Source organism: Deltaproteobacteria bacterium HGW-Deltaproteobacteria-2 (genome assembly GCA_002840505.1).
Lineage (GTDB): Bacteria > Desulfobacterota > Syntrophia > Syntrophales > Smithellaceae > Smithella.
Genome location: PHBC01000003.1, coordinates 542,242 through 599,763, shown reverse-complemented (window position 1 = coordinate 599,763; position 57,522 = coordinate 542,242). Strand labels below are relative to the sequence as shown.

Sequence of the window (57,522 nt, the reverse complement as noted above, 5' to 3'; positions counted from 1 at the left end):
CGGGAAAGTTAATTGAAAACATCAAGAAACTGGGCATTGATGTCATTGTTGCTATCGGTGGGGAAGATACTCTGGGTGTTGCCTATAAGTTACATAAATTGGGCATCAAGACAGTAGGAATACCTAAGACGATAGACATGGATCTCGCGGGTACAGAATATTCTCTGGGCTTTGATACAGCAGTGAATATTATTATGGAGGAAATCGATCGTTTAAGAACTACTGCCGGTTCGCACAGCCGTATTTTTGTTGTGGAGACGATGGGACGCAGTGCGGGCTGGCTTGCTCTGCGCGGCGGTGAGAGCAGCGGATCTTATATTGTCCTGATACCAGAGCATCCTTTCAATATGGATAAAGTATGCGAGCTTTTGCGTGAACGGCAGGGCCGGGAAATAAAATATTCCATCATAGTGGTTGCCGAAGGGGCTAAACCTCTGGGGCAGCAAGAATTTATAAAAGACAGTCAGGTTGATGATTTTGGACATGTTTCGATGGGTGGAATAGCCGCTTATATCGCAAATCAAATTCAAAAGAAAACAGGATTGGAATCACGTCATATCATTTTGAGCCATCTCCAACGGGGCGGGACACCTTCGGCCCATGACCGCCTGATGGCCCGGTGGTTTGGTATTGGTGCCGTTGATATGATTGTCAGGGGTGATTTCGGACGTATGGTAAGTTTGCAGCGCGGAGAAATTGCCACTGCGCCTCTGGAAGGGGTTATCGATAAATTGCAATTAGTTGACGTGAAGAAATATTACGATACCGAAAGATACAACGGAAGGAGAACCATACTTTAATGACACTCGCTAAGAGCGAGCTACGCGATGCTCGAAGCGCAAGTGGAATTATCCCCGAAGCGAAGCGGAGTGGGATTTGACACTCGCTGATAGTGAGCCTGTGGATCCCGAAAGGGATTGACGCCCTTGATTGACACGGGATGTTTTTTTTAGTACAAACCCTCAGAATAAATCTTTATCAGAGAAATTATGGTTCGTAAAAGCCTGTCTTTGAATATCAACGGAATTAAAAAAAAATTATCTAAAATGGCCTTCAATCTTTCCATAATGGCCATGAATTTTTCTATCATCCCCAGGGATGACCCTAAGCAGGCTCTTCGCCTCCGTCGTTTTTTTGTGACCTTGGTCATCTATATACTTAATATTTCAATTTCTTATTTTGCCTATTTGGCAGGTATCGTGAACCTGCAGGCACTGTATGGATTGGGCATTATTCTTCTGACAATCAACGTTATTTTATATATAGTCTTTCGCACCGGTCTTAATCTGCGTATGTCGGATCCCAGTCTCACTTCCATTCAGATGTGTACCGCCATCCTTGTTGTTATGTATGCAATATATTATGCCTATGAAGTACGGGGTCTTCTATTCTCCATGTATATTCTTATACTTTTGTTTGGTATTTTTCGCCTTTATACCAGCCAGTTCTTACTTATTAGTGGTTTTGCCCTGTTGACTTACGGAATCGATATCGGTCTGCTGAGCATTTCTCGTCCGCAAGACATCAATCTTAAAATAGAACTTTTTCAATGGTTCGGGCTGGCCATAGTCATGATATCTGTTTCTTCCATTGCAGGAAATATCAGTTCTCTCCGCCGGGAGTTAAGCCTCAGCCGGAGAAAGCTGCAATCATCCTTAACAGTTATCAGGGAAATGGCCATTCACGATGACCTTACAGGTTTCTTCAATCGCACCCATCTAATGGACCTCATTGAAACTGAGAGTAATCGTGCAGTACGCACAGGGTCGGTCTTTTCTTTGGCCATGATAGATATTGATAAATTTAAAAGTATCAACGATACGTACGGGCATCAGACAGGCGACTATGTATTGAAGACATTCGCTGCCGTTGTCCGCAGTATTTTACGTAAAACGGACTTCTGCGGACGTTATGGCGGTGAGGAATTTTTGATTGTACTTACGCAAACGGATCTTCCGGCAGCGAAGGTATTCGCGGAACGTATCCGTGATTGTGTGGAAAAAAGTTTATTCCCGAGTTTGGGTTCTGATTACAGGGTTACGGTTTCCATAGGCCTGACGGTGTATAAAATGCAGGAAAACATTGAAAGAACTATTTCACGTGCCGATGAAGCTTTATATAGAGCAAAAAACGGCGGGCGCAATCGTATGGAATTTTCCGAATAAACGATTCAAAACAGCGTTTCTCCCTTCTTAAATTAATTACTTCCACGATTAGTGATATAAATAACGTTTCTTGAAAATTACCCACCTTCGTGATAGCTTTCGTATGCCATTTAAATCAAAGCGCTATCTTTGTTGGCTTCGCTGTCGGCTTCCTCAACGTATTGGTAATACGCCTCGTTGCCTCCTCCTAGCCGCCTCGATATCATCTTTGATTTAGAAATGGCATAAATTAGTCTTTAGTAAAGCAAATATATGGTTACAGAGAGTAAAACCTTGAAGTATTATCCGATTTTTTTGGACATTAAAGATAAAAAATGCGTTATTGTCGGCGGTGGTGAAGTTGCCTTAAGAAAAGCAGAGAGGCTCCTTGATTGCGGCGCGAAAGTTTTGGTCATCAGCCCGAAACTTTCGCCTGAACTTGCCACACTCAAAGATAAGAAATTGATTTCCCATATTGCCGCCCAATATTCGGGCGATTTAATTGATAAGGCCGCTTTGATTATAGGGGCAACCGACGACGAAAAAACCAACGCCAAAATATCGCAAGATGCCCGCAGCAAAGGCATACCGGTAAATATTGTTGACGATCCCAAGAAATGCGATTTTATTCTACCCTCTATTGTGCAGAGAGGCGATCTGGCCATCACGATAGGCACCGGCGGAAAAAGCCCGGCTTTAGCCCGCCATCTGCGGGAAGAGCTGGAAGAAAAATACGGTTCCGAGTATGAAATCTTTCTGAATATTCTGGGAGGATTACGCGTCAAGATGGAAAAAAACGCCGGAGTCGGTAAGGATTGGTTTAAATCATTGCTGGCGGAAGGCATTCTGGATTTAATAAAAAACAAGAACATGAAAAAAGTGAAGGAAACTGTAAAAAAAATAACCGGGGAGGATGTCGAAGTTGAATTTAATTGATTTACAATTAATTTCTTTTAAAATTGCTCTCATTCTCTGTGCCTTAAGCACAGTCGGTTATCTGTCTTCACTTCTTGTTAAAAAAGTAAGGCTGGCCAGAATTTCTACCTGGATTTTGGCTGCCGCTTTTGGTTTTCTGACGATTAATTTGTTTTTTTCGTTTGCCAATTCCTCGGTGCTGATTAATCCCGGCTCCCGTGATTTTCTTTCCCTTTGCGCCTGGTCGGTATGCGCGGTTTATCTTGCTCTGCAATTTAAAACTAAAACCAGAGTGCTCGGGGCATTCATATCTCCTTTTATCCTGCTGTTTATGATTGCCGCCGCCGGAGAGGCTTCCGGTAAATCTCTTGTCCCGCAGAATCTGCAAAACTGGCTGACAGCTTTGCATTTGTTTTGCGTCATCATGGGCGAAGCGTTGTTTATAATCGCGTCCTGCGCCGGATTAATGTTCATCATGCAAAACAGAATGCTGAAACACAAAAAATTAAGCAAAATGAGCAGATTGCTGCCATCGTTAAATGATCTGGACAGGATTAATCATATTTGTCTGCTGTGGGGATTCCCGATTTTGAGCGTAGGTATAATTGCCGGAGCGGTATTTGCTGAAATAAGTTGGCAGTCCGGCTGGCTGACCGATCCGAAAATTATCTGGACGTTTGCCGGCTGGATTATCTATGGATTCCTTCTGCATCAGCGTCTGGCCATCGGCTGGAAGGGTTACCGGATGGCCGTAATTTCCGGTGTCGCTTTTATTCTTCTTTTGTTGTCCTATGGAAGCGTGAGAATTTGTTTTTCAACTTTGCATAACTTTATTTAAAACATGATTGTATTAACAGGCTTAAATCATAAAACAGCACCCATTGCTGTCCGGGAAAAAATATTTGCCGGCTGTCAGGAGAAAAAGGATTTGCTTCCCGGCCTTCTGGCTATAAACGGCGTGGAAGAAGTGCTGTATCTTTCTACCTGTAACCGCGTGGAGATTGTTGCCAGCGTCGCAGAGGGAGGCTTTGCCCTCAAAGAGCTCAGCGGTTTTCTGGCACGAAACGGCAATCTTACCGAAGCCGAAGCTAAAGGCTGCTTTTACGAATATCGCGGCGAGGAAGCCGTGCGCCATATTTTCCGTGTGGCATCGAGTCTTGATTCGATGGTCATGGGCGAGGCGCAGATTCTCGGTCAGGTGAAAGACGCCTATCGCGAGGCGCTGGAGAAATACGCGACCGGCGTTGTTTTGAATCGGTTGATGCACTGTTCCTTTCGCGCGGCCAAACGCGTCCGGTCGGAAACGGCCATTGCCGTCAATCCCGTTTCGGTGAGTCATGCCGCGGTGGAATTGGCCAAAAAAATATTTGGTTCGCTTTCCGGCAAAATAATCCTGCTCATCGGCGCCGGCGAAATGGCCGAGTTGACAGGCCAGCAACTGATTGAGAAAGGAGCCCAATCGATAATTATTGCCAACAGGTCTTTGGCGCAGGCCGAACTGCTGGCGGAAAAATTCCATGGCGAGGCGGTAGCGCTGGATGCACTGGATAAAAAACTGATTGAGGCGGATATCGTCATCAGTTCCACCGGAGCGCCCGTTTTTATCGTCACCGCCGACATGCTCAGAAAAATTCATCATCAGCGCAAAAACCGTCTGTTGTTTTTGATTGACATTGCCGTACCGCGCGACATCGAACCGGCAGCAAGTGCGCTGGAGAATGTTTATCTTTATAATATCGACAACCTTCAGGATATTGTTGATGAAAATATGAATATCCGCAAAAAAGAAGCGATTAAGGCCGAAATGATTGTGGATGAGGAAGTAGCGAGATATATCAACTGGCAGAAGGAACTGGAATCCGTCCCGACAATCGTTTCTCTGCGCAACAAGGCCGGAGAAATTGTTCAGTCCGAAATGGAAAAAGCTTCCGGCTGGATGCAAAATTTGAACAAAGAAGATCAGGAAAAAATCGATAATCTGGTTAACTCCGTCGTGAACAAGGTTTTACATGCACCGGTAACGGTTTTAAAAGAAGAAAGCTCCGATATCAGCTCCCGCGATATCGTGGCGGCAGTGCGGAGACTTTTTAGGTTGGATGGATAGAGAAAGGATCAAGGGGCAAGAGTCACATAGCGAAGTAGCACGGAGTAAGAAAATACCGTTCCCAATATGAAATGAGAGAATAAGCAATGATAAAATTATTATTTGTTTTCATGATAATCGGAATTGTTGCATTTATATTGATCAGTATGTTTACTAATAAATTAACGTATACAAAGCGAGTGTTAATAGCATTTGGAATTTTTATGTTCCTTACTTTGTTTGTCACAATATGGCTTTTAATAGCTGGTGATAAGCCTCTTTCTGGTGCGATAACAGTTTATCCTGAAAAGACTGTGGAAAAATATAAGTAAAGAAAAAATAATTAAGCTTTATTAAAGCTAGGATTTGTATGAATTTGAAAATAGGCACACGCGGAAGCAAACTGGCATTGACGCAGACAAATTTTGTTGCTGAAAAATTGAAGAAAGCAATACCTGGTGCGGAAATTGAGATATGCGTCATTAAAACAAGCGGCGACATCATGCAGGATGTGTCACTTCTGACCATAGGCGGCCAGGGTGTTTTCGTGAAGGAACTTGAAGAAGCTCTGCTTTCCAATAAGATCGATCTGGCGGTGCACAGCATGAAGGATGTTCCGGGAGAAACGCCGGAGGATCTGATGTTTGTGGCCATCCTGCATCGAGAAGACGTGCGCGATGTTCTGGTTTCGCGCAACAACATCAAAATGGAATTTCTGCCCAAAGGAGCAAAAATCGGCACCGGCTCTCAGCGACGCGGTGCGCAGATTAAATCCATGATGCCGGATGTCAACATTGTACCTCTACGCGGCAACCTCGACACGCGGCTGAAAAAAATAGAAACGGAAAATCTAACCGGCATTATTCTGGCGGCGGCAGGCATGAAGCGCATGGGATTGGCCGAAAAAATCACTCAGTTCTTGCCGGTGGAAACGATGCTTCCCGCAGTTGGCCAGGGCGCGCTGGGGTTGCAGATTCGCAAATCTGATACCGAACTTGCGAAAGCCTGCGTGGCGCTGAATGATGCGACAACCGCGGCGGAGGTTACCGCCGAGCGTTCTTTTCTGCGGGCGCTGGGCGGCGGATGCCGTTTGCCCATCGCGGCTCTGGGAAAACTGGATGGTCAGATGCTAACGCTTGAAGGCATGCTTGCCGCGCCCAACGGTTCCACAATGATTCGCGAGAAAATAAGCGGTGCCAAAGAAGACGCGGAAGAAATGGGGAAAAAGCTGGCGGAAATCATCTTAGAAAAAGGCGGCAGGAGACTTTTGGATTTGATGTGCTGAGAATAAATAATAATCCATTGTCATTCCCGCGAAGGCGGGAATCCAGTATTTTTTTATGAAACAATATTATGTTTATATTCTGGCCAGTAAAAAGAATGGAACGTTATATATCGGTGTTACAGGTGATTTAGTAAAAAGGATTTATGAGCATAAACAAAACTTAACCGATGGATTTACTAATGAATACAATATACATGACCTTGTATATTATGAGCATCATAAAGAAATAGAAGAAGCAATATTAAGAGAAAAACAGATGAAGAAGTGGAACAGAAAGTGGAAGATTAGATTAATTGAAGAGAAGAATTTTGAGTGGAAAGATTTGTATAATGAAATAGTGTAATTCCTGGATTCCCGCCTGCGCGGGAATGACAAAAACTAAAAATTATGAAAAAAAATAAAACAGGAAAAGTTTATATCATTGGTGCCGGGCCGGGCGATGCGGGGCTGATTACGCTCAAAGCGATTGACTGCCTGCGTGAAGCAGATGTCGTTGTCTACGATTATCTGGTCGGCAAGGATTTGTTAAAATACGCCCATAGTGATGTCCGCTTCATTTACGCGGGGAAGCAGGGCGGCGCTCATACGTTGTCGCAATGGCAGATCAACGACCTGCTGGTAAAAGAAGCCAAGGCCGGAAACATCGTTGCCCGTTTAAAAGGTGGAGATCCTTTTATTTTCGGCCGCGGCGGGGAAGAAGCGGAAAAACTTGCCGCAAACAAAATATCTTTTGAAATCGTTCCCGGTGTCACTTCAGCAATTGCCGTTCCCGCTTATGCCGGCATTCCGCTCACGCACAGAGGATTAACTTCCACGGTCGCTTTTGTCACCGGACATGAAGACCCGACCAAAGAAAAAAGCGATATCGACTGGCAGGCTTTGTCCCGCATCGGAACTCTTGTTTTTCTGATGGGCGTAAAGAATATCGAAAAGATTGTGAAAGAATTAAAAGACAATGGCCGATCACCAAAAACGCCTGCCGCGCTGATCCGCTGGGGCACGACGCCGAGGCAGGAAATTCTTACCGGGACGCTGGCCAATATAGCCACGCGGGCTAAAGAGTGCAAATTTGCGCCGCCGGCAATTCTTGTTGTCGGCGAAGTAGTTGCTCTGCGCGACACTTTGCAGTGGTTTGATTCCAAGCCGCTCTTCGGCAAAGGTGTGGTCATCACACGGCCGGAAAAACAGGCCGACGATCTGGCAAAACTTCTCATCAAGGAAGGCGCCAATCCTATTCACTTCCCGACAATTAAAATTGTTCCCCCGCCTGACTGGCGCGAATTGGATGCGGCGATAAAAAAACTGGAAGATTACGACTGGCTGATATTCACCAGCGCCAACGGTGTTGCGTTCTTCTTTGAAAGGCTGCTGGCGAAAAAGAAGGACATCCGCGATCTCAAGGGCGTCAAAATTTGCTGTATCGGCCCGGCAACAGCACAACAGGTACAGAACAAAGGAATTAAAGTTGATCTTCTTCCTGAAAAATTTATTTCCGAAGGAATCCTTAAATCTTTCTCCGGTAAAAATCTGAAGGGGAAGAAAATTCTTCTCGCCCGCGCAGCCAAGGCGCGCGATGTTTTGCCGGAAGGACTGAAAAAACTGGGGGCGCAGGTTGATGTTGTCACCGCCTACGAAACAGTCAATTCGGGGAAGAAAAAAAGCGATCTGGAAGCATTATTCAAAGAAAATCAGGTGGATGTGATTACCTTTACCAGTTCGTCCACTGTGAATAATTTCGTTAAAATTATGGGAGGCGGTTTTAAACTGTCCAAGAGTGTCAAAATCGCCTGCATCGGGCCGGTTACCGCAGCGGCGGCCAAAAAGGCGGGATTATCGGTTGATATTCATCAGGAAGAATATACGATGGAAGGGCTGGTTTCGGCCTTGATTGGTTACTTCGGGAAAAAACCGGCCACACGGAAACGAGGTAAAAATAAATGATAGGAATTTCCAAATTATATTGCGGAGCCGTGGAACCGTCCGATGTCCTGCGCTACAACCGGAAATCGGGTGATTTGCCTTCGCATCTTCTGCAATTTTCATCCGACAAAAAACCGGTGGTTGTCTGGAACATGACCCGCCGCTGTAATTTAAAATGTATTCACTGCTATTCCAATTCCGCCGATATCGATTATCCCGACGAACTGACCACAGAGGAAGGCAAAAAACTCATTGATGATCTGGCAGCGTTTGGCTCTCCGGTGATTCTTTTTTCCGGCGGCGAACCGCTGATCCGCAAAGATTTACTGGAACTGGCGCAGTACGCGACGAATAAAGGAATGCGCGCGGTCATTTCCACCAACGGCACGCTCATCACCAAAGAGATTGCGGCCAAACTGCAGAAAATCGGCCTTTCTTACGTAGGAGTAAGTCTTGACGGCCTGGAAAAAACGCACGACCGCTTCCGTGGGAAGAAGGGCGCCTTTGCCGCGGCCATCGAAGGAATCCGCAATTGTCGCGACGCGGGAATTAAGGTTGGTATCCGTTTTACGGTCAATAAACATAATATGGCCGACGTGCCGGATATGTTCGAACTGCTGAGAAAAGAAAAGATTGAAAGGATGTGTTTTTATCATCTGGTTTACACCGGCCGCGGCTCCAAACTGCGAGAAGAAGATTTAACGCATGAAGAAACCCGCCGCTTAATTGATTTGATAGCCGCCCAAACCAAAAAGATGTTCGACGATGGCCTGTCTCCAGAAATTCTAACGGTGGATAATCATGCCGACGGTCCATATCTGTATCTGAAAATGAAAGAAGAAAATCCGGAGCGCGCGAAGGAAATTCTTAAACTGTTGGAGATGAACGAGGGCAACAGCTCAGGCCTTGGTATTGGCTGTGTCAGTTGGGACGGCGAGGTTTATCCCGATCAGTTCTGGCGCAATCAATCTTTGGGAAATGTCCGGCAGCGGCCTTTCAGCGAAATCTGGACGGATGAAAAAAATGAATTTTTGATGAAAATGAAAGATAAAAAGAGACATGTCCAGGGGCGGTGCGCGGGATGTCTGTGGCTCAATGTCTGCGGCGGCAATTTCCGCGCCCGGGCGGAATCGGCAGGAGAGCTCTGGGGGCCTGATCCCGCCTGTTATCTGACAGATGAAGAAATTAAAGGGGAGGACTAAAGAAAATGCAATTTCCGGAATATCGTGCCCGCAGGTTGAGAAAAAATGAAAACTTCCGGCGTTTGATACGTGAAACAAAACTAAGCGTTGATGATCTGGTCTATCCGCTGTTTGCGGTGCCCGGCAAGAGCGTTAAAAAGCCAATTACATCCATGCCCGGCCAATTTCAGTTGTCGGTAGATTATATTGCTAAAGAGGCGCAAAAAGCACACGAACTGGGAATTCTCGCCGTCCTGCTGTTTGGTATTCCGGCAAAAAAAGATGAGATGGCCACAGGAGCCTTTGCTAAGGACGGCATTGTCCAGCAAGCCGTCAAACGCATAAAAAATGAAGTGCCCGACATTCTCGTGATTACGGATGTCTGCCTGTGTGAATACACCAGCCACGGTCATTGCGGCATGCTGGAAAAAGACGACGTACAGAACGACGCGACGCTGGAAGTGCTGGCAGAAACCGCTCTTTCACAGGCGCGAGCCGGAGCAGATATGGTAGCGCCGTCGGCGATGATGGATGGGCAAGTGACAGCTATCCGCGAGGCTCTTGATGAAAATGCGTTTGAAAATATACCCATAATGGCTTATGCGGCAAAATACGCGTCATCGTTTTACGGGCCTTTTCGCGAGGCCGCCGAGAGTGCGCCGCAATTCGGCGACAGAAAATCTTATCAGATGGATCCGGCCAACGCCGACGAAGCGATAAGAGAAATGTCGCTGGATGTAGGTGAGGGAGCGGATATCATCATGGTGAAACCGGCGCTGGCTTATCTGGACATCATCTGCCGCGCCAAGCAGGAATTCGATCTGCCGATAGCGGCGTATAATGTCAGTGGAGAGTATTCGATGATCAAAGCTGCTGCCCAACTGGGCTGGATCGATGAAGAAAAAGCTATGGTCGAGTCACTGACATCTATCAAACGCGCCGGTGCTGATATCATCATCACTTATTTCGCTCCGGAGATAGCTAAACTGCTGAACAAATAAAATTCCCTCTCCCTTGAGGGGAGAGGGCTAGGGAGAGGGTGAAAAAGAGGTTGAATTGAAACAAATCAAACCTAGATTTACTCAGTTAGCCAAAAATTTAAGAGCAAACCAGACCGACGCAGAAAAAATATTATGGAAATATTTAAAATCAAAACAACTGTCGAATACGAAATTCAGAAGGCAGCAACCCATTGGTGATTATATTGTTGATTTTGTTTCCTTTGATCAAAAACTGATTATCGAGTTAGATGGCGGACAACACGCTGAAGATAAAAGCGGGGATAAGGAAAGAGATAACTGGTTTAGCAAAGAGGGTTACAAAGTATTAAGATTTTGGAATAATGATGTTTTAAGAAATAATGAAGGTGTTTTGGAAACAATTATGGGAAAAATTTCACCCTCCCCTAACCCCTCCCCTCAAGGGAGGGGAAATAATAGCTCTCAAAGTTTGGCAAACAAACCCCGCATGATCGCGTGGGAAGTGACGCGCAGCTGCAATTTAAACTGCGCTCATTGCCGGGCTGCGGCCAGCTGCGGGCCTTATTCGGGGGAACTTTCCACAGCTAAGTGCTTCAAGCTTATTGATGAAATTGCCGCAGTATCCTCGCCCGTAATTATTCTTACCGGCGGCGAGCCTCTTTTGCGACCGGACATTTTTGAAATCGCCGCTTACGGAACAAACAAGGGACTGCGCATGGTGATGGCAACAAACGGCACGCTTGTTACACCAGCAGTTGCGCAGAAAATGATTAAGAGCGGCATTAAAAGAGTCAGTATCAGCATTGACGGCAAGGACGCGCACAGCCATGACGCGTTTCGTCAGGAGAAAGGGGCATTTGCCGGAGCGATGGCAGGAATTGAAGCGCTCAAAAATGCCGGGATGGAATTTCAAATCAACACTACGATTACATCAACCAATCTTGATCAGATTAAAGATATTCTGGAATTAACAAAGAATATCGGTGCGGCAGCACATCATATTTTTCTTTTAGTGCCCACAGGTCGTGGCAAAGAACTTGCGGGTCAGGCTATTACAGCTGCCGATTATGAAGAGACGCTGATGTGGTTTCATCAGGAAAGTATAAATTGCGAAATTCAACTCAAGGCCACCTGCGCTCCGCATTACTTCCGCATCATGCATCAGAACAAACCAAAAGGCGAAAGGCCGGTGAAGAAAGCGGGCGGCCACTTTCACGAATCGACCAGAGGCTGTTTGGGTGGCATCACGTTTTGTTTTATTTCCCACGTTGGACAGGTTCAGCCCTGTGGTTATCTGGAACTGGATTGCGGCAATGTGAAGAAAAAGAGCTTTGCCAATATTTGGGAAAAATCGGAAGTGTTTCTCAACCTGCGCGATTACAGCAAGTACGGCGGCAAATGCGGATACTGTGAGTTCATCAAGGTTTGCGGCGGTTGTCGCGCGCGGGCGTATGAGGCGACGGGGGATTACTTGGCAGAAGAACCGTTGTGCTTGTATCAACCTAAAAAGTAAAGTTCATTACTTTTGTCATACCGGCGCAGGCCGGTATCCAGGCGTCGTCGCGGCGGAGGCCGGGAACCAGGATATCAATGATTAAACAACCTGCTGTATATATCTTGGCAAGTAAGAAAAATGGTACTCTTTATACGGGAGTTACTTCCGATCTGGTTAAAAGAATATGGGAACATAAGAACGACCTGGTTGAAGGATTTACTAGAAGATACAAAGTTCATAATCTTGTCTGGTATGAACTGCATGATGATATAGATGCTGCTATTGAGCATGAAAAGAATGTGAAAGAATGGAAAAGAGCTTGGAATGTCAGGCTACTTGAAAAAGATAATCCTAATTGGAATGATTTATATGATTCAATTTTATAACTGGATACCGGCCTTCGCCGGTATGACGAAAAGAGTAAATCATGGATGAGATAGATAAAAAGATACTAAACATTCTGCAGAAGGAATTTCCGCTGGAGGAACAGCCTTTTTTAATTGTTGGTGAGCGGTGCGGCATCAGTGAAGCTGAAACAATCAGCCGCGTTCTGAAGATGAAAGAAGAGGGAATCATCCGGAGGATCGGCGCTGTGTTTGATGGCGCGAAGCTAGGACGTGTCAGCACGCTTTGCGCTGCGCGTGTTCCTGAAGAAAAGATAGATAGCTTCGTTGCAGTTGTGAATGCCGATAAAAATGTCACGCATAATTACCGGCGTGATAACGAATACAACATCTGGTTTACCTTCAGCGCCGCAGATGCTAAGGAGTTAGAAATATTTCTAAAAGAAGTAAAAGAAAAAACCGGTGTCACGGATATTCTGGATATGCGGGCGGTAAGAACGTTTAAGATAAATGCCTCCTTCGATTTATAAGTTGCTGCCACGTCTTTGATTGCATACCTTTGTTGGCATAGTCGTCGGCAGGAGAATTATAAAAAATATATTTATCTATCCTGAATAGGAATAATTAATTTATGACCGAAAAAAATAGAACACCGCTTGTGGCTCTTGTTGACGGCAGCAATTATATTTACCGCGCCTTCTATGGGCTGCCTCTTTTGACGAATTCCAAAGGTTTTCCCACCAATGCCATTTACGGCTTTACCAACATGCTGCTGAAACTCAAGCGTGATCTTAAGCCGGACTACATCGTGGTGACATTTGATCTGAAGGGGCCGACAACGCGTCACGGAGAATTTGAAGACTACAAGGCGACGCGCAAGCCAATGCCGGACGATCTTATTCCTCAGATTCCGTTTATCAAGGATGTCGTTCGTGGATTTTCCATTTGCGTCCTGGAAAAGCAGGGAATCGAAGCTGACGATCTGATCGGAACGCTTACGGGTCTGGTGAATGAAAAAGGCTGGCGGACAGCCATTATTTCCGGTGATAAGGATTTGATGCAGTTGGTTGGTGAAAACGTCACCATGATCGATACAATGAAAGATAAAACCTATGATGCAGCGGCGGTGAAAGAAAAGTTCGGTGTCGGGCCTGACAAGGTAGTGGAGATTCTGGGATTGATGGGCGATACATCCGACAACATTCCGGGAGTTCCCGGCATAGGTCCCAAAACGGCGCAAAGGCTGATCGAGGAATATGGCTCTGTAGAAGAAGTTATAAAGAATTCAGAGAATTTAAGAAACGTTAAACTGCGCGAAAGCTTTCGTCAGTACGCCGAGCAGGCAAGACTCAGCCGTCAGCTCGCCAATATCAGAAAAGACGTCGAAATCGATTTCGATATTCAGGATGCGGCAGCCAGAGAACCGGACAAGGAAATTCTTTCGAAGCTTTTCAGTGAATTTGAATTTTCCTCACTGCTGCAGGAAATTAAACAGGATAAGGCAAAACCGGTCAAAGAATACAAACAAATCTTAGATAGAAAATCACTTGATGAACTTGTCTCCCATTTGAAAAAAAGCCATGAAATTTCATTGGAAGTAATTTTTGAAAAAAATCCTCCAACGGATTTAATCGGTATTGCTCTTAGCGAAGGCAAAGATGCTTTTTACATTCCGATTGGTCATACAAACATTTTAGAGCAGTTGCCGGCAAAAGAAGTATTCTCCGCTCTTGCTCCTGTCCTGAGCAGTCACGGAATAAAAAAATATGTTTATGATTTGAAAGCAACGCTTGTTTCTCTGGATGGTTTTGAAGTTCACTCAGGCGAAGATTTGCTGCTGGCTGCTTATCTGCTTAATCCGGCTAAAAATTCCTATAATCTCGACGAAGTTGTCTGGGAATATCTACATGAGCGAATTCCCGAGCCCAACGATGTTGCCGGAGGCAAAGGTAAAACTTACCCGATGGCTTTAGTTCCTCTCGATAAAATGACTGCCTACGCAGGACAGCGTGCCGATGCCATTCATGAACTTGCTCCAGTGGTAACCGCGCAGTTAAAGAAGATAGATGCCATTGAGCTCTACAGCAAAGTAGAGATGCCGCTGCTGCACGTTCTTTCTGAAATGGAGAAGAAAGGCGTGTTGCTGGATACTTCTCTTCTGCAGCAGATGTCGGCGGATCTTGCGCAATTGCTCTCTATATCCGAAGAAAAGATTCACCGCCTCGCCGGTGAAAAATTCAATATCAATTCGCCCAAACAGTTGCAGAATATTTTATTTGAAAAATTAAAATTACCATCTGGGAAAAAAACAAAAGATGGTTATTCCACGGATGTGGATGTGCTTACTGATCTTGCCCGCAGTCATGAACTTCCTGCGGAGATTCTGGCTTACCGCTCACTGACCAAGCTCAAGTCGACTTACGTGGACGCTCTGCCCGCTTTGATCAATCCCAATACCGGCAGAATTCATACATCATATAACCAGACAGTAACGGCAACTGGCAGACTCTCGAGCAGTAATCCCAACTTGCAGAACATTCCTATCCGGACGCTGGAAGGCAAAAGAATCCGTCAGGCTTTCATCGCCGATCCGGATTGTTTCTTGATTTCCGCCGACTATTCACAAATAGAGCTTAGGGTGCTGGCGCATTTATCGGAAGACAAAGCGCTCATTGATGCCTTTGCCTCTGACGAGGATATTCACACACGCACGGCATCGGATGTTTTCGGAGTTTTTCCGCAGATGGTTAATGCCGATATGCGCCGCCAGGCCAAAGTCATCAACTTCGGCATTCTTTACGGAATGAGCGCCTTCGGTCTGGCTAAAGAACTGGGCGTTTCCATGAAAATCGCGCAGGAATATATTGAAGGATATTTTCAACGCTATAAAAAAGTACGCATCTATTTGGATGGCATTTTGGAAGGGGCGCGCCGGGACGGTTTTGTCTGCACACTACTCAATCGCCGCCGTTACTTGCCGGAACTGAAAAACAAGATTCCTTCCGTGCGCCAGTTTGCCGAACGCATGGCGATCAATACCCCCATTCAGGGCAGCGCCGCCGATCTGATTAAAGTGGCGATGGTGAATATTGCGGGGTTATTTTTGAAGAAAAAGCTTTCCGCCCGTCTAATTATGCAGGTACATGATGAATTAGTTGTCGAAGCGCCGATTGCGGAAAAAGAAGAAGTCATGGCGCTTGTTAAAAAAGAAATGGAAGAAGTTATTAAACTGAAGGTACCGCTCAAAGTTGAGATTGCATTTGGGAAGAATTGGGACGAAGCTCACTAAGCGCAGGACTGCTGAAAAAGGCCCATCTGTCCCGATAAAATCGGGATTGCGACGTATGCACAAAATACGTCTCACTCCTCAGGGGTCGGGAGCCTTGCATCTGGACATTTTTGAAAAGCCTTGAAAATTAACGATGCGCGCTTAGCACCTCAGCGCTTTTGAACAGCGTTGTTGTTTTCCCGCCCCATTTCCAAGCCCGTTTTCTAGCTTTTTCGTTTTTTATTATGTTGCCTTTCGTAAATAATCAAAAAGTGGCTGAACTCTAGATTAACATGTGGTATAAATATTTCATTGAAATATTTATAATTAAAGGTTATTTATAGAACACAATTTAAAAAATTATTTAGTAGTCTGTTACTCATAAAACTCTCAAATGGAGTGAGTGTATTAGATGAACGATACGGGAAAAACATAGGCCCCACTTTCTTGAATAGAGGAAGTGGATTTTTATTTTGGGAAAATGAAAAGGTAACTTTATAGGTAAATTATAAATTAAAGGAAAGGATTAAAATCATGTCCCCAAATGATCCCCAAAAACTTCCGACAACATGGTCACCTGAAATGTTGAAAGAGTTTCATAAATTTATAAATTCTCTTTTGCCAATTAGTTTTTCTATTTTGGAAAAACATAAATCAACAACGTTTTTTGGGAAACATAACTCAACATCATTTCGGTCACGCACAGCAGGTCAAATTTCTTATAGAGGGGTTATCTCAGTTTCAGGATTTGAAAATATTAGTTTTATTTTAAATGCAGCACGGAGTTTAACAGAAGAATATAAAAACTACATCGGTTATATTGAAATAGTGAACAGTTCTAAAGAGGATACAATTCCCATTCCAGAGATAAAAGGGTTTATTAAAGAAGATTCGGGCATTTGTGAAATATTTAATGAAATGTTGATGGAATCAAAAATATTCAATTCAAAAATGTCCCCGGTCTATATTTATTTGGAACAAGCTTTTTGTTTAAAAGACAAGCCTCCTGAAGAATTGTTAAAGAAAAAAATCCCTATAAGAGAGATATCAACATTCCAAAAAATTTCTTGTATGGAATAGTTTGACGTAGGTCAGTGGTTGAAATTCCCAAGTATATTAATTAACTGCTATTCTACGTCCATAGATCTAAAACAGAAGACCTTTAATTAAAGGAGAAGAGAATATGACATACAAAGAAATTTTAGGAAAACATATTGGGAGTCAATGCGAAGTTATTTCCAAAGAAGATCATTGTTGGTGTCAGATTGTTATAGGGGAGCAAAAAAGTGAATTATACAGAATTGAGGACGTGTCTAATGATTATGTAATTTTAAAGGAGTACGGTCAGGAAATTTACGATGTATATCTTCTCTCTAATACCTCAATTAGGCTCTATGGCAGAAAACCATAAAGATAATCACCACGGCAGATGACTTTTTTAAAAAAAAGTGGACGGATAAAGACCATCATCACTATAAATCAAAGAAGATAGTGTAGTTAATATCTTTCAATCAGTAATCCTCAATTCTAACAACTGCCTACTACTGAAACCAAGTGATTGAAAGAGATAATTAACCGGAACTTAATTTAACGCCTAAAATATTTGAAGGCATTGCTGCTTTTTTACCCGATGCAAAAACCTGTTTTCTGGTCTTTTTATCTTTGATGATTTCTCTTTTGTTGTCCTATATCATAAGAAATAATCGAAAATAGCTGAACTCTAGGTCAACATGTGGTAGAAATCATCATCATGCAGAATAACAATTCATTAAAAAAGGTTTTAAATCCTGCTTATTTGATGCGGGCGCTTTTGTTTTTTATAGCATGTTATATAATTTTTTGGGTTGTTACGCATTTTTCCTGGTGGCTTTTAATTGAGAAGGCCGGCATTAAAATCACGAGTCTTGATTCCCAATACTGGCCTGAATATATAATTGTTTTTGTTTTATTCTTTTTGCCACTGCTCTATCTTTTTTGCAGTTTCGTGGCAAAAAAAATATTACCCATCCACTTTCCGAAACTGGTGCTTTATATGGGATGCACTTTTTTCGGCGCCATGTGGTTTGAAATTATTCTTGACACTGTTTTTGTAAAATTTATGGGGGAACCTGGCTGGCTTTATAAAGTCTGGCCGATCCATCAGGGATATACTTCCGGCGTAGGCATGTTTATGTGGCCGCTATACGGCTTTTTTGTTTATTGCATGAACAGCGCCATTGAAACAAATCCCAGGCTGGTTAATATCAACAATGGCGCGGCAAAAACTTATTTGTATGCGCTCGATGCAATGGCGCTTGAAATCCTGACTAATATATTTTCAATATTACTGTATAGTACTTACCTGTTCTATTATCTTCCCGATGATTTGCTTCACTTTACAACGATACAGATTTTCATTCCTTACCTGTCTGCCTGTGGTTTGGGAGCAGCACTCTCGTTGTTTCTTGAGCGTTTAAAAAAGAATCATTTCATCATCGGACTTTCTTTTTATCTGGCGGGCGTAATAAGCCTCTTCTGGATTGCTTAAAACAGCAAACCAGATTTTGCTTTAACGTAAAAGCGCAAACTTCTAAGAATATGTCTCCAGTAAAAGTGATTCTAACCTTTTACTTTCCGGTGAAATTACCGTCTCTTTTTTCCAAAAACGAGATAACCGCTTCCGTTGCATCATGGCTGGGGATACAGACTCCCTGCATATATAGCTCCAGATCCTGGTTTATGCAAAAATTACCGCTCAAAGCATTGTCGATGGCTGCCTTGGACATGGAAAGAGCCAGAGGAGCCCTTTTAGCGAGTTTGGTTGCCAAAACCATGGCCTCGTCCATTAACTTATCATCCGGCACAACCTTGGTGACCATTCCTATCTCATAAGCTCTTTTAGCATCGATTCTCTCGCCGGTGAGAATGAGTTCTTTGGCCTTTGACGGACCGATAAGTTTTGTAAGCCTGTAGGTTCCACCCGCATCCGGCACCAATCCTAAAGTGGTGTAGGCCATTGCGAATTTAGCGGTTTCCGAAGCAATGATAAAATCGCTGGCAACAGCTATATCACAGCCGTTACCGACAGCGTGTCCCCTGACCGCCGATATTACGGGTTGTCTCATTTTTTCAAATGAGAAAGTGACCTGGACTTTTTTGATAAACCATCGCATCCATGCCGGGCTGGCGTCTTTCAAAGAGGCTGCAAAGCTCAGATTGATCCCGGCACAAAACGAGTCTCCCGCTCCTGTAATGATGAGTACGTTGATATCCTCGTCCTTGTCTATCTGAGGTATGAGTTCGAAAAGTTCATCGTACGCCCGGGCATCGAGTGAATTTTTTGACTCCGGTCTGTTAAAAGTCAGGATTCCAATCTTGTTTTCTTTTGTGAATATCAAATTTTCCATAGGGACTCTCCTTTTATTGTTGTTGAGAACAGCGTGATTTGGAATACAGCATACATACCTACTTGTAATTAGCGTAAAAAATCAAAACGCGCTAAAATTAAGCGTATTGCGCTTAAATGTCAAGGTTAGAAATGTCTCGAATAAAATGTTATCAAAAGGACAGGTAAAAAGGTTATTAAAGCAATTCTGAAAATTCAGCAAAAATATTTAATTCTTAGCAGCGAAGTGTTGACCTATTATATCCCCAACTCCTATCCTTCATGATAATAACTTAAACAGTTGTCTAAAATATGCCTTTGGAAATAATTAGTAAATATGCTAAAAACTTGCCTATAATAACAAGCTTCAATTACGCAAAGGTGATTGTTAATGAATAAAATTCTTATTCTTTTCGCCCATCCGCGTTTTGAAAAATCCAAAACTAATCGCGCGCTGCTAAAAGATATCGATAGCATCGACGGTGTTACTTTAAACGATTTGTATGAACAATATCCTGATTTCAATATAGATGCCGATCGTGAAAAAGAGCTTCTGCTGACTCATCAGATTATTATCTGGCATCACCCTTTCTACATGTATAGCTCTCCGGCTCTGCTCAAGCAGTGGATTGATCTGGTGCTGGAGCACGGATGGGCGCATGGCCGGGGCGGTGACAATCTCAATAATAAAATTATCTTCAATGTTATAACTTCCGGTGGTACCCGGGAAGTATACGCAGCTAATGCCTTTAATCGTTTTACAATCAGGGAGTTTCTCGTTCCATTTGAACAGACAGCGACTCTTTGTAAAATGATTTATCTGCCGCCTTTTGCCGTTCAGGGGACGCATTTGCTGACTGCGGAAGCGCTCCAATTTCATGTAAAAATGTATCACACGCTTTTAGAGAAGCTAGTCAAAGGTAATTTCGATATTGAGACGCTCAAAAAAGTAGAATTCCTGAATGACTGTTTAGTAAAGGAGACGGGAGAGCAAAAACCATGATCAGCACTTTTATGAGAGATGCTCTGATATATCTGGCTGCTGCTATAGTCTTTGTTCCGATAGCTAAAAAACTGGGTATGGGTTCGGTGCTCGGTTATCTATTGGGCGGTATAATCATCGGTCCATTCTTTTTGGGCTTTGTCGGTCAGGAAGGGAAAGACATTATGCATTTCGCCGAATTCGGCGTCGTGATGATGCTTTTTCTCATCGGATTGGAGTTGGAGCCATCGCATTTCTGGCGGATGCGTAATTTGATTTTGGGGACGGGTTCGCTGCAATTATGCGCAACGACAATATTAATATTCGCGCTTTTATTTTTCTTCGGATTCACCTGGCAGGCCTCACTGGCGAGCGGTTTGGCAATATCTATGTCTTCAACAGCTATAGTCATGCAAACTCTCAGAGAAAAGGGATTAACAAAAACGGAGTCGGGGAAGAGTTCTTTCGCTGTGTTGCTTTTTCAGGATATTTCCGTTATTCCCATTCTGGCGCTCTTGCCTCTTCTGGCATTGTCAGGTTCGCATTCGCAAACCAATGAACATGCCACTATACTTTCCAATATGTCCGGCTGGGCGCAGACACTGACACTTCTGGGTGCAGTCGGATTGGTTATTCTTTGCGGCCGTTTTGTGATTGTTCCTTTCCTGCGTTTTATTGCCCGTATTCATTTACGAGAGTTATTTACGGCGGCATCTCTTTTTATTATTATCGGTACTGCCTGTATAATGATGCTGGTAGGCTTAAGCCCTGCACTGGGCACATTTCTGGCCGGTGTAGTTCTGGCCAACAGTGAATTCCGGCATGAACTGGAAAGCGACATTGAACCTTTTAAAGGTATTTTGCTTGGGTTGTTTTTTATTGCCGTCGGTGCTTCCATCAACTTCAGTTTGATTGTCAGCAATCCCTGGACGATAATCGCTTTGGTTTCTTCAATCATTGTAATCAAGGCAGCGGTGCTGTTTGCCGGCGGATCGTTAATCCGGCTTAGCTTTGATCAAAATTTATTGTTTACTTTAGGACTGGCACAGGTGGGAGAATTTGCCTTTGTTCTTTTTTCTTTTATTCATCAACTCAATATTTTATCCGCCCGATGGACTGACATGATGATGGGCGTAACGGCGATTACCATGACGGTGACACCTTTATTGCTTTTGGTTAATGAACGATTTATTCTTCCTTATTTCGGCACTAAGGAAAAGGAAGAAAAGGAAGCTGATACGATTGATGAGAGCAATCCTGTTATTATTGCCGGGTTTGGCCATTTCGGCAGCACGCTGGGCAGGTTTCTGCGAGCCAGCGGCATCAGGGCTACTATTTTGGATAATGATTCTGATAGAGTTGATCTACTGCGAAAAATGGGTTTCAAGGTATTCTATGGAGATGCTACCCGTGTCGATATTCTGAAATCAGCCGGCGCAGGTGAAGCCCGGATTCTTATTGCCGCCATTGATTCGCCGGAGATTAATTTCGATCTGGTGGAAAAAACAAAAAAAATATTTCCCAATCTGACTGTTATGGTGCGCGCCAAAAGCCGTCTGGATGCATATGAATTGCTTGACATGGGAATAAATGATGTTTACAGAGAATCGCTGGATACATCCTTGCGGCTGGGTGTTGATGTTTTGACTAAACTTGGTTTTCGCAAATACAGCGCTGTTCGCGCCAGCCAAAATTTTATCAAATATGATGAAGCTGCGCTGCGAGAGCTTGCCCGCCATCGTCATGATCAGAGCGATTATATTTTCACTACGCGCGAACAAATTCAGATACAGGAACAAATGCTGAATAAAGACAGGGAAGTGAATCCGAATATCAACGATCACGCCTGGGACAGTGATTCGTTTGAAGAGAAATCAGATAACGGGAATAATTGAAAAAGGACGTCTGAAAAAAACTATGGGCAAACCATATCATCTATTTAAGTATAACTACCAAGATGGCGATAATTTTACCATTATCGCTCATCGCGGAGCCTCGGCTTATTATCCTGAAAACACACTTCCTTCGTTTGAAGGCGCGATTGAAATGGGAGCGGATATGGTTGAGCTGGATGTTCAGCTTACCTCGGACAAAGAAGTTGTTGTCTTTCACGATGAAAAAATAAGTCGCTGCACTGATGGACGGGGCAGGATTGCCGATTATACACTTGCGTCGTTGAAAAAACTGGACGCGGGCAGTTGGTTCGATAAAGATTTTATAAACACAATAATACCTACGCTGGCTGAAGTTTTGGATTTTTGCAAAAATAAAATCGCGGTAAATATTGAAATCAAAACGGAAGCAGTAAGTAAAAAATTCTTCGGCGGCATTGAGGAAAAATGTCTGAAGATTGTTGAACAAAGCGGCATGAATGGGCATGTGGTGTTTTCCAGTTTTGATCCACGTGCGATTATGCACTTAAAACAAATAGACAACACCGCGGCAGTAGCGGTGTTGTTTGAAAAAAAACACTATGGTTCTAAATTGCCTTCGGATATAATGGAGTCACTGGGAGCCGACGCCTTTAATTGTTCCGGCTCTTATTTTAAAAAAAAGTGGCTCGCAGACATTGAATTAAATAATATTCCTGTCAATATTTACACCGTCAATGACGCGAGGAATATGAAACGATTTATTAATATGGGTGTCAGCGGGATTTTTACCAACAACCCGGATATATTGAAGAGAGTGGCGGCAGATATAAAATCACGGGTATAAACCCAAAAGCAAGCCGCGGAGTATTAAACCCTCCGCTGTGTCCCGATAGCGTCGGGATTCAACTTACCAATTCCGCTACGCTACGCTTTCGGAATTGGAGTTTCAACAACAAATGCAGAAAAGCGAAAGCCAGGAATAATGAATATATCAGTCTCTTTGATTAAAACAATTGAAGTCGCTCTTGCTACCTTAATTAAGGTATCGGGGACGGACATACGCCTGCACGGAACCCAGAACGTGCCTGATCAGCCCGTACTCTATGTCATCAATCACTTTACGCGTTTAGAAACAATCTTAATGCCATATATAATCAAAAAGAGTATTAAAAAATATCCCATTTCTCTGGCGCACCATTCCTTTTTTAGCGGTGAAATGAGCACTTTTATGGATAAGGTAGGCGCAATTTCCACCGTTAATCCAAACAGGGATAAAATTTTTATCAACGCACTTTTCACCGACAGCCACCCGGTCATTATTTTTCCGGAAGGCCAGATAATAAAGGATAAGAAGATCATCGAGAAAGGCAAACATATAGTTTACAACGCAGGTATAAGAAGGCCGCCTCACTCCGGAGCAGCGCAAATCGCTTTGCGAACCGAATTTATACGTGAAAAATTGCGAAACTTCCGTTCCCGCGGCGATAGTTCATCCATCGCCCGTATCGCGGAGCACTTCGGGTTCGATCCTGCAGATGTAGACAAAATTATAAATAAAGAAACTTATATTGTGCCAGTGAACATCACCTATTATCCTGTCCGCGCACAGGAAAACGCTGTAAGCAAGCTTGCCAATCGGTTTATTAATAATATTTCGACGCGTTTTCAGGAGGAACTGGAAGTTGAAGGTCCCATGATACTGGGCAAGGTGGATATTGATATTAACTTCGGGAAACCGATGCCGGTAAAAAAATATATAGCTGCAAGTTCCGGGATGAGTAAGATGCTGGCGGATAATAATCCTTACCTGAATCCGGAGGAGTTTAAAAAATTCGTACCTTTCAAAAAATTATGCGTCAGCATGAGATATGATTATATGAATGCCATATACGGTATGACGACTGTTAATCATGATCATCTGTTTTCTTATATTTTGACAAAATATTGGAAAAACAGTTTCAGTGAAGACGACTTCAAAAATCGTGTTTTTCTTGCCATCGAATATTTGCGTAAAATCGGTGTATCCAATTGTCACACCTCTCTTTATAAAAAACAGCTTTATCTTCTTAATGATGATTATCATGAAAAATATGAAAATTTTATAAGAGAAAGCGTATCCAGCAACTACATTAAATTGGAAAATGGAATAATCACTAAAAATAGCGAACGATTCGGCAGAAGATCTGATTTTCATACCATCAGGAGAGATAATATCATTGAAGTTCTCAGAAACGAAATAGAGCCTCTTCGTGATTTAACAAGAGCTATGGATAGACTTATGTTTCTCCCTGCTTTCTTTGTCCGGTGGAAGATAAGAAATCATTTTATCAGACTGGACAAGGATCTATTTGAACAGGATTATCAGAAGTATTACATAAAAGATGAGAGTAAGCCCAGGAATATTGGGGAGACTTTTTTCCTGAAGAGGTTTTTTAGCAGAAAGGGAGTTATTCTGGTTCATGGATATCTGGCGGCGCCGGAAGAAATCAGACCGTTGGCGGATTATCTTTATAAGAACGGATATAATGTTTACGGTGTCCGGTTGCGTGGACATGGTACAGCGCCAGAAGATCTTGCCATCCGTAGCTGGCAAAAATGGTACAATTCCGCAAGTCGTGCTTACATTATCATGAAAAACAGCGTTAAGACTTTCTCCATCTGTGGATTTTCCATGGGTGGCGGAATTGCTCTGCTGCAGGCGGCCAATAAGCCGGGCAAATTTGCCGGAGTTATAGCTATAAATGCTCCTCTCAAACTGAAGAGCATTGCCTCCAAATTTGCACCTGTTGTTAACTTATGGAATAAGTTGCTTTCAAAAATTCATGTGAATAAGGTTAAAATGGAATTCGTGGACAATGCGCCGGAAAATCCTGATATAAACTATGTGCGCAACCCGGTGAGCGGAAGCAACGAACTGGAAAAACTGATGAAGCAAGTCGAAGATCAACTTAAAAATGTAAAGGGCCCTGCTCTTATCATACAAGGTTCAGATGATCCGGTAGTGAATCCGGTGAGCGGACTGGAAATTTTTGAAAAGCTTGGCACAAAGGACAAACAGCTTCTCAGAGTTTATGCCAAACACCATGGAATATTGCGGGGAGAGGGAGCGGATGAAGTTAATGCAATGGTTTTGATGTTTTTAGAAAAAGTGTCATCCGGCAACTGATTTGAAATCTTTGCAAAATTACTCTATTCGTCATTCCCGCGAAGGCGGGAATCCAGGAAGCTTGATAATACTGGATATACCCTCAGTGGCACACCGCCGGTCTTCGTAACCTAATGGTCATCTATGGCCGGTATGACATGACTGTTAGCTTAATGCAGGTTTGCAAATGTTTTGATTTGTAAATAGCCATATTATGATCAAGGAGTATTTATATGATTGATAAGTGGATAAAGGAAATAAAAAAAGAATCTCCGCCGGATATGCTCGGTATGATTCTTTTGCATAATGGGATAGTGAGGGCGACAGCGAAAAACGGCGGGAAGGTTCAGGCGATGAATCTTTCCTACGATAAGGCAAAGCTCAAAACCGTTGTTGATGAATTTAAAAAAAGAGACGGCATTGTCGAAATCAAGGCATGGATTAATGAAGGCCATCTTAAAATAGGCGACGACATTATGAATGTTTGTGTGGCCGGTCGTTTTCGCAAGGATGTTTTGCCAGTCTTTCAGGAACTCATCACGATGATTAAAACGGAAATAGTCAGCGAAGAAGAATTAAAATGATTTTCTAGTCGAAAAACCCTTTATCACGACGGTACCAGTAATTGGGGAAAATACGGTACATAATTCTGGACGCCTGGCTGATATATTCTTTAGTTCTTTTATCATTCTGGCAGGCTTGAATGATCATTTCTTTAATGGTGTCTTTGTTACCAGGTTCGTTAAATATCCGGTAGGCGCAGGAAAAAAGAGGGCTGTACATGTTTTTCTTTTCTAAATATTTATAAACGTTTCTGACTGTATTGGGACCTTCGGGAGTCCCATCAATTTTTTCCAGCACACGCAAGTTGGTTTCGATAGGATTGCCTGTATAGAGCTCATAGAAATATTTACCGTAGCGATAATTTTTACTGGCCAGAGATGAAACAGTCACATACAAATCGCCGACTCCTGCCTGGCTGTGGAATGCCTGAAATCCTCCTCCTAAAAGACGGGATAACGAACGAATTTCTACACCGGAACGGGCAAATATAGTTCCCGGAATCGAGTCTCCCATCTTAAGCGAATCCGCCAGCCCTTTAATATTTGCCACAATGTTTTTTAAAGCGCCGCAGGCTTCCACGCCGACAATGTCAAAATTATAATATGAATTGATTTCGTTGCGGTTGAATTTAAACAAATCTTCTCTGATGAGATTAGCAATGCGTCTCTTGCCGGCGACTGTTAAACAAACGGGGTTTCCCAATGCTATATCAATGTCAAAAAACGGTCCGCCAATGCAGGCTATCTGATATTTGTGTTTTAAATTATACAAATTATTGTTGATTAGTTGCGAAGGCGTTATCAGCTTTTTGGATATTTCGTCGGAAATCAAACCTTTGATCGGCGAAACAAGGCATGTGTCACCCGCTTTTTTGTCAATCATCGGCTTGAGATAATTAAGGAATTCCGGCAGGCGATTCATGGTTATGGCCAGAATGATAAAATCATTGTTTTCGACAATGTGTTCCAGGTCGTTTGTTGCATACACTTTGTTGGAAAGACGGGGAACGTTATCCATCCCGCCCAGACGATTAGCAAGATCTTCGGTCAGATGCAGAGGATTTAGATGGTCACTGTTTATTGCCTTGCATACTTCCGGATCGTGGTAATAAATGGCCACACGTTTGTTGTCCCGGCCGAATTTGTACGCAAAAGATGTGCCTAAACGGCCCGGACCGATAATAGCTACGCTTGTTGTGTCTAAATTAGGATTGAACATTAATTATAACTCTTTATTATAAACTTCCAACTGTTTTATAATATATCCGATCAGAAGATTGTAATATCTTTTTTTCTAAAAAAATTAAACTAAATTTATTAATGAGCCTTGATTTTTACCAAAAGGGTAAAAATCTTAGAGCGAATTATCCCGACTCGTCGGGATTCGTTTCTGTCGAGTCTCATTAATTTTAGTTGCATTATCATAAATGATTGTTTAAAAAAAGCAATGTCTTAATCTTTTAAAATAGTATATCTTTTAATAGGGAAATTTATCAACCAAGGATTATCCTTCCGAGTTTAAAATGATTAAATAAAGTTAAAAGCTTTAAAAGAGATGATATTTTTATGGCTAAAACAAATACAACTGCCGAAGAACAAAAATTGTTTTTCTCCGATGGATCTATAAGAGAAAAAAAATTTATCAAGAATGGTAAGCTGGAAGGTGAATACACTTCTTATTATAAAAATGGTCAAATACTGGCACAGATTAATTTTGTTCACGGCAGAAAGAATGGCCCCGCAGCGACTTATTATAACGACGGCCTGATAAGAGAGAAGGTAAATTATATTAATGGCCGAATGGAAGGCGAATATACTTCTTATTATCAAAACGGGAATATCAGGGAACGGGAATATTACAAACATGGCAGGCTCAACGGCAAATATCAGATTTTTTATAAAAATGGACAATTAAAAGAAGAAGAGAATTTCAAGAACGATAAATTTGAAGGTGACTATATTTGCTACTATAAGAACGGGCAGATTAAGGAAAAGGGATTTTTTAAAAATGATAAAAGGGAAGGCGAATATTTTGCTTATTTCAGAAGCGGCCAGATAAAAGAAAAGGCTACTTATAAAAACGGGAATTTTAAAGGAGAGTTTCTTGTTTTTACTGAAATCAGCGCCGGAAATCAGGATTCAGATAATGAAGAAAACGGCTCTTCCCGTATCTGGGAAGAACATGAAGTTGCTGGTTTACTCCAGGATTTGAAGCATTTCGACGAAAAACAAAAATAATCATGTCTCTTTTTTAAAAGGAGTTACCATGATAAAAAAAATTCTCATCCCCACCGATGGTTCCGTCAACAGTCTTACAGCTCTTAAATACGGAATTTATATTGCCCGTAAACTGGAAGCCTCCCTGACCGGTCTCTATGTTATTGATGTTAACCTGATCCAGGGGCCGATGCTCACCGATATTTCCGGTTCAGTCGGAATGCCGCCTTATGAAGGGTTCTTCGAAGCCATTGAAAAATCTTTAGATGAAAAAGCCGACTTTATCCTGAAAGAATTTCAGGAGCGCTGTCAGAAGAATGGAATAAAAGCCGAAGTAAAAAAAGTAATCGGCAAAATCAGTTCGGTAATAATCGAAGAAGCTCAAAACGCGGATTTGATTCTGATGGCGAAAAAAGGGGAAAACTTTCACCTGAAGGAGGGCGGACTTCTTGGATCGGTTGCCGAAGCCGTTACGCGCAATTCGGGCAAACCAGTTCTGGTCACACCTGAGCATTTTATAGAAATTGAAAGCATGGCTCTTGCCTTCGACGGGAGCGCCTCCGCTACCAAGGCACTTGATCTTTCCCTGAAATTATCCCAACAAAACGCCTGGCCGTTGACAGTTATCATTATCACGCCGGATTCCAAAAAAGCGGCAGCTTTAATTGCTCAGGTCGAGGAAGCAAATCAAAAAGATCCGGATGAACCCCCGATAGCCGATTGCGAAACAATAATCCTCTCCGGCAAGGAACCCGATGAAATAATCAAGTTCATCCGCGAAGGATCGGTGGAATTAATGGTTATGGGAGCCTACGGCCACAATCGCCTGCGCGAATTTTTCCTGGGCAGCACCACATCTCACGTTATCCGCAAAAGCCCGATTCCCGTTTTTCTCATCCGTTAACGGAAAATAATTCAAAATGATTCAATTATAAATTGCCTTGCTTTATGGCGTCTTTGAGAGTGTCGAGCAAATCATGTCTGGTCAGATCGTAATGAATTGGTGTGATTGTTATGAAGCCTGCAGCCAGCGCGCCGACATCAGTATCTTTCTGCTTGCGGGCGGATTGAGATTCGCTGGCAAACCAGTAGTAAATATTTTCTCGCGGATCTGTGCGTTTTTCAAAAGTTTCGACAATATTGCTTTGAGCTTGCCGGACAACAACGACGCCTTTGATTTTTTCAGGAGGAAGACACGGAATATTGACATTAATTGCACTTCCTTTGAGTTTTTGAGGATTACTCAGTATTAATCGGGTCATCTTACGGGCAAATTTTGCGGCATAAGTAAAATCGGCTTCTTTGTGAGTGTCCAGAGAAACAGCCATAGAGGGAAATCCCAAAATTGCCCCTTCGGTTGCGGCGGAGACTGTTCCAGAATAGAGAACATTAATGCCGGCGTTGCCCCCTCTGTTGATTCCGGAGACAACCAAATCAATCGGTTCATCAGATAATTCCGTGATTCCTATTTTTACACAGTCTGCCGGTGTGCCGCAGACTGCGTATCCTAGAAATTTATCATTTTTGGTAGCGCGGCGCACCATCAGGGGACGAGAAATTGTAATGGCATGTCCCACTGCGCTTTGTTCTGTCTCCGGCGCAACAATCAGGCAATCCGCTTCTTTGGAAAGCTCGGCGTAAAGAGCACTCAATCCTTTGGCGTAAATTCCATCATCGTTGGTAAGTAAAAATCGTATATTTTTCATCCTCTAATCTTTGCCCCTTGACCCTATTTAACTTGTTCCAATTGTCCGTTTTCAACTCTCAATATAAAAGCAGTCTTTTGAGCGACTCTGTTTGAATCAAAATAAAAGTTTCCTGTTGCTCCATTGTAATTTTCCGCTTTATTCAAAGCCGCGGCAAATTGTCCGCGTGTTTTAATTTCTTTATTATCCAGAGTGCCTGTGATTATTGCGGCTGTATCGTAAGCGAGCGCTTCAATGTTTTCCGGTTCACGTTTATATTTTTTGTAATAAACTTCAACAAAGTTAATTGTTTCCAGATAAGAACTATGGGCAAAAAAACTATCAACAAAGATGGCTCCTTCCAGATATTGTGCGTCATTTTTCAGTAAATTCGACGAATGCCATAAACTTGTGCCTAAAAGGTTAAAGCCTTTTACATTATAAAAATCAAGTTGTGAAGCGATCAATTTTGCACGCGTATAAGAATCGGGAATAAACAAAGCTTCAAAATCAACGGAAATGGTGTCTTTATTTTCTTCTTGATTGGTCCCTTTTCTTTGCGGAGCGCTGACTTTGACTCCGGTTAATTTGCTAATTTCTTCTCTAAAATCCGCTTGATTTATGTCGTAGGGAATTGCTTTTTCCACCTTGCCGCCCAGACGTATTACCTCCTCCTGAAAGATTTTTGCCATTTCCTTGCCATAATCATCCTGTGGATATAAAGCGGAAAATATTGCGCAATTCAAATCATCCAGCGCGTACTTTGCCAGAGCTTTGATTTGCTGTCTGGGGGTCAGGAAATTCTGAAAAACATATTCGCCTGCAGACGTCACTCCTTCTTTTGGTGTTATTAAGATTAATGGGACTTTCCACTTATCTGCTTCGCGAGCCGCATCCATGGCTTCTGCCCCTCCGGTAACGGCAATAATCGCCATGACATTTTTTGCATTGGCTAAATGTGCTATGGCTGTTTTTGTGTCTTCCGGTAATCCCTGAGAGTCTTCAAAAATGACTTTCCATAAAGGATTATTTTTTTCATCAACTGCTTCGGTAGCCAATAAAATTGCATCCCGCGCCTTATTTCCCCAATCAGCATATTGCCCGGATAGGGGAAACACACATCCTAAAGTATTCCGCTCGAGCTTACCGGAGGAAAGTGTCTTTACCTGTTGTTTGGCATCCGGCGGTTTTACCGGCAATGATTTTCCTCCAGCATTTGGAATCTGGACCGGCTTTTCATCAGCAATAGCTATTTTTGAGAAGCAGAGGGAGAAAATGACCGTTAACAAAATAAACATTTTGCCGAGTGGTCGATAAAATTTCATTTTGCCTCCTTGATAATTCTCAGGATATAGTTACGGGCGTTTTGGGCCATCTCCGAACTATCCAGCAAGATAGAAATCTCATTATTGTATTTTAGCGCCGATTGCGTAAAATTATGACTGCCCAGTAAAACAAGGTGCTGATCGATGACCACAAGCTTTGTATGTGTAGTTTGTCGTGGAGAATCGAAATAAACATTTACTCCTTTTTCTTCCAGAAATTTTCCTGTCTGCTTGTTTTGAATATTCAGTTCGTCCGATTTGCTGTCTGTCGTTTCTAAAATAACATATACTTTTATGCCTCTTTTTACTGCTTTTGCCAGGTGGCTGGCAATCCGATCAGGATAACTGTTTTTATGCTTGCCGGCTTTAAAAGAAAAGATTGATATTAGTATTTCACTTTTCGCTTCATCAATACATTTCAAAAGCGTGGGTAAGTATTCTTCATTGGTTAGAATTAATTCCTGATATCCGAATGATGAATTTTGAATTGATTTCTTTGACGCAGCGGCAGAGTAAACACCGACTGTAATCAAAACAATAATGCTCAGCGGTACAGCAATTAATTTTTTTCTAAAAGAAAAGCTATTCATGATTATCCTTTGTTTACGGATATTGTATAATATTTTATAGTTCCGGTCGATAATAAAAAAAGCCCGCAACGGCTTTAACCGCTGCGGGCTTTGAAAATATTAATTTAAGAATATTTATTTTACATCTTCAAAATCGGCATCCACCACGTCGTCATTCTTCTTGCCCGATGCCTGCTCATTTCCGGATTGCTGCTGTGCCCCGCCATCAGCTCCGGGACCGGGACCTCCCTGACCACCTGATGTCTTCGCGTACATGGCCTCCGCCAGTTTGTGAGAGACATTCATCAACTCATCCTGAGTCTTCTTGATGGTTTCGATATCGTCGCCTTCGAGGGCTTTTTTCGCTTTGGTGATGGCTTCTTCGATCTTGGCTTTTTCCGCCGCATCAACCTTGTCGCCAAACTCTTTGATGTTTTTTTCAACAGAGTAAATCATGGTATCGGCCTGATTTCGGGCTTCGATAAGTTCCTTGCGGCGCTTATCTTCTTCCGCATGCATTTCCGCGTCTTTAACGAGCTTTTCAATTTCAGCTTCACTCAATCCGCTGGATGCCGTAATCTTGATACTCTGTTCCTTTCCGGTGCCGAGGTCTTTCGCGTTTACGTGTACAATTCCGTTCGCATCAATATCAAAAGAAACTTCAATTTGAGGAACGCCGCGTGGCGCGGGAGGAATACCTACCAACTCAAAGCGTCCCAGCGTTCTGTTGTCAGGAGCCATCTGACGTTCGCCCTGCAGAACATGAATGCTCACTGCCGGTTGATTGTCAGCGGCCGTGGAGAAAATCTGACTCTTCTTGCAGGGGATAGTCGTGTTTTTTTCAATAAGTCTTGTCATAACTCCGCCTAATGTTTCAATACCCAAAGAAAGAGGAGTTACATCCAGCAATAAGACGTCTTTGACGTCGCCTGCCAGAACACCGCCCTGAATGGCTGCTCCTATCGCTACCACCTCATCAGGATTGACACCTTTGTGAGGTTCTTTACCGAAAATTTCTTTGACCTTCTGCTGCACACGCGGCATGCGGGTCATACCTCCAACCAAAATAACTTCGTTAATATCCTTTGTTGACAGGTTGGCGTCTTTAATCGCTGTCTGGCAGGGGCCGACCACTTTATTAATCAATTCTTCAACGAGAGATTCCAGCTTAGCTCTGGAGAGTTTCATATTCATATGTTTGGGCCCGGAAGCGTCCGCTGTGATAAAGGGCAGATTGATGTCGGTTTCCAGCGCCGTAGAAAGTTCCATCTTCGCTTTCTCCGCCGCTTCTTTAAGGCGCTGCAGAGCCATCTTGTCACTGCGCAGATCAATGCCCTGATCCTTTTTAAATTCAGCGACCAGATAATCCATGACACGTTGATCGAAGTCTTCACCGCCCAGATGGGTATCGCCATTGGTGGATTTAACCTCAAAGACGCCATCGCCTAATTCCAGAATCGAAATATCGAATGTGCCGCCGCCCAAATCGAATACGGCGATCTTTTCATCTTTCTTTTTATCCAGACCATAAGCCAGAGCCGCTGCTGTCGGTTCATTGATTATGCGTAAAACATTCAGTCCGGCAACCTTGCCGGCGTCTTTGGTTGCCTGCCGTTGTGAATCGTTAAAATAGGCCGGAACGGTAATAACCGCATCGTTTACCTTCTCTCCCAGATAATCTTCGGCTGTCTGTTTCATTTTTGTCAGAATCATTGCTGATATTTCTGCGGGAGAATAATTTTTCCCTCTTACGGTAACTTGCGCGTCGTCGTTGGAAGCTTCCGTTATCTTATAAGGAATAATCTTGATGTCCTGCTGCACTTCCTTGGATGTATATTTTCTGCCGATCAGTCTCTTGACGGCATAGATAGTATTTTCTGAGTTAGTAATGGCCTGTCTTTTGGCTACCTGTCCTACTAACCGTTCACCGTTTTCCGCAATGGCTACAATGGACGGTGTGGTACGATTACCTTCCTGATTGGCAATAACGACAGGGTCTCCGCCTTCCATTATGGCTACGCATGAATTTGTAGTCCCTAAATCAATTCCAATAATTTTTCCCATTTTTTTTCCTCCTTATTCTTCCATATCCTCATTTATTTCACATAAATCATCGTTTTCTTTTTTCGTTTTCTTGCAGACGCAGACCCTTGATGGCCTTATGAGCCTTCCGTTTAATAAATAACCCTTTTCCATTTCATTGACTATTTTGTTATCTTCATGCTGGTCGCTTTCTACCTGCATTAAAGCTTCATGGAAATTCGGATCGAAATCTGCACCGGCAGTTTCAATTCGTTCTACCCCGTGCTTTTTCAAACAACACAGAAGCTGGTCCTGAATAAGAGCTATTCCGTCCTTAAAGGCCTGAATGTCACCAGTGTCGTGCTCCAGTGCTCTGTCCAGAGAGTCCATGAAAGGCAAAATATCTTTTACCAGATCTTCTTTACCGTACTTGATTATATCGACCTTTTCTTTGAGTGCCCGTTTTTTATAATTATCCAATTCGGCAACTGAGCGTATATATTTATCGTAATTGGCCGTAGCTTCTTTTTCCTTTTCTTCGAGCTTTTTCCTCAGGTCTTCAATTTCTTTATTATGATCTTCCGCGACAACTTTTTCGTTATGTTCTTCGCCGGAATTAGTGTGTTTTGCATTATGTTCTGAATGTTCTTTTTTATTTTTCACCCTTACCTCGGAAAAATCTTTATTATTTAAAATCTGGTTTCTGAAACAATTTTATATCAACCATTTCACAAATAGCATGACCGGCTGTAATATGTGTCTCCTGGATTCGCGCTGTATTGGAAGAAGACACATGAATGGAAAAATCAGCCATCTTTGCGATTTCCCCTCCGTCTTTTCCGGTAAACGCAACAGTTATCAGCCCCAGTTTTTTAGCCATTTCCAAACCTTTTAAAACATTGGCGGAGTTCCCGCTGGTGCTGATACCCCAGGCAATGTCTCCAGATTGGCCTATCGCTCTTATCTGCTTACTGAATATTTCAGAAAAATCGTAATCATTGCCGATACTCGTGATAACAGAAGTATCTGTAGTTAAAGCTATCGCTGGAAGCGGCGGTCTCTCTATTATAAAGCGGTTGACAAATTCCGCGGCAATATGTTGCGCATCCGCGGCTGATCCACCATTGCCAAAAATCAAAATTTTATTGCCCGCTTTTAAGGCCGTTATAATAGCTTCTATAACATTCACCAGTTTAGACAGGTTCTCGTTAATAAAAGCGTCTTTGACACGACTGCTTTCCTTAAATGTTTTTATTATGTGATCTTCCATACTTACCTTTCGGGAACCATTTTTTAGTATATCCAGCAAGGCGACCCTAATATAGTTATCGGTATATCTGGTGTCAAGAGCGTGATCTCGAAAATTCTTATCTTTATTACATAGATATTAAATTACGTTTATATTTATATCAACTTTGCCAACTATCTTGAAAGAACCTTGACAAAACAAATTTCATAAATATATTTAGATTCAAATAAGCAAAATAATCAATAATAGCAATTGCTTACGTAACGAAGGAATTTAAAACCACGCTTATGCGGGATAATTCGACTAACCAATTTCAATGCGTTGTGCTTTTGAAATTGGAATCTCATTAGGAGGTAATTATATGTTTGGTCCGGGTATATGGAGAGTGAAAAGGTTCGCTGATAGCGTTCCGGAAATAATGGATTTACAAAGGGAGATTAACCGGCTGTTTTCCAATGTCGGGCAAAATACCGCATTGGATTACCCCGCCATAAATGTATGGGAAAAAGATGACAGCTTGGTTGTTACAATGGAATTACCTGGAATGGAACCGGAAAACATTAACATTTCGGTCACAGGAGCAACATTAACAATTTCCGGGGCCACTAAAGCCGATTCTCTTAAAGAAGGTGAAATTTATTTGCGTCAGGAAAGAGCGTTGGGTAATTTCCAAAGAAATTTCCAATTGCCTTTCCAGGTAGATTCTAAAAAAGTGGAAGCAAAGTATGAAAAAGGAATTTTAAATATTATTTTGCCCAGACTAAAAGAAGATCTGCCAAAGAAAATTAAGATTAATTCTTAAGAAAGGAGGTCAGTTGTTTATGTCCGAAAAAGATCTGCAAAAAACTGAAAATACAGCGGTTACCGAAAAGATCCGCAATGTAAAAATTTTTGTACCACGTGTGGATATTTATGAAACGAGAGACGCTCTCTTTTTAATTGCTGATATGCCGGGAGTTGACGATAAATCTGTTGATGTGGAATTGGAGAAGAATATTCTGACAATTTCCGGACGTGTGGAAAACGGTAGAGTGAAGGATTATAGCCTGGTATTTTCCGAATATGAGGTCGGTGATTATGAAAGAACCTTTACTCTGTCGAATGAGATAGACAGAGAAAAGATTAGAGCAACAGTCAAACAGGGGGTTTTACGTCTGGAGTTGCCCAAGGCCGAAAAAGTAAAACCGAAAAAAATTGCAATTAATGCGGCATAAAAAATAAGAGGTGATGATTATCCCGCAGTCTTTGGCTGCGGGATAATTCGCCTGACCAATTTCAATACACTGCGTTTTTGAAATAGGAGGCTCATTATGAAAGTAAGAAATTTATTGCCGGATGTAGCCCGGAAAACAGGAACAGAAATTGATCATCCCTTCTATTCTTTACAAAGAGAGATGAATAGTTTATTTGATAATTTTTTCCGGGGATTTAATGTTGCGCCGCAAGGATTTGCCGCCGGGATGGGACGCTTTACACCTTCCGTTGATGTGAAAGAGAATGAAAAAGAAGTGATTATCAAGGCGGAATTGCCCGGAGTAGAAGAAAAGGATATTGATGTTACTGTTACGAACGATTCTGTGACTATCAAGGGTGAAAAGAAAGAAGAGAAGGAAGACAAAGATAAAAATTATTATTACATGGAAAGATCTTATGGTTCCTTCTGTAGAGTGATTCCACTGAAGACGGAAATAGAATCAGGCAAAGCTCAAGCGAGTTTCAAGAACGGCATTCTGGATATTAAGATTCCTAAAAATCAGAAGGCCAAAGAAAAAGGAACAAGGGTTTCCATAAAGACTTCTTAAATTAAAAGCCCGCTTCTCTTAAATAAAGAGGGGCGGGCTTTTAAGCACAAATTTAACCAAAAGATCAAAGAATTTTAATCATACTTCTAGTTATAGCCTTCATCATAAGCAATCATATCCAGATGCAGGGTTGCGATGTCTTCAATATCAAGGTCCGGTTCTTCGCTTGATTTAGGTAATTCAACTGTTTTTATATAACGTCGACATTTATTACAGACGTCTACGCGATAACGTTCTTCGCCTTCCACTTCAAAATAAGCCAGAGAATGCTGTTCCTCATTGCCGCAAAAAGGGCATTTGATCCGGTTAAAATTCCATTTAAATCCGCACTGATGACAAAAAAGATACCGTTTCCCATCTTCGTCTTTCCTGATTTCACCAATCTTAGGTTCTTTGCCGCAAATGGGACAATACCCCTCCGACCATTTAGATTTTTCAACTGTTTCGCCGTATTTTTCAGCAATGATTTCCAGTTCCGGTCTTAAACTTTCTTCAGCAAAAAGATCAATTAAGTCGATGCTTTCTTCGGCTTCGCGAGCAGCCGGAAATCCCTGCGGATTAGTTTCTTCAACCTTGCGTTCAAAAGAAGTGCGAACCATCTTTTCCCAATCAAATTGCTGACTTTTGATTATATCAATAATGTTTTGCGCGACTTCGGGCATTCTTTTTTCAGCAATGGAAATTAGTGTATTAAAATACTCTTTGGGACGCGTTAAATCATACTCCTTTCCAATGAAATCAATTAATGGAAGCCCTCCCTCCATTTTTTTTGTTATTAAATTTTCATCCACACTGAAAATGGAATCCTTCATACTGTTGCGGTATTCTTTCCGCAAAATTAAGATATCTGCCATTATATCCAAAAGCTCGGTATAATGAGGACTCGCCGATTTGTAATCCTCTATTGTTTTTAAAGATTTACGTAATGTTGCAACCATGTTTTTTACTCCTTATACCCAATATCGGGCAACTTAAAAAATCTATATCTGCTTTCATGAGTATCTTCAAGAAGTATTTCCTCTATTGAGTAAATATGCAATTATTTTTTGAAAATCAAGACCTTAGTAGAATATAAAAGTCATTATAATGAATAAAACCACTAAAATGGGTATGGAATATTTAAAGATGTATCCGAAAAAACTGGGCATCTTCACGCCTGCTTCTTCGGCTATGGATTTGACCATAAAGTTGGGCGCGTTGCCGATATAGGTATTGGCTCCCATGAAAACAGCTCCTACGGATATTGCTGCCAGATAAGGGATTTTTTCTACAATCAGCAAAGCAACCGCTGAAGCTTCCGGTATTCCCGGATAAAATTCGCCAAGTATGCTGTTGAAGAAAGTAAGATAGGTAGGAGCGTTATCCAGAAAACTGGATAGTATTCCTACAGTCCAGAAATACTGTGCAGGCGAATCAACTGACTTTATCAACCAGTGCAATGCTCCATTTTCGCCGGCTTTTAGAATTGCCAGAGCGGGAATAATTGTTACAAATATTCCCGCAAAGAGATAAGCTACTTCCAGAATTGGCGCCCAGTTAAATTCGTTGTTTTTATGAATTACTTGCCGTGTGGATATTAGAGATGCAATACCCATTAGAATCAAGATAGCATCCTTGATTAAATTTTCTATCGTTTGACTAATACCGAAAAAATTTATTTGTCCTAATTTGACGTTGCCGCTGAATAATACTGCGCCGATAATTCCCAATAAAAAAATAAAATTATGTGAACCCTCAATTTTTACAGGTTCTTGTTCGGAGTCGGGCACAGCAGTCAGAATTTCTTTTTTGTAGTAGTGAGAATCGAGAATAAAATAAAGAAACAGAAGAACTATGCTGGCAAACGCCATTTCCGGCAGAATTTTCATCGTCCAGAAAAAGGGAACACCATGCAAAAACCCCAGAAAAAGAGGCGGGTCTCCCAGAGGGGTTAGTGATCCGCCTATGTTACTTACCAGGAAAATGAAGAACACAATGGTGTGAACTTTGTAAACTCGCCAGGAATTGGAACGAAGAATTGGTCGAATCAGAAGCATGGATGCACCAGTTGTTCCTATGATAGATGCCAGTAATGTTCCGATAAGTAGAATAATTGAGTTAACAGCGGGAGTCCCTTTTAAAGTTCCCTTGATGTAGATACCTCCTGATACTATATATAAAGACCCAAGCAGCAATATAAAGGGAATATAATCAATGATAACAATATGTGCTATTTCACGAAGTGCGGTTTCTTTGAAGAAATAAATAAATGGTATCGCGAACACCAATGCCCAAAAAAAGGATACTTTGGGGAAATGATTATGCCAGAAATGAGGGAAGGCAAGGGGTATCAAAGCTATGGAAAGTAAAATTCCCACAAAAGGTAATACTGACCATAGAGGAAGTAGGGAACCAAGATTGGTTGAATTTTCTGAGGCCAGACATGTATAAGGAATGATGACACAGAATAATAGCGTTATATATAAGATGTTAAGTTTTCTTGTCATTCAGTATCTCATATTCCATGGAATTAATTGCAAACATATACTGTTTGAGTGGGATAGGCAAACTCAATCCCTTCCTCTCCGAATTGCCGGAATATTTCCAGATTAATTGCTTCCTGAACGTCCATGTAAATATTATAATCAGGATTTGTGACAAAATAAACGACTTCAAAATTTAGTGATGAGTCCCCATATTCTTTAAAATGAACACGGTCAAAACGTACGTTTCCCTGTTTTTCAACGATATCTCGAACAATCTTCTTTACAGCTTTAAGTTTTTCGACAGAGGTCTGATAAACTACTCCAAAATTTAAGACCGCGCGCCTTTCAGACATACGCTTGTAATTGCGAATGTGGTTTTTTAGAAGATCATTGTTGGAAAAAATCAACTGTTCTCCGCTGATACTGCGAATTCGTGTTGTTTTTATACCGATATGTTCAATTGTCCCGGAAAGAGAATCTACCACGACAAAATCGCCGATGACAAAGGGCTTGTCTAAAACAATGGAAAGTGAGGCCAGCAAGTCTCCCAGAATATTTTGTACCGCCAAAGCAACGGCAATACCGCCGATGCCCAATCCTGCAACCAACCCGGTAATATTTACACCTATATTATCAAGAATCAAAAGCAGGATAATAATCCATAAGACGAAACGAGCTACGAGTCCCAGGAATGTAATAGTGGTTTTGCTGGACGTATCTTCTTCTGAGCGTTTCTTAATTATTTTACCAAGCGCAAAGGAGATCCCCGCGCTGGCCCATAATCCTGCCTGTAATATTAAAGACAGAATGACGACTTTTTGCCATAATTCGGCAATAGAAGGTTTAAGGGTAATAGTCAGTGACGCCAGGTAAATTGATGCGATGACTAGAATAAAAAGTTTTGTTTGTTTAATCATGTTGACGATGAGGTCGTCAATTTGATTATCCGTTGCTGCTGCCAGCTTGGAGAGTTTATTTATTAATACTTTTTGAGTAATAATCAGTGCCGTGAATGCGACTATCAGTGTAATCAAAGCGCACAGCCAGCTTTGTAATGTGTTTCCAAGATAATATTCCTGCAATAAATCCATCTTTTCTCCTTATTTTGTAATAATTATTTGTAGGGAAATTATTTTTCCGGAATGACTAAAACTGGCAATGAAGCAGCATCTATAATATTCACATCTGTACTGTCAAATAAAGATGAATATAGTTTGCCGCGGTGTTTATGTCCAACTATAATCAAGTCAATATTATTATTTTGTGCGTATCTGAAAATTTCTTCCGCTGTTTTTCCTTTAGAGACGGCATAAATAATATCCAGATTCTCCAGTATAGATTCGGGAACAATTTCCTTAACTCTCAAAGCAACGGCATCTTCGCGATCAGTCGGATGACGATAGCCGGCCTCAATGTCATTGACATATAATATATGTATCGGACAATTAAAAAATTGCGCAAATTCCAGAGCTTTTTCCAATGAAGAAATATTTTTTGAGTCAAGATCAATAGAATATAAAATATTTTTAAAATTGAGCATATAAAACTCCCTAAGATGTGAATAATTATATCTTATCAAAAATGTATGTCAACCTTTTATGAAGGAGTCATAAAGATAAGGGGGTATTTTAGGCAGGTATTGATGTGTCATTAACCAATCTCAAAAATTGCTTAATTCCCCTTTCCACGTTTTTATGAAAGAAATTAAACTGAAGATTACCAATTAAAATGTTCACCATGATAGTTATGGGGTGTTAAAAAATTCAATTTCATAAAAAACCCCGGGAGGTTGCCCGCCCCGGGGTTTAGTTTAAAGGTTAAATCCGGCATGCGCCGGGACAAATTATTCTCTTAGAAGGTAAGAATAAGTTTGTTGATAATCATGTAATCATCATTAATTTTAAATCTATTTGCGGGGTTATCGCAACCTTTGAAGTAATCACCGGTGAAGAGATAACCGATTCCCATCATATAGGACAAATTATTGGTGATTTTGTAGGTTCCGGTAATATCAACTTCCGTACCATAAGTTTTGCCAGTAAATAGACGATCGCCGTTGGTGAGCGGGGACTTGTCCGCCTGCGCATAAGAGATTGACAACATTGCATCAAACTGTGGAGTGGGTTTAACGCCAACTCTGCCCTGGAAGAACCATGCATTGCGCATCGGTCCGCCAACCTTAGAGGCATCATTCCCGCCGAATCCTTCAATGTCTCCGCCAACCCAATAATTAATGATATCATTGTTGAACAGGATCAGGCAGGGATTCCAGTCCAAACCAGCGCCTTGTCCGCCTTCATATTTATCTTCGGTGTTGGGATCATCGCCGGAGAGATAAGCGAAAGAACCGCCGACATTAAACATGCCGAAGCTGGCAGTGGCGTCAACAAAGACGCTCAGAGCATCAACTTTAACGTCTGTTGCACCGGTAACATAACCTTCATATTTTTCCGCGTCGCCAAAGATGTATTGTGCTTCCGCCTGAATATTGACAGGACCGATCTTGGCTTTGACATAAGGATCTATCGTGAAAACGCTTGTCAGATAAGAATCGCATGATCTGCCTCTGCAGGATGCATCTCTGTTCCAGGTTAGAAGAGCGCCGACTTCGCCGTCTTTGAAGTTATAGCTGCCGCCAACTTTGTAAGCGTCCGCATCTCTGTCTGTTCTTCTTGAATTCCATGAAGAATTATTAACAGCACTGTAGCTGTTGTCTTCTAATTTACCGTAACCCAGAACAAGATTAGCCGGTCCGAAAGATCTGAAATACTGAATCTGGCCGATGGGCACTCCGTTGGCGTAATCAGCAAAAACTGTTCCCCAGACGAAGTAAGGCTGATAACCAACCAGGAATTTGCCGATGGGAGAAGTGTAATCAATATAGACTAAATCGACGGCGATGTTTTCACTTTCCGCTCGTGTTCCGGCTGACATCCAGTCGTAATCGTCGGCTTCAGATCTTGTGCCGCCCCAGATTCTTTCCATGGCGTCAAAACGGGTGACCAGTTTCAGAGAAGGAGATACGACAAAGTCCGTTCCCACGCGCAGTCTCTGATAAAAGAAAGCTGTGCTGGGGCTGTCGTAGTTGGAACCCCATCCCTCAGACATTAAACTAGTTTTATTTAAATACATACCAGCGGCGTAATATTCGGCGCTGACTTTCACATCAACCGCAAAGGCTGAGACACTGAAAGCTATAACAAGCCCCAGTGACAACAAAATTAACCAAAATCTCCTCATTTTCCCTCCTGAATAAAATAGTGAATTGTAATTTCCGCTTCTGGGAAACGGGTCATTCCCGCGAGCGACTTTCCTGAAATTTACTACGTGATATCTTATTAGATAAAACGATAAATTTTATTCAACATATTGCAAAACCTGCTTTTTTGTCAACTCGTTTTTTGTTTCTTTCTATTAATAAGTTGGATGATTTTCAAGATGGGCAACTTGAGGAATGCAGAATGTAGTTTTAGCTATGGGTTAACGACTTGCCTTTTTGTATTGTGCTTTGGAAGTAAAACCCATGTTCAGTAAAAAAGCCTCCGTTCCCTAGGATACCGGAAACGGAGGCTTAAGATTCGTATAAATCAATAACTGTTTTTATTCACCCTTGAAGTTCGCTTCTCTCTTTTCGAAGAACGCGCCTATGCCTTCCTGCGCGTCCTTGGAGCTGAAGAGCCTTCCGAGCTCTTCCCGCTCGATCTTCAGGTGCTGTTCCGGTGTGATGTTCTGGCTGATGTTGCAGAGCTTGGTGATTGCTGCGACGGAGAGCGGAGCTCTCTTGGTAATCTTGTTCGCCAGTTCAAGCGCGGCGTCCAAGACGTTTCCTTCGGTCACGTGGTCCACCAGGCCGATGGCTAGAGCATCATCTGCCTCACACTGTGCGCCGAGGTACATCATTTCCAGGGCCTTTGATTTGCCGACGAGCCGCGGAAGCCGCAGACTTCCGCCGTAACCGGGCATGATTCCGAGATTCGTTTCGGTTAGGCCTATGCGTGCGCCTTTCTTCATGAACCGTATATGGCAGGCTATGGCAAGTTCGCACCCACCGCCCAAGGCGTGCCCGTTGATCGCTGCGATGACCGGTTTCGGGAAATACTCGACCTTGTTCCAGATATCCTGGCCGCGTTTCAGGAAGTCGACGGCGCTGAAATCACCAAATCCAGCTGCAAGATCGGCGCCCGCGCTGAAAGCCTTCTCGCCCGAACCGGTGATGATTACGCACCTGATTTCCTTGTCGGCTTCAACGGCGTCGAGATGCTTCCGCATGTCTTCGAAGACCTCACCGCTCAGTTGATTCATCTTCGGCTTGTCAATCGATAATATGGCCACTCTGTCTCTTATTTCTTTTGTTACTGCTTCACCCATGATAGTCCTCCTTGTGTTGTATTGGTTGGTTCCGCCCGGCCGGGGAGCCGTAGGAACCGGTAATCAATTATCTTCCGATCATTTTGAACGAGCCGTTGATTATTTCGAGCCCGGACTTCAGGAAATCGAAACTTTTCCTGATTTTCGCATCGCCGGTCTTGATTCAGACTTTGGCGATCCCGTGGTTCATTGCGCCTGATCAGAGAAAAGCGATTTTCTTTATGTCATTGATGTTGATTACAGCGGGGTGGAGTATAAGAGACAGGTTGTTGTGTGTCAAGGGGATTTTGGCCGGAACATGTATTGTGCGAAGTGTAATTATTACGGATTGAAGTCCGGCATGTTTGGTGAGAATGGTGATGTGTTTGTTTCAGGAGGGGAATTAGCCTCCGTTTTTCGGGGAGGAAAAGGTCAGTTATTTTGCTTGAAGACGAGGCAAAAAAGTGGTTACATCACTCATCTTAAACAAAAAACCCAGGAGGATAAAGATGGCTTACAATAATATTACCGTTGAAACAAAGGATTTTGTAACAGTCGTCACAATAAATCGTCCGCCGATGAATTCCGTAAATATTGGCATTCGCGAAGAACTGGATCAGTTAGTAACCGAAGTGCAGACAAGCAAGGATACCAGAGTTGTCATCGTGACCGGTTCCGGAGAAAAGGCTTTTTGCGCGGGAATGGATGTTACCGATGTCGCAAACATTGACAAGGGGCCCAACGGCATTGATATTTTCAACAAGATTGATCGCTCCCTCAAACCTTTCATCGCTGCTATCAACGGCCACGTTCTTGGCGGAGGATGTGAACTGGCCATGGCCTGCCATTTTCGCTTCATGACAGACAACCCCAAAGCCCAGATCGGATGTCCGGAACTGAATCTGGGACTTACACCCGGTTGGGGCGGCATACAGAGAATGCCCAGAATAATCGGCAAATCCAAAGCCCTGGATTTCATATTCTTCAGCAAGAAAGTCAGCGGCGCCGAAGCTTTGGCACTCGGCCTTGTGGATAAAGTTTGCCCTGCCGCCGATTTAATGAAAGAAGCTATGGATTATGCGATTGCTCTCTCCAAGAGACCGCCTCTTGCTATAAGCGCTGTTTTGGAAGGAATGGCTGTCGGTCTGGAAAAAGGTATCGATGCAGGTCTGGAAACCGACAGGAGATGGATTGAAAGACTCAAGGTCAGTAAGGATACTGTGGAAGGCATGACCGCCTTCTTTGAAAAACGCGAACCAAAATTTATGGGTGAATAAGTATTCCATCTGATTGGATAAAATTAGACCCCCGTTTCTTTTTTTTGAGGAAACGGAGGTTTTTTATTTATTATCATTACTTTTATGCCAAGTTGCGTTCAAAAGATAATGAGCCGACAATCCCGATGAATCGGGACCAACAAAAATAGCGCTTTGATTTAGAATCGGTATCAGATCATAAACATTGCCAGCGTCTCAGCAATACATGCCGGCTTATCCTGCCCTTCGATTTCAATAGTGTGGGTTGTAGTCACCAAGAGGCGTCCCGGTTCTTTTTCTTCAACACCGGAAATAACCATCTTGGAACGTACTTTGGATCCAACGGGAACAGGCGCGATAAAGCGCACTTTGTTCAAGCCGTAATTTACAACCATCTTCATGCCTTCCGGTAGATATTTACCGGAGCTGCTGAATAATGCAGTTAGAGACAGTGTGAGAAATCCATGCGCTATGGTGCCGCCGAATGGACCTTTCTTGGCTTGTTCCACATCAACGTGGATCCATTGATGGTCATCGGTAGCATCGGCAAACCGATTGACTCTTTCCTGATCAATTAAAACCCAATCGCTTACGCCGTTATCCTGACCGATCATTGTTTTTAATTTTTCCACGGGTATCATTTCGAACATTTATTTAATCTCCTTTTGTTATTTGTGAAACTCCAATTCTAAAAGCGACTAATCTAAAGATCACTATAGGCGCAGGAATTGGTTAGTTGAACAATCCCGCAAAGCGGAGGGCATGGTATCTTTTGTAGCTTACTTTTGATTTTTCATGCCCGTGATTATGAGAATAACAATTTTTTAAGTCTCTTCATCCTGGCGATCTTTCTGCTTACCGATTATATAAGCATCTATAATAGCAAATATCCAAAAGCAAACGATAAGGTAGAAAACGACGTCATAATAAGGATTTGTGACTGACGTTTTTGATCCGACAATGCCTGAAATCTCATGCAAGTTAGTCGTGCCGTGCTTCAACTCAACCACAGCGTCGTCGAGGACACTGAGTGCGGCTATCGCAGACACCCGAATAATATAACCCAATCCGGTGAAAACAATAAGGAGGATAGCCAACCCTCTCCAATATTGTTTTAAATAGATTTGACCAACACCGGGAAAGACAAATGCGGATAGAAGTGCGGCTTTGTATGATATTTTCATCTTGATGCTCACCTCTGTAGTCCTTGCACCTTAACCGGATGAAACAGATGAATTTGTTATAAAAATGTTCGCACTGAAGTTTCTACTCAATCTACGCGACAAAACTTTTTTTACGCAGTTTTAAAGGTTTCATTTGTTTATTGCGCAGGCGCAGATTGAGCATTTCCACCGCAACGGAAAAAGCCATGGCAAAGTATATATAGCCTTTCGGAACGTGAACGTCAAATCCTTCGGCTACAAGTGTTACTCCCACCAGCAGAAGGAAAGAAAGCGCCAGTATTTTTATTGTCGGGTGAGAATCCACAAATTTGCTGATGGGTTTGGCGGCAAATAACATCACTCCAACAGCACAAACAATGGCGATAGCCATTATGGAAATATCCTGAGCCAGGCCAACCGCTGTGATTACAGAATCCAGAGAAAAGACAATGTCCAGAATGGCGATCTGAAACAGTACCGCTATCACGTTGTTTGAAATAAGCGTGGGAGTGTCTTCTTGATCTCCCTCCAGGCTGCCGTGAATTTCATGGGTAGCTTTAGCCAGAAGGAACAGTCCTCCGCCAATCAAAATAATGTCGCGTCCCGAAATTTCCTGACCGAATATTGTAAACCAGGGGGCGGTTAAACTGACAACCCAGACAATTGAAAAGAGAAGCGCCAGGCGGGTAAACATGGCCATAATAAGCCCCATGTTGCGTGAAAAATTTCGTTTATTCGCGGGTACGCGGCTGACCAGTATGGAAATGAAAATAATGTTGTCTATTCCAAGGACAATCTCCAGGGCGGTTAACGTTCCCAGAGCAATCCACGCCTCAGGATTTGTTAGCCATGCAAACATATTTTTCTCCGTTAATTTTAGAAAAGATGTATTTTAATATTCTATCCCCGCGCGGTCTTTGATACCGGCGTTGTAATGATGTTTGATTTCTTTGACTTCGCTGACGGTATCGGCAAGCGTGATTATTTCTTTGGGTGCGTAACGGCCGGTTAAAATAATGTTAAGTGCAGTCGGTTTGTTTTTGATAAGTTCCAGAACTTCTTTTAAATTAATGAGTTTGAAATCCATGGCAACGTTTATTTCGTCGAGGATAACCATATCGTACTTACTGCTCATTATTGCTTTTCTGGCAGTTTCCAATCCTTTTTGCGCCAGTTCGATATCAATGGGCGCGGCTTTGCCTCGCATGACAAAGCTATCCAGACCGGATTTACGAATGGTTAAATTGGGAAGATATTTTTCCGCGGCAATAAACTCGCCGTATTCTCTTCCTTTCATAAATTGCAGAATGAAAACCTTGTAACCTTGTCCAATAGCGCGCAGGGCCTGACCGAAAGCAGAAGTTGTTTTTCCCTTACCGTTTCCGGTGATAACTATTATCAAACCTTTCGCTGCTTTGGCGGATATTTTTTTCACGGGTGGAGATTTTTTCTTTTTGGCTGTTTTAGATACAGGTGTGTTTTTTGCGATCTTCATTTTTCATTCTCCTTTTTTAAAAATCTTTGAGTGATTTCTTCTGCTACTGAATAAGGATCGGCTTTTCTGTTTTTGATTTTTTCGGCAAATTTTTCCAGTTCGCCTTTGGCAGCGAGCGATTTTATAACCGGTTCCAACAGACAGGCATGCAGTGCGTCGTTGATCTCTGCCATTGCTTTGCGATGCATTCTTTCGGTGAGTTTACCGCTTTGCTGCAGATAAACATGATGTTCCTCGATTTTTTTCGAAAGCTTAGCAATATCTTCGGTAAAAGTTTCCGGCTTAAAAGCATCCCCAACCATCACAACAGGCGGTTTCCAATTATCAGTGGTTTTGGGTGATAGATTGAGCATCGAAGTCAATTCCATTTGCAATTGTTTGGCTCCGGCGCGATTAGCTTTATTGATCACAAAAATGTCCGCTATCTCCATTAATCCGGCTTTCATTGTTTGGACTTCATCGCCCATCCCCGGAACCAAAACGACCAGAACGCTGTGCGCGTGATTAATAATATCGATTTCCTGCTGTCCGATGCCGACAGTCTCCACAATAATAATATCTTTACCCATTGCTTCCATAATATGGATGGCATCGCCGGCAGCCTGAGACAATCCCCCCAGCGCGCCGCGGGTGGCCAGCGACCGGACAAAAACTTCGGGATCTTCGGCATGGCTTTGCATGCGGATTCTATCACCTAATATGGCGCCGCCGGTAAAGGGGCTGGTCGGATCAACGGCCAGCACACCGATGGTTTTGTTGCTTTTTCTAAATTCGGTAATCAATGCGTCAGTCAGAGTGCTCTTGCCCGCACCGGGTGCTCCGGTTATCCCGATGATAAAGGATTTGCCGGTGTGAGCGTAAAGTTTCTTGAGTTTAGCCCGGGCTTCGGGAATTTTATCTTCAATATCCCTGATGAGGCGTGAGGCCGAGCGGACATCGCCTGCACAAATTTTCTTAATTATAGAATCCATTGACACTTCATTTTATAAAACATTTTAAGTAGTTTGTAAGTGAAAAGTTGTCATATCGACTAAAGGGAGATATCTTATTTTTTAACAATTATCAAGATTTCTCGCGGAGTATGATCCCGCGTATGCGAGACTTCGAAATGACATCATATTGTTAAAGAGGCTATAGAAACTCTGGACTAGTGCGGTTTTATATTTGTTTTAATCCATTCCACAATGGAGTCGAGAGAAGCGCCGGGAGTAAAAATCGCTTTAATGCCGGAGGAGTAAAGCATAGTAAAGTCCTGTTCGGGAATTATTCCTCCGCCAATAACTGTAATATCCTCAGCGTCTTTTTCTCGTAAGAGTTCCACGACACGGGGGAAAAGCACGCGATGAGCGCCGGAAAGGCAGCTCAACCCGACTAAATCAACATCTTCCTGAATAGCTGCCGCAGCAATTTGTTCAGGAGTTTGATGGCAGCCTGTATAAACAACTTCAAATCCGGCATCACGGAAACAACGTGCAAGGATTCGGGCGCCGCGATCGTGGCCGTCGAGCCCCGGTTTGGCAACCATCACACGAATTTTTCTTTCCGGCATATTTGTCTCCTTAAAGTATTATTCCTTAATTTTGTCATTTCGAGTCCCGCATATGCGGGATTATACTCCGCGAGAAATCTTCATTATCAGGATTTCTCGTCACCCGCCGTCGGCGGTTTCCTCGAAATGACAACACTTCTAAATGTCATTTCGACCGTAGGGAGAAATCTTTCAATCTCCGCTTAAATCCACCCAGCTTGGATTTGTTTGGTTAACAAGATTATCCTTCTTTTCTCTACGCCACTTTTTAATTTCTTTTTCCCTTGCTATCGCAGCATTTATATCGCTTGTTTCCTCGAAGTAGACTAATTTAGTTAAATTGTATTTTTTAGAAAAACCTTCAATCAACTTATTTTTGTGTTCATAAATCCGGCGATTTAAGTCGTTGGTCACTCCGATGTAAGTTACTCTATTATTCCAGTTGGTGATCAAATATACATAATAAGTTTTCGTAAATACCATGAAGATTCCTCGTTGCTTGCGCTTCTCGGAATGACACATCAGGCGACTTGGTATCAGTATAACCCAGGGTCCCTATACTCCCCGTAAACTTCCCTGTAAACGTCGCATATTTCCTGCAGCGTAGCCAGATTTTTTACCGCTTCGATGCAGTGCGGCATTACGTTTTCGCCTTTCTTGCAGGCATTTTTTATATTATCCAGCGACTTTTGGGTAGCGCGGTTATCGCGTCTTCGGCGTACATCCTTGAGCCTTCTAATTTGCTCTTCGCCTACCTTTTCATCAATATCAACAAGCGGAATCGGATGTGTGGCGTCGGTTGCATATTTGTTCACTCCGACCATGATCTTCTCGCCCGCATCCAACTGTCGTTGAAACCTATAAGCAGCTTCGGATATTTCCATCTGCGGAAAACCTTTTTCAATAGCGGCAACCATACCACCCATTTCATCAATCTTATGAATATATTCCCATGCTTTTTCTTCCATTTCGTTGGTCAGAGACTCAATAAAGTAGGAACCGGCCAGCGGATCAATGGTATTGGCCACACCGGTTTCTTCGGCCAAAATCTGCTGTGTGCGCAGAGCGATTTCTACGGCATGCTCGGAAGGCAGGCAGAGAACCTCATCCAGCGAATTAGTGTGCAATGATTGTGTGCCGCCGAGTACCGCCGCCAGAGCCTGCACCGTTGTGCGCACAACGTTATTGTACGGTTGCTGTGCCGTCAGCGAACATCCGGCTGTTTGCGTGTGAAAACGCAGCCACAGGGAGCGGGGATCTTTGGCGTGGAAACGGTCGCGCATAATTTTTGCCCACATGCGCCGGGCCGCGCGCATTTTGCAGATTTCTTCAAAGAAGTCGCTATGAGAATTGAAAAAGAAAGAAAGGCGTGTGGCAAAGTCATCAACGTTTAATCCCTTGCGGCGGACAACATCTTCGACATATTCAATGCCATCGCGAAGAGTAAAGGCCAACTCCTGAATGGCGGTGGAACCTGACTCGCGGATGTGATAGCCACTAATGCTGATTGTATTCCAGCGCGGGACAAATTTTGTGCCGAACTCGACTGTGTCGCTGATCAGCTTTACAGATGGTTCCGGTGGGCACATGAATGTTTTTTGCGCGATGAATTCCTTGAGCATATCATTTTGAATGGTGCCGCCTATTTTATTAAGCGGTACGCCCTTGATGTCCGCTGCCGCGCAATACATCGCGAATAAAACCGTTGCAGGAGGGTTAATAGTCATGGAAGTGGTCACCTCATCCAGAGGAATACCTTCCATAAGAGCCATAAAATCTTCCAGGGTATCTATGGCAACACCGCACTTGCCTACTTCGCCCAGCGCTTTGGGTGAGTCGCTGTCATAGCCCATAAGTGTCGGGAAATCAAAAGCGGTGCTTAAGCCTGTTTGTCCCTGGCGCAAGAGCATGTGCCAGCGTTGGTTGGTATCCTGTGCGCTGCCCATGCCGGAAAACATGCGGAACGTCCAATAGCGTCCCCGGTAACCGGTAACTTGATTTCCGCGCAGATAAGGAAATTCACCGGGAACACTGATGTCTTCGGCAAAATTAATATCTTTAATATCTTCCGGGGTGTAGAGCCTCTTAATTTCCAGATCCGAAACCGTGGAAAAGTGTGCTTTATGATCAGGATTATTTTTCAACGACTTTTGAACTTTATCTTCCCATTTCTTGTTTAGTTTCAAAGACGCTTCCTGCATTTCTTTCGAGAAATACACAATTAACCCTCCTAATGTTATTGTTCGGAATAATTAAGAATACATGTGAACAAAAACTAAAAATCACTAACTTAAAAATTTTATTTTTGTCAAGATATATTCAAAGGCACGATAGGTCGTATGATGCCACGTTCTCTTGACTTGATCTTTGATCGAATTAATATTTATATCCCGATTTGGTTTTGACAAAATGTCAACCAATAGTTCGTTAATATTTCGATCGTTGCACAAATATCTTGAGGCATAAGACAGCCTGCCTGGTTTGGGTAAGTAACACATACTTATCTGGCCGTCAAATATTTTTTTGCGGTTTAGTTATTTTGTTTTCTTGATAACCATTTATTTATCGGACAGTGAAAATAAAATGAGATGAAAAAATATTTTGAAGCAGGTAATAGGGGGGAAAAAAGATATGTTGAAATTATTTATTTTGCTTAATACTTTTACTAAAATATGCTATTTAAAGCACAAGAGTAAATTGCTTTATAAAATCAGTGGAAGGGGTAGATTATGAAAAGAAAAATATCAAGTTTAGTCTTTTTTCTGGCGGTATTTATGATGACCGCAATTTGCGCCGCTGAAATTAGCCCGCCGCAAGTGGGAGGTGTTTTTCCGGAAATCGAATTGTTAAAACCAATTAACTCTGCTGAGCTTAAATATCTTGGGTTATCCGGCAGCGGAATATTCAAAATCCAGCAGGTCAAAGCTGATGTGGTGATTATAGAAATATTCAGCATGTATTGCCCCTACTGTCAGGGTGAGGCTCCTAATATTAACAATCTATTTACGTTAATTGAAAAAAATCCCGCTCTTAAAAACAAAATTAAGATAATCGGCATAGGAATAAACAATTCTCTTTTTGAAACGGATATCTTTAAGAATAAATACAAAATAGCATTTCCCCTGATTCCTGACGGAGATTTCAAATTACACAAAATTATCGGAGAAGTAAGAACTCCTTATTTTATTGTCGTGAAATTAAAAGGCGGTAAAACGGAAGTTATTTATTCGAAGTTGGGCGCTTTGGGAGACAACAAGGCTTTTCTCGAAAAAATTATTAAATCAGCCGGATTAAAATAGGAGCAGGCAATGAAAAAAAATATAATATTAGCGGTTTTGTTTACTTGTTTTTTTGCATCCAGCGCTTTCGCTTTATCCGAAGCGTATAAAAATAATATTTATAATCCAGGCGAGTTAAAACCTGTTGACAGCGTATTAAAAGTCAAAGAAGGAGATGCCGCACCCGATTTTACGCTTAAGTCTGTCAGCGGGAAAACGATTTCGCTCAAGGATTATCGCGGCAAGAAAAATGTTGTAATTTCTTTTGTGCCGGCGGCTTGGACACCGGTTTGTTCCGATCAATGGCCCGGTTACAATATTGTTAAAGACATATTTGATAGCCATGATGCTGTTTTGTTGGGTATTACGGTAGATAATATTCCAACACTTTTTTCATGGACGAATCAAATGGGGAAATTGTGGTTTGAAGTTCTGTCTGATTTTTGGCCGCACGGTGCAGTCGCGGAAAAATTCAGTGTACTTCGTTCCGATGGCGTAGCTGAAAGAGCGCTTTTTGTAATCGATAAAAAAGGCATTATCCGTTACATTGATGTCCATAATATCAACCAGCGGCCGCCGCTGGAAACACTTGTCCGGGCAATGGAAAAATTGAATTAAACAAGAAGAACATAATTAAGAATTAAATATCATCTTCGATTTTTTCTTGACACAATGCTGATATTAATTTATCAACACCTAAATAATTGTGGTTGATTGTAAAATATTATTAGTAATATTCTTAGAAAACGGCCCTAACCCAGGGAAAGATTCAAGCATTAAAGATAATATAACTCAATACTATACATGTACTAAATTTAATTTAGTGTCAGTCTGTATCGAAAATAAATATTGATAAATAATGGTAAATGATTTGAGTTTAGAAGAAAAAAGAAAAAAAGAAAAAGAAAATCGAAAAAATACAATTTTGAAAGCAGCGCGAAAACTTTTCTTTGAGCGGGGCTTCAAATCCGTAACCGTCGATGATATTGCTTCCAAATCTGAAGTCAGTAAAGGGTCAATTTATCTCTGCTTTGAGAGTAAAGAAGAAATATATGCTCAAATATTAATTGCCGATAATATCGCGCTTTATAAAAGATTACAAAACTTTGCGGCTACGGAAGCAACGGCTTCACAGTTGTTGCTGGAATATGCAAGGATTTATGTTAATTATTTTTTAGATGATAATGAGCTCTTTAGAATACTTATGACTTTCATGTTGCAAACAGGCCAGATGAACCTAACGGAAAAACAAAACGTGGAACTCATTTGGTCGACCAATCAAAATATTAATATTATTTCCGAAATCATTCAAAAGGGCATTTATTCCGGTGAATTTTCTCCAGTTGAAAACGTTTGGAAGATGCAAAACGCAATTTGGGGCATGTTAAACGGCATTATTTCGCTATATCTTTTTACGGGTAATCCCACAAAACGAATGCAAAGAATCCATTCCACTGTTATAGAAAGTGTGAGTGTTGTTATAAAAGGTTTGAAAGCGTAACGCTTTTTTAGAGGCAGGCCGGGATTTACTTTAAAATTGAGATGTCTCTAAATTTGAATTATTTCCCGTCATCAGTCAATTTCTGAAAATCTTTATCCGCTGCGTGCAAAAGATTTTCTACGTCTTGTTCCAATTTATCAAAGCGATCTATTATTTTTCTGGCCAGAGGCGTCAGCTGCAAAGATTTTTCTCTTGCGCTGGTTTCGACCAGCTTCATTCCCATTCGTTCTTCCGAGGCTTTCAATCTTCCCCATGCTGCGCGATAGGACATTCCCAGTTCCTTGGCCGCAGCATTGAGACTGTGTTGCTCATCTATAGATTTGAGAATGTTATCGCGGCCTTTGCCGAAAATAACCTTGCCGTTCTTCTCAATCCAGACTTTACACTTGATTTCCATAGATTGTCTCCTCTAGCCGACTAGATTTTCTAAACTAAAAAAAATACCATGAAATGTCAATAAAATTCGTTGTCAGATTTTTTTATTGTCATAATAACTCTGCCTGATCATTACTATTTTTAATAACTCTTTACCGCGCTGGAAAAGTTTTCGCGCGTGATATGGATTTTTCCGCTATAAGTTTGATTCACATGGATATGATCATGCAGGGCAAAGGTTATGAACCGATGGCAATCTGTGCTTGGAATGTTCTAAGTTAAACATTAGTAATAAATTCTATATCAAAGTGCTATATTTGTTAGCGATGTCGTTTTGCTAATCGACGTACTATCTGCTTTTTGAAATTTTAATTGCAGCAGTGATGCGATCCATTACGTTGTTTCCACCCGTAGTCCTGAATCTTGGACAGTTATAGGTCAAGCATTTGTTTCTTCCTCATTTTTCTCTGTAGTTAATTTTATGCGCCCTTTCATGCTGAAATCTATAATTAATCATAGACTATATCCTTCCAATGAATAAGAGCATATTTGCAATCTTTTATTGTAAATTTATTCTAATGGTATTATTTTGCAAACATTACAGTTCGCAAAATATGTTTTAAATGAGGTTAATATATGAAAAAATCTTTAGTAAAAATAGATAGAGAATTTAGGCAGCATTGGAAGAATTACGTAATGCAAAGCATCCTTGCCACCTTGTCTATTTTTATCGTTCTTTATTTTTTGAGTTTACAGCATGCGGTTATAATCGCATCAATCGGTGCAACCGCTTTTATCGTATTTGCCATGCCTGACAGCATAACTGCACAACCCAGAAATGTAATTGGCGGACAATTGGTTGGCCTATTTTTTGGATTTTTGTTTTCCCTGTTCCCTCCTGCGGCTTTGATATTTTCGATTATAGTGTATTCTCTTGCTGTAGGAGCTTCAATATTTACAATGGTCGTAATCGATATGGAACATCCGCCTGCGGCAGGCACTGCTCTGGGTGTTGCAATAACAGGCATATCATTAGAGGTGTTTGTTGCGGTTGGTGTAAGTATAATTTTGCTGTCCTTAATTCATAAAATTTTTAAACCATATATAAGAGATTTGACCTGATTTGCGTTACCGTAAAGGATTGATTCCCCCAGAGAATCGAGAAATGATCAGTATGTGATGTGACCACATATGACTTAATTACAAATAGCAAATTGAGTTGCTATTTCTTAATTTGCCTGAGGATGCTGCTGATTTCGCACAGGAGACGTCTGATTTCATTTTGCCCCTTAAGATAGAAACTCGCCCCGCTGGAAATTTTTCTTCCTATACGAACCGTGAAAAGATTTGCATTGTCCATACGAAAAACATCTTCGTCTGTTTCGTCATCTCCAACAAAAAAACCTTTCTGACATCCGGATTCCTCCATCAAAGTTCTAAGGGCAATACCTTTGTCCGGTGCATGTGTCGGGATAAGATTTTCGATAAATTTACCTCCAATTTGCCGCGGTTGAGGAACAAGCTTACAGATTGCCTGAAGAATCATTTTATGGGTATATTTAATATTACAAACATAACGATAGTGAATCGACAAGGTTGCACCTTTGTTCTCTATCAGAATGCCATTGCGATTATCGACTGGAAGCAGTTTATCCAATTGAAATTGCCATTGATTTGCAATTTGAACAAATTCATTTTCTCGATTTTTCCATCCAGGAAGGCCTTCCGCGCCATGGTTTCCGATTAGATAACGCGGGGATATGCCGAGGTGATACAAAGCATCTGAGCGTGATCGTCCCGTAATAACTGCGACTACTGCCTGCTCATTGAGAGTTGTTAATTCCTGACGTATAGAGTCTGGAATTCCTATATTGCTAGGCTTAGATGCTATTGGTGCTAAAGTACCGTCAAGATCAAAAGCAAACAAAGTTCGATTGTCGATAAAATTCCTCATTTTAGAAAGAGCGCCATTTTCAAAAAGATATGATAATTGTTCATTCATAATTATGTTTCAATTCCAATTCTAGCTGCCAGTTTTTCTCTCTGACGTATTTTTGAAGCGTCAATTAGCATTCTTCCAGCCCATCTGTATACATTAAAATCACGAACCATTGATCGCATGCTGCGCATTCGTTCCCGCTGTTCAAATTCCGGCATTATAAGAGCTTGATAGAGTGCGTCGGATGTCTGTTCAATATGATAAGGATTGACGATCAGGGCCTCATACAATTCATGTGCCGCACCGGTAAACTGACTGAGTACCAAAACGCCTCTTTCGTCGTCTCGGGAAGCAATAAATTCCTTTGAAACCAGGTTCATCCCATCGTGTAGGCTTGTGACCATACAGACATCGGCAGCACGGTAGTAACGATTGACTTCTTCCGGTTCATGATGCTCCACCCTTAAATAAACAGGCTGATAAGCACCGTTGGCGAAACGCTGGTTGATATGTGTTGCCAGCGATCTAACACGAGCTTCGAAAGCCTGGTATTCTTCTAGTACCGCGCGTGAGGGAGCAGCAATCTGGACAAAGGAAAATTTCCCGATCATTTCCGGATGGCGTTCCAAAAGATTTTCCACTGCTCTTAATCGTTCAAGAATTCCTTTTGTGTAGTCCATTCGATCTACCCCCAAGCCGATTAAACAGTTGTTATCAATCTTTAGAAATTTTCTAATTTCGGCTTGACATTCTTTTGTTGAGGGTTGACTGTCCTGCCATGGAGGAGGCCACTGAATGGAGATAGGATAAGCTTCCACTAGCGTCAAATTGCCGCCGTGAGATATGGTGGCAGATGCATGATCTACACGCGTTTCCAAATACCGGTCCACAGTTTCCAGAAAATTTTTACAGTGAAACGGAGTATGGAACCCTAGTATAGTGCTTCCCAGCATTCCCTGAAGCAGTTCTTCCCGCCAAGGACAAATACCAAATGATTCCGGATTGGGCCATGGAATGTGCCAAAAGGTTATTATAGTTGATTTTGGAAGAATTTTGCGCAGCATGCCTGGCAGTAAAGCGAAATGGTAATCCTGAACTAAAACTACGGGGTCTTCTCTGTTTGCTTCTTTGACAACAGCATCTGCAAAACGTTGATTTATTGTTACGTAATGTTGCCAATCGCTTGTTCGAAAAATCGGACGAACATGGGCGATATGGCAAAGAGGCCATAATCCCTCATTGGCAAATCCATAATAATAACCTTTTTCCTCTTCTCGTGACAGCCAGATGCGCCGAAGTGTGTATTTTGGATTTTCAGGCGGTATATATACGTGATCATTTTTATCTACAACTTCACGATCGGCAGTGCCACCACCGTGTGCTATCCATGTTCCTGAACAAGCTTTCATGACAGGTTCGACTGCTGTCACGAGACCGCTGGCCGGGCGCTGAATTTCAATACCTTCCTTTCCTTTCATATGAATGTATGGTTCGCGGTTGGAAACGACAAGAATCTGTTCTCCCGCCAGCTGCTTAAAAAGAAGTTCCCTTAATTTATCCGGGTTCCAGGAAATAGTGACATCGTCGGCAAGTCTTTTTTCAGCATCAATTGTTCGCAGCAGCGCACGCAAATCACCCATCAGGGGCTGCAATTCAGAATTTGGCCCTTCTGCAAAAGGCTGGACCATACTTTCTCCACGTAAAAGAGCACGTACTCCGGACATCCAGCCGCGCCAACTAAGATGAGCAACAAGCACTGTAAT

Annotated in this window: 60 protein-coding genes (2 of these 60 cut by a window edge); 35 read left to right on the top strand and 25 right to left on the bottom strand. The window is 42.2% G+C overall.

From position 1 onward, the window contains the following. The 18 genes from CVU62_09825 to CVU62_09740 all read left to right on the top strand — a co-directional run. On the top strand, window positions 1-800 hold the 3' portion of the coding sequence (locus CVU62_09825) for a 6-phosphofructokinase (protein PKN38071.1). The gene continues 298 nt to the left of window position 1, outside the view; the window shows 800 of its 1,098 coding nt (coding positions 299-1,098); its start codon lies off the left edge, out of view; it ends in the stop codon at window positions 798-800. A gap of 189 nt (window positions 801-989) precedes the next feature. Continuing rightward, window positions 990-2,165 carry a hypothetical protein gene (locus tag CVU62_09820; protein ID PKN38002.1) on the top strand — a complete coding sequence of 392 codons (1,176 nt, stop codon included), beginning with the start codon at window positions 990-992 and terminating at the stop codon, window positions 2,163-2,165. A 252-nt stretch (window positions 2,166-2,417) separates the two neighbouring features. Beyond that, window positions 2,418-3,080: a siroheme synthase gene (locus tag CVU62_09815; protein PKN38001.1), complete on the top strand. Its 663-nt coding sequence runs from the start codon at window positions 2,418-2,420 to the stop codon at window positions 3,078-3,080. Then, on the top strand, window positions 3,058-3,897 hold the full coding sequence (locus CVU62_09810) for a hypothetical protein (GenBank protein ID PKN38000.1): 840 nt from the start codon (window positions 3,058-3,060) through the stop codon (window positions 3,895-3,897). The genes CVU62_09815 and CVU62_09810 overlap by 23 nt, the downstream gene beginning before the upstream one ends. A gap of 3 nt (window positions 3,898-3,900) precedes the next feature. Beyond that, entirely contained in the window at window positions 3,901-5,163 is a 1,263-nt protein-coding gene (locus tag CVU62_09805; GenBank protein ID PKN37999.1) for a glutamyl-tRNA reductase, read from the top strand. An 86-nt stretch (window positions 5,164-5,249) separates the two neighbouring features. Continuing rightward, a complete protein-coding gene (locus CVU62_09800) occupies window positions 5,250-5,474 on the top strand; it encodes a hypothetical protein (protein ID PKN37998.1) in 225 nt (74 codons plus the stop codon). Window positions 5,475-5,518: 44 nt separating this feature from the next. Beyond that, window positions 5,519-6,427, top strand: a complete 909-nt coding sequence (locus CVU62_09795) for a hydroxymethylbilane synthase (GenBank protein ID PKN38070.1) — start codon at window positions 5,519-5,521, stop codon at window positions 6,425-6,427. Window positions 6,428-6,482: 55 nt separating this feature from the next. Then, the gene (locus CVU62_09790) at window positions 6,483-6,770 is read left to right on the top strand and encodes an endonuclease (protein PKN37997.1); all 288 of its coding nucleotides are present in this window, start codon (window positions 6,483-6,485) and stop codon (window positions 6,768-6,770) included. Between the two features lie 44 nt (window positions 6,771-6,814). Beyond that, window positions 6,815-8,368: a uroporphyrinogen-III C-methyltransferase gene (gene cobA / locus CVU62_09785; GenBank protein ID PKN37996.1), complete on the top strand. Its 1,554-nt coding sequence runs from the start codon at window positions 6,815-6,817 to the stop codon at window positions 8,366-8,368. Further along, window positions 8,365-9,549 (top strand): 12,18-didecarboxysiroheme deacetylase, encoded by a 1,185-nt coding sequence (gene ahbC, locus CVU62_09780; GenBank protein PKN37995.1) that lies wholly within the window; start codon window positions 8,365-8,367, stop codon window positions 9,547-9,549. Before cobA ends, ahbC begins: the two co-directional genes overlap by 4 nt. 5 nt (window positions 9,550-9,554) lie before the next feature. Beyond that, window positions 9,555-10,529, top strand: coding sequence for a porphobilinogen synthase (locus CVU62_09775; protein ID PKN37994.1), 975 nt, complete (start codon window positions 9,555-9,557; stop codon window positions 10,527-10,529). 55 nt (window positions 10,530-10,584) lie between these two features. Beyond that, window positions 10,585-12,021: a heme b synthase gene (gene ahbD / locus CVU62_09770; GenBank protein PKN37993.1), complete on the top strand. Its 1,437-nt coding sequence runs from the start codon at window positions 10,585-10,587 to the stop codon at window positions 12,019-12,021. Window positions 12,022-12,098: 77 nt separating this feature from the next. Continuing rightward, on the top strand, window positions 12,099-12,389 hold the full coding sequence (locus CVU62_09765; GenBank protein PKN37992.1) for an endonuclease: 291 nt from the start codon (window positions 12,099-12,101) through the stop codon (window positions 12,387-12,389). Between the two features lie 41 nt (window positions 12,390-12,430). Continuing rightward, a complete protein-coding gene (locus CVU62_09760) occupies window positions 12,431-12,877 on the top strand; it encodes an Lrp/AsnC family transcriptional regulator (protein PKN37991.1) in 447 nt (148 codons plus the stop codon). A 101-nt stretch (window positions 12,878-12,978) separates the two neighbouring features. Next, window positions 12,979-15,636 carry a DNA polymerase I gene (locus tag CVU62_09755; protein PKN37990.1) on the top strand — a complete coding sequence of 886 codons (2,658 nt, stop codon included), beginning with the start codon at window positions 12,979-12,981 and terminating at the stop codon, window positions 15,634-15,636. Window positions 15,637-16,149: 513 nt separating this feature from the next. Then, entirely contained in the window at window positions 16,150-16,695 is a 546-nt protein-coding gene (locus tag CVU62_09750) for a hypothetical protein (GenBank protein PKN37989.1), read from the top strand. 103 nt (window positions 16,696-16,798) lie between these two features. Beyond that, entirely contained in the window at window positions 16,799-17,026 is a 228-nt protein-coding gene (locus CVU62_09745; protein ID PKN37988.1) for a hypothetical protein, read from the top strand. Between the two features lie 339 nt (window positions 17,027-17,365). Continuing rightward, window positions 17,366-18,142 (top strand): hypothetical protein, encoded by a 777-nt coding sequence (locus CVU62_09740; protein PKN37987.1) that lies wholly within the window; start codon window positions 17,366-17,368, stop codon window positions 18,140-18,142. Window positions 18,143-18,221: 79 nt separating this feature from the next. Here the strand turns inward: CVU62_09740 and CVU62_09735 are convergent, their stop codons facing one another. Beyond that, the gene (locus tag CVU62_09735; protein PKN37986.1) at window positions 18,222-19,001 is read right to left on the bottom strand and encodes a hypothetical protein; all 780 of its coding nucleotides are present in this window, start codon (window positions 18,999-19,001) and stop codon (window positions 18,222-18,224) included. Window positions 19,002-19,370: 369 nt separating this feature from the next. Here CVU62_09735 and CVU62_09730 point away from each other — a divergent pair, with 369 nt between their 5' ends. From CVU62_09730 to CVU62_09710, 5 genes are all read left to right on the top strand, one after another. Next, window positions 19,371-19,982, top strand: a complete 612-nt coding sequence (locus CVU62_09730) for an NAD(P)H oxidoreductase (GenBank protein PKN37985.1) — start codon at window positions 19,371-19,373, stop codon at window positions 19,980-19,982. Next, window positions 19,979-21,856: a potassium transporter gene (locus CVU62_09725; protein ID PKN37984.1), complete on the top strand. Its 1,878-nt coding sequence runs from the start codon at window positions 19,979-19,981 to the stop codon at window positions 21,854-21,856. Before CVU62_09730 ends, CVU62_09725 begins: the two co-directional genes overlap by 4 nt. Further along, on the top strand, window positions 21,816-22,679 hold the full coding sequence (locus tag CVU62_09720; GenBank protein PKN37983.1) for a hypothetical protein: 864 nt from the start codon (window positions 21,816-21,818) through the stop codon (window positions 22,677-22,679). Before CVU62_09725 ends, CVU62_09720 begins: the two co-directional genes overlap by 41 nt. A 138-nt stretch (window positions 22,680-22,817) precedes the next feature. Next, window positions 22,818-25,001, top strand: coding sequence for a hypothetical protein (locus CVU62_09715; GenBank protein PKN37982.1), 2,184 nt, complete (start codon window positions 22,818-22,820; stop codon window positions 24,999-25,001). 212 nt (window positions 25,002-25,213) lie between these two features. Beyond that, entirely contained in the window at window positions 25,214-25,564 is a 351-nt protein-coding gene (locus CVU62_09710; protein PKN37981.1) for a molybdopterin converting factor, read from the top strand. Between the two features lie 4 nt (window positions 25,565-25,568). Here CVU62_09710 and CVU62_09705 read toward each other — a convergent pair whose 3' ends face one another. Further along, window positions 25,569-26,762, bottom strand: coding sequence for a hypothetical protein (locus CVU62_09705; protein PKN37980.1), 1,194 nt, complete (start codon window positions 26,760-26,762; stop codon window positions 25,569-25,571). Between the two features lie 347 nt (window positions 26,763-27,109). On the opposite strand from CVU62_09705, the gene CVU62_09700 reads away from it, so the two are divergent. Both CVU62_09700 and CVU62_09695 read left to right on the top strand, forming a co-directional pair. After that, complete coding sequence (locus CVU62_09700) at window positions 27,110-27,781, top strand: hypothetical protein (protein ID PKN37979.1); 672 nt, start codon at window positions 27,110-27,112, stop codon at window positions 27,779-27,781. 28 nt (window positions 27,782-27,809) lie between these two features. Then, window positions 27,810-28,664: a hypothetical protein gene (locus CVU62_09695; GenBank protein PKN37978.1), complete on the top strand. Its 855-nt coding sequence runs from the start codon at window positions 27,810-27,812 to the stop codon at window positions 28,662-28,664. 25 nt (window positions 28,665-28,689) lie between these two features. Here CVU62_09695 and CVU62_09690 read toward each other — a convergent pair whose 3' ends face one another. The 6 genes from CVU62_09690 to CVU62_09665 all read right to left on the bottom strand — a co-directional run bounded on the left by CVU62_09690 (window position 28,690) and on the right by CVU62_09665 (window position 34,631). Beyond that, window positions 28,690-29,457, bottom strand: coding sequence for a 5'/3'-nucleotidase SurE (locus tag CVU62_09690; protein PKN38069.1), 768 nt, complete (start codon window positions 29,455-29,457; stop codon window positions 28,690-28,692). 32 nt (window positions 29,458-29,489) lie between these two features. After that, the gene (locus CVU62_09685; protein PKN37977.1) at window positions 29,490-30,770 is read right to left on the bottom strand and encodes a hypothetical protein; all 1,281 of its coding nucleotides are present in this window, start codon (window positions 30,768-30,770) and stop codon (window positions 29,490-29,492) included. Continuing rightward, on the bottom strand, window positions 30,767-31,360 hold the full coding sequence (locus tag CVU62_09680; GenBank protein ID PKN37976.1) for a phospholipase: 594 nt from the start codon (window positions 31,358-31,360) through the stop codon (window positions 30,767-30,769). Before CVU62_09680 ends, CVU62_09685 begins: the two co-directional genes overlap by 4 nt. Before the next feature lie 114 nt (window positions 31,361-31,474). Continuing rightward, a complete protein-coding gene (locus CVU62_09675; protein PKN37975.1) occupies window positions 31,475-33,403 on the bottom strand; it encodes a molecular chaperone DnaK in 1,929 nt (642 codons plus the stop codon). A gap of 12 nt (window positions 33,404-33,415) precedes the next feature. Beyond that, window positions 33,416-34,057 carry a nucleotide exchange factor GrpE gene (gene grpE, locus CVU62_09670; GenBank protein PKN37974.1) on the bottom strand — a complete coding sequence of 214 codons (642 nt, stop codon included), beginning with the start codon at window positions 34,055-34,057 and terminating at the stop codon, window positions 33,416-33,418. Further along, entirely contained in the window at window positions 34,047-34,631 is a 585-nt protein-coding gene (locus tag CVU62_09665) for a phosphoheptose isomerase (GenBank protein PKN37973.1), read from the bottom strand. Before CVU62_09665 ends, grpE begins: the two co-directional genes overlap by 11 nt. Window positions 34,632-34,926: 295 nt before the next feature. On the opposite strand from CVU62_09665, the gene CVU62_09660 reads away from it, so the two are divergent. The 3 genes from CVU62_09660 (at window position 34,927) to CVU62_09650 (ending at window position 36,412) form a co-directional block, all read left to right on the top strand. After that, on the top strand, window positions 34,927-35,412 hold the full coding sequence (locus CVU62_09660; GenBank protein PKN37972.1) for an Hsp20/alpha crystallin family protein: 486 nt from the start codon (window positions 34,927-34,929) through the stop codon (window positions 35,410-35,412). A 19-nt stretch (window positions 35,413-35,431) separates the two neighbouring features. Continuing rightward, complete coding sequence (locus tag CVU62_09655; protein ID PKN37971.1) at window positions 35,432-35,824, top strand: heat-shock protein Hsp20; 393 nt, start codon at window positions 35,432-35,434, stop codon at window positions 35,822-35,824. Window positions 35,825-35,920: 96 nt separating this feature from the next. After that, window positions 35,921-36,412, top strand: coding sequence for a molecular chaperone (locus tag CVU62_09650; GenBank protein PKN37970.1), 492 nt, complete (start codon window positions 35,921-35,923; stop codon window positions 36,410-36,412). An 86-nt stretch (window positions 36,413-36,498) separates the two neighbouring features. Here CVU62_09650 and CVU62_09645 read toward each other — a convergent pair whose 3' ends face one another. The 6 genes from CVU62_09645 to CVU62_09620 form a co-directional block, all read right to left on the bottom strand. Beyond that, window positions 36,499-37,350, bottom strand: a complete 852-nt coding sequence (locus tag CVU62_09645) for a formate dehydrogenase accessory protein FdhE (protein ID PKN37969.1) — start codon at window positions 37,348-37,350, stop codon at window positions 36,499-36,501. 123 nt (window positions 37,351-37,473) lie between these two features. Further along, window positions 37,474-38,898: a sodium:proton antiporter gene (locus CVU62_09640; GenBank protein ID PKN37968.1), complete on the bottom strand. Its 1,425-nt coding sequence runs from the start codon at window positions 38,896-38,898 to the stop codon at window positions 37,474-37,476. A 23-nt stretch (window positions 38,899-38,921) separates the two neighbouring features. After that, window positions 38,922-39,968 carry a mechanosensitive ion channel protein MscS gene (locus tag CVU62_09635; GenBank protein PKN37967.1) on the bottom strand — a complete coding sequence of 349 codons (1,047 nt, stop codon included), beginning with the start codon at window positions 39,966-39,968 and terminating at the stop codon, window positions 38,922-38,924. A gap of 38 nt (window positions 39,969-40,006) precedes the next feature. After that, entirely contained in the window at window positions 40,007-40,417 is a 411-nt protein-coding gene (locus CVU62_09630; GenBank protein PKN37966.1) for a hypothetical protein, read from the bottom strand. Window positions 40,418-40,728: 311 nt separating this feature from the next. Then, a complete protein-coding gene (locus tag CVU62_09625; GenBank protein ID PKN37965.1) occupies window positions 40,729-42,117 on the bottom strand; it encodes a hypothetical protein in 1,389 nt (462 codons plus the stop codon). Between the two features lie 360 nt (window positions 42,118-42,477). Beyond that, on the bottom strand, window positions 42,478-43,245 hold the full coding sequence (locus tag CVU62_09620) for an enoyl-CoA hydratase (protein ID PKN37964.1): 768 nt from the start codon (window positions 43,243-43,245) through the stop codon (window positions 42,478-42,480). Window positions 43,246-43,258: 13 nt separating this feature from the next. Between CVU62_09620 and CVU62_09615 the strand changes: the two genes are divergently transcribed. The 3 genes from CVU62_09615 (at window position 43,259) to CVU62_09605 (ending at window position 44,501) form a co-directional block, all read left to right on the top strand. Then, window positions 43,259-43,444 (top strand): hypothetical protein, encoded by a 186-nt coding sequence (locus CVU62_09615; GenBank protein ID PKN37963.1) that lies wholly within the window; start codon window positions 43,259-43,261, stop codon window positions 43,442-43,444. A 99-nt stretch (window positions 43,445-43,543) separates the two neighbouring features. Continuing rightward, window positions 43,544-43,747: a hypothetical protein gene (locus CVU62_09610; GenBank protein ID PKN37962.1), complete on the top strand. Its 204-nt coding sequence runs from the start codon at window positions 43,544-43,546 to the stop codon at window positions 43,745-43,747. Beyond that, window positions 43,734-44,501: an enoyl-CoA hydratase gene (locus CVU62_09605; protein PKN37961.1), complete on the top strand. Its 768-nt coding sequence runs from the start codon at window positions 43,734-43,736 to the stop codon at window positions 44,499-44,501. Before CVU62_09610 ends, CVU62_09605 begins: the two co-directional genes overlap by 14 nt. Window positions 44,502-44,671: 170 nt before the next feature. On the opposite strand, the gene CVU62_09600 is transcribed toward CVU62_09605, so the two are convergent. The 8 genes from CVU62_09600 to CVU62_09565 form a co-directional block, all read right to left on the bottom strand. Continuing rightward, on the bottom strand, window positions 44,672-45,130 hold the full coding sequence (locus tag CVU62_09600; protein ID PKN37960.1) for an enoyl-CoA hydratase: 459 nt from the start codon (window positions 45,128-45,130) through the stop codon (window positions 44,672-44,674). Window positions 45,131-45,304: 174 nt separating this feature from the next. Further along, window positions 45,305-45,664: a hypothetical protein gene (locus tag CVU62_09595; GenBank protein PKN37959.1), complete on the bottom strand. Its 360-nt coding sequence runs from the start codon at window positions 45,662-45,664 to the stop codon at window positions 45,305-45,307. Window positions 45,665-45,755: 91 nt separating this feature from the next. Then, complete coding sequence (locus tag CVU62_09590; protein PKN37958.1) at window positions 45,756-46,502, bottom strand: hypothetical protein; 747 nt, start codon at window positions 46,500-46,502, stop codon at window positions 45,756-45,758. Between the two features lie 33 nt (window positions 46,503-46,535). After that, window positions 46,536-47,138, bottom strand: a complete 603-nt coding sequence (cobO, locus tag CVU62_09585; GenBank protein ID PKN37957.1) for a cob(I)yrinic acid a,c-diamide adenosyltransferase — start codon at window positions 47,136-47,138, stop codon at window positions 46,536-46,538. Beyond that, window positions 47,135-48,109, bottom strand: coding sequence for a methylmalonyl Co-A mutase-associated GTPase MeaB (locus tag CVU62_09580; GenBank protein PKN37956.1), 975 nt, complete (start codon window positions 48,107-48,109; stop codon window positions 47,135-47,137). Before CVU62_09580 ends, cobO begins: the two co-directional genes overlap by 4 nt. Before the next feature lie 176 nt (window positions 48,110-48,285). Continuing rightward, on the bottom strand, window positions 48,286-48,687 hold the full coding sequence (locus CVU62_09575; protein PKN37955.1) for a methylmalonyl-CoA mutase: 402 nt from the start codon (window positions 48,685-48,687) through the stop codon (window positions 48,286-48,288). A gap of 171 nt (window positions 48,688-48,858) precedes the next feature. Beyond that, window positions 48,859-49,149: an excinuclease ABC subunit C gene (locus CVU62_09570; GenBank protein PKN37954.1), complete on the bottom strand. Its 291-nt coding sequence runs from the start codon at window positions 49,147-49,149 to the stop codon at window positions 48,859-48,861. Window positions 49,150-49,202: 53 nt separating this feature from the next. Next, window positions 49,203-50,867, bottom strand: a complete 1,665-nt coding sequence (locus CVU62_09565) for a methylmalonyl-CoA mutase (protein ID PKN38068.1) — start codon at window positions 50,865-50,867, stop codon at window positions 49,203-49,205. A 576-nt stretch (window positions 50,868-51,443) separates the two neighbouring features. Between CVU62_09565 and CVU62_09560 the strand changes: the two genes are divergently transcribed. From CVU62_09560 to CVU62_09550, 3 genes are all read left to right on the top strand, one after another. Then, a complete protein-coding gene (locus CVU62_09560; GenBank protein ID PKN38067.1) occupies window positions 51,444-51,965 on the top strand; it encodes a redoxin in 522 nt (173 codons plus the stop codon). 9 nt (window positions 51,966-51,974) lie between these two features. Further along, a complete protein-coding gene (locus tag CVU62_09555) occupies window positions 51,975-52,562 on the top strand; it encodes a peroxiredoxin (GenBank protein PKN37953.1) in 588 nt (195 codons plus the stop codon). A 241-nt stretch (window positions 52,563-52,803) separates the two neighbouring features. Continuing rightward, on the top strand, window positions 52,804-53,445 hold the full coding sequence (locus CVU62_09550) for a hypothetical protein (protein ID PKN37952.1): 642 nt from the start codon (window positions 52,804-52,806) through the stop codon (window positions 53,443-53,445). Window positions 53,446-53,503: 58 nt separating this feature from the next. On the opposite strand, the gene CVU62_09545 is transcribed toward CVU62_09550, so the two are convergent. Next, on the bottom strand, window positions 53,504-53,842 hold the full coding sequence (locus tag CVU62_09545; protein PKN37951.1) for a molybdenum-binding protein: 339 nt from the start codon (window positions 53,840-53,842) through the stop codon (window positions 53,504-53,506). Window positions 53,843-54,456: 614 nt separating this feature from the next. Between CVU62_09545 and CVU62_09540 the strand changes: the two genes are divergently transcribed. Continuing rightward, window positions 54,457-54,942 carry an HPP family protein gene (locus CVU62_09540; GenBank protein ID PKN37950.1) on the top strand — a complete coding sequence of 162 codons (486 nt, stop codon included), beginning with the start codon at window positions 54,457-54,459 and terminating at the stop codon, window positions 54,940-54,942. Between the two features lie 100 nt (window positions 54,943-55,042). On the opposite strand, the gene otsB is transcribed toward CVU62_09540, so the two are convergent. Both otsB and CVU62_09530 read right to left on the bottom strand, forming a co-directional pair. Next, window positions 55,043-55,822, bottom strand: coding sequence for a trehalose-phosphatase (gene otsB / locus CVU62_09535; GenBank protein PKN37949.1), 780 nt, complete (start codon window positions 55,820-55,822; stop codon window positions 55,043-55,045). A gap of 2 nt (window positions 55,823-55,824) precedes the next feature. After that, window positions 55,825-57,522, bottom strand: the 3' portion of a protein-coding gene (locus tag CVU62_09530; GenBank protein ID PKN37948.1) for a trehalose-6-phosphate synthase. It continues 564 nt past the right edge of the window; 1,698 of the gene's 2,262 nt are visible here — the last part of the coding sequence; the start codon falls outside the window, past its right edge; the stop codon is at window positions 55,825-55,827.

What these genes read in the sequence shown, in the direction of transcription:
- CVU62_09820 (PKN38002.1), top strand. Translation starts at nt 990, where the DNA reads ATGGTTCGTAAAAGCCTGTCTTTGAATATCAACGGAATTAAAAAAAAA.
- CVU62_09815 (PKN38001.1), top strand. Translation starts at nt 2,418, where the DNA reads ATGGTTACAGAGAGTAAAACCTTGAAGTATTATCCGATTTTTTTGGAC.
- CVU62_09810 (PKN38000.1), top strand. Translation starts at nt 3,058, where the DNA reads ATGTCGAAGTTGAATTTAATTGATTTACAATTAATTTCTTTTAAAATT.
- CVU62_09805 (PKN37999.1), top strand. Translation starts at nt 3,901, where the DNA reads ATGATTGTATTAACAGGCTTAAATCATAAAACAGCACCCATTGCTGTC.
- CVU62_09800 (PKN37998.1), top strand. Translation starts at nt 5,250, where the DNA reads ATGATAAAATTATTATTTGTTTTCATGATAATCGGAATTGTTGCATTT.
- CVU62_09790 (PKN37997.1), top strand. Translation starts at nt 6,483, where the DNA reads ATGAAACAATATTATGTTTATATTCTGGCCAGTAAAAAGAATGGAACG.
- cobA (PKN37996.1), top strand. Translation starts at nt 6,815, where the DNA reads ATGAAAAAAAATAAAACAGGAAAAGTTTATATCATTGGTGCCGGGCCG.
- ahbC (PKN37995.1), top strand. Translation starts at nt 8,365, where the DNA reads ATGATAGGAATTTCCAAATTATATTGCGGAGCCGTGGAACCGTCCGAT.
- CVU62_09775 (PKN37994.1), top strand. Translation starts at nt 9,555, where the DNA reads ATGCAATTTCCGGAATATCGTGCCCGCAGGTTGAGAAAAAATGAAAAC.
- CVU62_09765 (PKN37992.1), top strand. Translation starts at nt 12,099, where the DNA reads ATGATTAAACAACCTGCTGTATATATCTTGGCAAGTAAGAAAAATGGT.
- CVU62_09760 (PKN37991.1), top strand. Translation starts at nt 12,431, where the DNA reads ATGGATGAGATAGATAAAAAGATACTAAACATTCTGCAGAAGGAATTT.
- CVU62_09755 (PKN37990.1), top strand. Translation starts at nt 12,979, where the DNA reads ATGACCGAAAAAAATAGAACACCGCTTGTGGCTCTTGTTGACGGCAGC.
- CVU62_09750 (PKN37989.1), top strand. Translation starts at nt 16,150, where the DNA reads ATGTCCCCAAATGATCCCCAAAAACTTCCGACAACATGGTCACCTGAA.
- CVU62_09745 (PKN37988.1), top strand. Translation starts at nt 16,799, where the DNA reads ATGACATACAAAGAAATTTTAGGAAAACATATTGGGAGTCAATGCGAA.
- CVU62_09740 (PKN37987.1), top strand. Translation starts at nt 17,366, where the DNA reads ATGCAGAATAACAATTCATTAAAAAAGGTTTTAAATCCTGCTTATTTG.
- CVU62_09735 (PKN37986.1), bottom strand. Translation starts at nt 19,001, where the DNA reads ATGGAAAATTTGATATTCACAAAAGAAAACAAGATTGGAATCCTGACT.
- CVU62_09730 (PKN37985.1), top strand. Translation starts at nt 19,371, where the DNA reads ATGAATAAAATTCTTATTCTTTTCGCCCATCCGCGTTTTGAAAAATCC.
- CVU62_09725 (PKN37984.1), top strand. Translation starts at nt 19,979, where the DNA reads ATGATCAGCACTTTTATGAGAGATGCTCTGATATATCTGGCTGCTGCT.
- CVU62_09715 (PKN37982.1), top strand. Translation starts at nt 22,818, where the DNA reads ATGAATATATCAGTCTCTTTGATTAAAACAATTGAAGTCGCTCTTGCT.
- CVU62_09710 (PKN37981.1), top strand. Translation starts at nt 25,214, where the DNA reads ATGATTGATAAGTGGATAAAGGAAATAAAAAAAGAATCTCCGCCGGAT.
- CVU62_09705 (PKN37980.1), bottom strand. Translation starts at nt 26,762, where the DNA reads ATGTTCAATCCTAATTTAGACACAACAAGCGTAGCTATTATCGGTCCG.
- CVU62_09700 (PKN37979.1), top strand. Translation starts at nt 27,110, where the DNA reads ATGGCTAAAACAAATACAACTGCCGAAGAACAAAAATTGTTTTTCTCC.
- CVU62_09695 (PKN37978.1), top strand. Translation starts at nt 27,810, where the DNA reads ATGATAAAAAAAATTCTCATCCCCACCGATGGTTCCGTCAACAGTCTT.
- CVU62_09685 (PKN37977.1), bottom strand. Translation starts at nt 30,770, where the DNA reads ATGAAATTTTATCGACCACTCGGCAAAATGTTTATTTTGTTAACGGTC.
- CVU62_09680 (PKN37976.1), bottom strand. Translation starts at nt 31,360, where the DNA reads ATGAATAGCTTTTCTTTTAGAAAAAAATTAATTGCTGTACCGCTGAGC.
- CVU62_09675 (PKN37975.1), bottom strand. Translation starts at nt 33,403, where the DNA reads ATGGGAAAAATTATTGGAATTGATTTAGGGACTACAAATTCATGCGTA.
- CVU62_09665 (PKN37973.1), bottom strand. Translation starts at nt 34,631, where the DNA reads ATGGAAGATCACATAATAAAAACATTTAAGGAAAGCAGTCGTGTCAAA.
- CVU62_09660 (PKN37972.1), top strand. Translation starts at nt 34,927, where the DNA reads ATGCGTTGTGCTTTTGAAATTGGAATCTCATTAGGAGGTAATTATATG.
- CVU62_09655 (PKN37971.1), top strand. Translation starts at nt 35,432, where the DNA reads ATGTCCGAAAAAGATCTGCAAAAAACTGAAAATACAGCGGTTACCGAA.
- CVU62_09650 (PKN37970.1), top strand. Translation starts at nt 35,921, where the DNA reads ATGAAAGTAAGAAATTTATTGCCGGATGTAGCCCGGAAAACAGGAACA.
- CVU62_09645 (PKN37969.1), bottom strand. Translation starts at nt 37,350, where the DNA reads ATGGTTGCAACATTACGTAAATCTTTAAAAACAATAGAGGATTACAAA.
- CVU62_09640 (PKN37968.1), bottom strand. Translation starts at nt 38,898, where the DNA reads ATGACAAGAAAACTTAACATCTTATATATAACGCTATTATTCTGTGTC.
- CVU62_09635 (PKN37967.1), bottom strand. Translation starts at nt 39,968, where the DNA reads ATGGATTTATTGCAGGAATATTATCTTGGAAACACATTACAAAGCTGG.
- CVU62_09630 (PKN37966.1), bottom strand. Translation starts at nt 40,417, where the DNA reads ATGCTCAATTTTAAAAATATTTTATATTCTATTGATCTTGACTCAAAA.
- CVU62_09625 (PKN37965.1), bottom strand. Translation starts at nt 42,117, where the DNA reads ATGAGGAGATTTTGGTTAATTTTGTTGTCACTGGGGCTTGTTATAGCT.
- CVU62_09620 (PKN37964.1), bottom strand. Translation starts at nt 43,245, where the DNA reads ATGGGTGAAGCAGTAACAAAAGAAATAAGAGACAGAGTGGCCATATTA.
- CVU62_09610 (PKN37962.1), top strand. Translation starts at nt 43,544, where the DNA reads ATGTATTGTGCGAAGTGTAATTATTACGGATTGAAGTCCGGCATGTTT.
- CVU62_09605 (PKN37961.1), top strand. Translation starts at nt 43,734, where the DNA reads ATGGCTTACAATAATATTACCGTTGAAACAAAGGATTTTGTAACAGTC.
- CVU62_09600 (PKN37960.1), bottom strand. Translation starts at nt 45,130, where the DNA reads ATGTTCGAAATGATACCCGTGGAAAAATTAAAAACAATGATCGGTCAG.
- CVU62_09595 (PKN37959.1), bottom strand. Translation starts at nt 45,664, where the DNA reads ATGAAAATATCATACAAAGCCGCACTTCTATCCGCATTTGTCTTTCCC.
- CVU62_09590 (PKN37958.1), bottom strand. Translation starts at nt 46,502, where the DNA reads ATGTTTGCATGGCTAACAAATCCTGAGGCGTGGATTGCTCTGGGAACG.
- cobO (PKN37957.1), bottom strand. Translation starts at nt 47,138, where the DNA reads ATGAAGATCGCAAAAAACACACCTGTATCTAAAACAGCCAAAAAGAAA.
- CVU62_09580 (PKN37956.1), bottom strand. Translation starts at nt 48,109, where the DNA reads ATGGATTCTATAATTAAGAAAATTTGTGCAGGCGATGTCCGCTCGGCC.
- CVU62_09575 (PKN37955.1), bottom strand. Translation starts at nt 48,687, where the DNA reads ATGCCGGAAAGAAAAATTCGTGTGATGGTTGCCAAACCGGGGCTCGAC.
- CVU62_09570 (PKN37954.1), bottom strand. Translation starts at nt 49,149, where the DNA reads ATGGTATTTACGAAAACTTATTATGTATATTTGATCACCAACTGGAAT.
- CVU62_09565 (PKN38068.1), bottom strand. Translation starts at nt 50,867, where the DNA reads ATGCAGGAAGCGTCTTTGAAACTAAACAAGAAATGGGAAGATAAAGTT.
- CVU62_09560 (PKN38067.1), top strand. Translation starts at nt 51,444, where the DNA reads ATGACCGCAATTTGCGCCGCTGAAATTAGCCCGCCGCAAGTGGGAGGT.
- CVU62_09555 (PKN37953.1), top strand. Translation starts at nt 51,975, where the DNA reads ATGAAAAAAAATATAATATTAGCGGTTTTGTTTACTTGTTTTTTTGCA.
- CVU62_09550 (PKN37952.1), top strand. Translation starts at nt 52,804, where the DNA reads ATGGTAAATGATTTGAGTTTAGAAGAAAAAAGAAAAAAAGAAAAAGAA.
- CVU62_09545 (PKN37951.1), bottom strand. Translation starts at nt 53,842, where the DNA reads ATGGAAATCAAGTGTAAAGTCTGGATTGAGAAGAACGGCAAGGTTATT.
- CVU62_09540 (PKN37950.1), top strand. Translation starts at nt 54,457, where the DNA reads ATGAAAAAATCTTTAGTAAAAATAGATAGAGAATTTAGGCAGCATTGG.
- otsB (PKN37949.1), bottom strand. Translation starts at nt 55,822, where the DNA reads ATGAATGAACAATTATCATATCTTTTTGAAAATGGCGCTCTTTCTAAA.